Source organism: Zoogloea oryzae (assembly GCF_030161255.1).
Classification (GTDB): Bacteria; Pseudomonadota; Gammaproteobacteria; order Burkholderiales; family Rhodocyclaceae; genus Zoogloea; species Zoogloea oryzae.
Genome location: NZ_BSPX01000023.1, coordinates 1 through 56,252, shown reverse-complemented (window position 1 = coordinate 56,252; position 56,252 = coordinate 1). Strand labels below are relative to the sequence as shown.

Below are 56,252 nucleotides of genomic sequence, written 5' to 3'. Positions count from 1 at the left end.
CTTATGCTCGCCCGCACCGGCGCTTGCGCTTCCGAGCGTGACCCAGTTCGCGACGTTGTGAAGAGTTTGCGTCCCGGCCCGCCTTTGGCAGCGCGGGATTCAGCCGAACTGCAGGCTGTCCGCGAACGAGAGCGCTTCAAGATGTGCCCGGTTGATGCGTTCCGGCGTGATGTGAAGATCATTGGCAAGGGATGCCAGATTCTTGTCGTCGAAGCTCTCCAGTGCCCGCGCGAGTTTGAGAAAAGGTGCATAAACGCCATCTCCGCCCAGCAGGGCGTCGCAAATCGGGGCGGGAAGGTGCATTTCGTCGAGCGCCGACTGAAGGCTGGCCCCCAGCAGCAGGTGAAGCATCGAGAACGCGCCGGTGATGAACAGGTTGTCGAGTTCGGCTTTCTCGAAGAAGGCCGCGCCGATCTGCTCCATGAAGCGCCCGCGGGCGATCGCGGTCTGCATCAGGGCCGGCGCGGACGGATCGCGACTGGCGGAGATCAGCAGCACCGACAGCCACTTGTGGAGCTTGTCGTAGCCAAGGATCGACACCGCGTGGCGGAAGGACTGGATCTCGCACATCAGCCCGAAACCGGCAGAATTGATGTAACGCAGCAATTTGTATGACAGCGCCACATCCTGCTTTAGGACATTTTCAATTTCCTTGACTTCAGCATTTTTGCGCACCAGATTGAGCAGCCGGACGATCTGGGCGTGGGACGGTGCGAGCTTGCCGTCGGTCTTGACGCCGTGCAGGAAGAACCAGCCCGATGCGCCGTCGTAGCCGCCGACGATTGCATTGCGGAACGCGGGAACGTCTGGCAGGCCCCAGGCGAGCGCCAGGCCGGGCGGAGCGATCGGCACGGGCTGCCGCTTGGCGTCGATGATCACGAAACGCCATGCCACATCCGGCGGGACGATGGTGTCGGGCTGATGCCAGGTGAGGTTGAGGCTGATGCCGGCGGCCTGCAGCTTGGGAATCAGTTCGAGCGTGAGCGGGTGGGCGATGGCCTGGGTCGGGATCTCCACCATCGCGTTGGCGGGGGCTTTCCAGCCGAGGAGATCCGGCGTGGGCACCAGCCGGTAGAGGCTCACGAAGACCGGATGGGTCGTCGGCCACACATCCGCCAGCTCCGACAGGGTTTCCACTGCCTGAGCAACGGACGTGGCGTGGACGATCAGCCGGTTGGCGGTGATCTTGTGCTGCTTGTTGATCACCGGTTCGCGGGTGATCAGGACGGCATTGCTCATGGGTGGGGTTCCGGTGCCGGCTCAGCCAGCCTTGGCGTCGTTCGAGAAGCTGAAGGCGTCGGCGTGGAAGGCGTCGGCAGGCAGGCCGCACTGGCGGGTGAGGTCGGCGCGGGCGGCGTCGATCATCGCCGGCGAGCCGCAGGCATAGACCTCGTGCCCGGAAAGATCGGGCAGGTCGGCCATCAGGGCGGCGTGGGCGAGACCGGTGCGGCCGGTCCAGCCGTCTTCAGCCGGGCTGTCGGAGAGCACGGGCACGAAGCGGAAGCCCGGGAGCCTGTCTTCCCAGCCTTTGGCCACGTCGAACTGGTAAAGCCCGGCGAGGTTGCGGCTGCCCCAGTAGAGCGTCATCGGGCGCTGGATGCCGGTGGCGATGGCGTATTCGACGATGCTCTTGATCGGCGCGAAGCCGGTGCCGCCCGCGAGCAGCACGATCGGGCGCCGGGAGCTTTCGTCGAGCCGGAAACCGCCCAGCGGGCCTTCGAAGCGCAGGATGTCCTTCTCCTTGAGCTTCTCGAAGACGTGGGTGGTGAAGAAGCCGCCGGGCACATGGCGGATGTGCAGTTCGAGGTGATCGGCGCCGGTCGGGGCGTTGGCGATGGAGAAGCTGCGGCGCTTGCCGTCGGCGAGCAGGAAGTCGATGTACTGGCCGGCGATGAACTGGAACTTCTCGGTGGCCGGCAGGCGGATCTCGAGGACGATCACGTCGTCGGCGGCACGCTCGAGCTTCTGCACGCGGCAGGGCAGTTTCTTGATCTGGATCTCGCCGGCGCGGCTCACCTGGCGCACCTCGAGGGTGAGATCGGAGCGGGGGCGGGCGCAGCACAGGAGCGCCATGCCGGCCGCGCGCTCGGCTTCGGTCAGCGTGCCTTCGCCAAAGCGGCCCAGGTCCAGGTCGCCGGAGAGCACCTTGCTCTTGCAAACTCCGCAGGCGCCGTCGCGACAGCTGTAGGGAAGCAGCAGGCCGGCAGCAAGGGCGGCTTCGAGAACGGTATCGTCAGCCGAGGCGGGGAATTCGAGTCCGCTGGGCTGGAGGGTGACCTGGAACGACATGATGGGTGGCCGTGAGATAATCGTTAAATGAAACGTCGAAAAATGAAGCAAGTCCTGATCGTCGGCAGTGGCGATGTGGCGCGCCGGATCATCCCGTGGCTGCAACGCCGCTTTCGCGTGTGCGCCGTGGTGCGCCGCCCTGAAGAACGTGCGGCCCTGCGGGCCCTTGGTGCGACAACCCTGATTGCCGACCTGGACAAGCCGGAAAGCCTTGGAAGGCTGGCCGGCATTGCGGACTACGTCCTGCACTGTGCTCCACCGCCCAATCTGGGTGGTGACGATCCGCGCACGCGCAGTCTTCTCGCTGCGCTGACGCGTCGCGCGAGTCTACCACGACGGATCATCTACATAAGTACCACGGGCGTGTATGGCGACTGCGCCGGCGCCTGGCTGGACGAGTCCCGTCCGCCCCGTCCGGCCTCGGCCCGGGCGGTCCGGCGCGTTGCAGCCGAACGCCACCTGCGGCGATTTGGCGGGCGTACCGGATGCCGCGTCAGCCTGCTGCGGGCGCCCGGCATTTACGATGGCGCCGAGCGCCTGCCGGTGGCCCGACTTGAAAAGGGCGAGCCGGTGCTGGCCCCCGAAGACGACGTGTTCACCAATCACATCCATGCCGACGACCTGGCCCGGCTGCTGGGGCTGGCGCTGTTCCGCGGCCGGCCCAACCGGGCCTACAACGCGTCGGACGACAGCAGCCTGAAGATGGGCGAGTACTTCGATCTGGTGGCCGATGCGGTCGGCCTGCCGCGCCCGCCGCGCCTGCCCCGGGCCGAACTGGCCGGGCGGCTGTCACCCCTCACGCTGTCGTTCATGTCCGAATCGCGGCGCCTCAAGAATGACCGCATCAAGCGGGAACTGCGCGCCCGCCTGATGTATCCGACCGTCGCCGACGCCCTGCGTGCGCGCCGTCTGGCGGTTTCCTGATTTTTCCCTATCGAGCCCACATCATGCTTTTTCTGAGTATCAAAGCCCTGCACATCATCTTCGTCACCAGCTGGTTTGCCGGTTTGTTCTACCTGCCGCGGCTGTTCGTGAATCACGCCATGGCCACCGACAAGGCCACCCTCGATCGCCTGGCACTGATGGAGAACAAGCTCTACCGCTTCATGACGCCCCTGGGCATCCTCGCAGTGGCGCTGGGGATGTGGCTGTGGTTCGGCTTCGGCTTTGCCGGCGGCTGGCTACACGTCAAGACGATGCTCGTCACCTTCCTGATCGTCTACCACCTGTATTGCGGCCGGCTGATGCGGGCCTTTGCCGAAGGGCGCAACACGCGCAGCCACGTGTGGTACCGCTTCTTCAACGAGGTGCCGGTGCTGGTGCTGTTCGCCTGCGTCTTCCTCGTCGTGCTGAAGCCCTTCTGATCGACCGAACCTGATTTCCGAACCGGATTGCTGCCTTGAACTTCTTTGCCCCTTGCCCCCGCGGCCTCGAGCCGCTTCTTGCCGATGAACTCCGCGCCATCGGCGCCACCGATCCGAAGGCCGTGCCCGGCGGCGTGCAGTTTTCCGGCGACTGGGCGCTGTGTTACCGCGCCAACCTGGAAAGCCGGATCGCCACCCGCGTGCTGTGGCAGGTCTCGATGGGCCGCTACCGCAACGAGGAAGATGTATACCGCATCGCCTACGCGCCCACCTGGGCCAAGTGGTTCACGCCCGACGAGACCATCCGGGTGTTCGTCACCGCCCACAAGTCGCCCCTGCGCAGCCTGGAGTTCGTCACGCTCAAAATCAAGGACGCGGTGTGCGATCATTTCCGCACCATCGTCGGGCGCCGGCCGGATGTGAACACCCAAACGCCGGACATCCGCGTGCATGCCTTCCTGTCGGCGGATACCGTCACGCTGTATCTGGATACGTCCGGCGAGCCGCTCTACAAGCGCGGGTTCAAGTCGGCGGCCGTCGAGGCGCCGCTGAAGGAGAACCTGGCCGCCGGCATCCTGCGCCTGACTGGCTGGAAGCCGGGCGAGGAGGCCTTGTGCGACCCGATGTGCGGCAGCGGCACTTTCCTGATCGAAGCGGCCCAGATGGCCCTCGATGTGGCGCCGGGCCTGGGCCGGCATTTCGCGTTCGAGCGTTTCAAGCACTTCGAGCGCGACACCTGGCTGCCGATCCGCAAGGCGGCCGACGCCCGCCGGCAGGCGCCGCGCCCGCTGGCGATCTACGGCTCGGACATCGTCGAGGATCAGGTGCGCAAGAGCTTCGTCAATCTGCGCAGCGCGGGGCTGGAAGGCTGCGTGGAGCTGGAGCGGATGGATCTGCTCGACCGCAAGGCGCCGGCGGCGAGCGGTGTGCTGGTCGCCAACCCGCCCTACGGCGTGCGGCTGTCGGATACGTCGGAGCTTGAAGCCTTCTACCCGAAACTGGGCGACGCCCTGAAGGCCAACTGGAGCGGCTGGCGCGCCTACTTCTTCACCGGCGACCCGCTGCTGCCCAAGGGCGTGCGCCTCAAGGCCAGCAAGCGCACGCCGCTCTTCAACGGCGCCATCGAATGCCGGCTGTTTGAATATCTGATGGTGGCGGGCTCGGCGCGCAAGCCCAAGGGCGGGGAAGAGTAAGGCGTCAGGAGGCCGCTATTGATCAATGTGCGCTGACGACCGTCAGCGCACGAACGATCAGCAAGACCGCCTCACTCCTCTCTCATCGCTCCTCACAGCTTCAAACAATGTCCAGATTCTGGATGCCTGAGAGCACGTCGCGGTCGCCGCGCTTGCTCTTGAGCTTGATCTGCAGGCGCAGGTCGTTCATCGAGTCGGCGTTGCGCAGGGCGTCCTCATAAGTGATGAGGTTGCGCTCGTAGAGATCGAACAGGCTCTGGTCGAAGGTCTGCATGCCCAGATCGCTGGAGCGCTTCATCACTTCCTTGATGCCCGGGATCTCGCCCTTGAAGATCAGGTCGGAGATGAGCGGCGAGTTGAGCATGACTTCCACCGCCGGCACCCGGCCCTTGCGGTCGCACATGGGCAGGAGGCGCTGGGAAATCAGCGCCCGCAGGTTGAGCGACAGATCCATCAGCAGCTGGTGGCGGCGCTCTTCGGGGAAGAAGTTGACGATCCGGTCGATGGCCTGGTTGGCGCTGTTGGCGTGCAGGGTGGCGAGGCACAGGTGGCCGGTTTCGGCGAAGGCGATGGCGTAGTCCATCGTCTCGCGGTCGCGGATCTCGCCCATGAGGATCACGTCCGGCGCCTGGCGCAGGGTGTTCTTGAGGGCGGGTTCCCACGAATCGGTGTCGATGCCCACCTCGCGCTGGGTGACGATGCAGTTCTTGTGGGTGTGCACGAACTCGATCGGGTCTTCGACCGTGATGATGTGGCCAAAGCTCTTCTCGTTGCGGTAGTCGACCATCGCGGCCAGCGAGGTGGTCTTGCCGGTGCCGGTGCCGCCGACGAAGATCACCAGGCCGCGCTTGGACATGGCGATGTCCTTGAGCACCGGCGGCAGGCCGAGTTCGTCGAAGGTGGGGATCTTTTGCGGGATGGTCCGCAGGATCAGGCCGACCTGGCCCTGCTGGATGAAGGCGTTGGCCCGGAAGCGGCCAATCCCCGGTGGCGAGATCGCGAAGTTGCATTCCTTGGTGGCTTCAAACTCCGCTGCCTGGCGGTCGTTCATCACCACCCGGGCGAGCTCGGCCGTGTGGGTGTGGGTGAGCTGCTGGTTCGACTGGGGGACGATCTTGCCGTCGATCTTGATGGCGGGGGGAAAGTTGGCGGTGATGAAGAGGTCGGAGCCGTTCTTCTGAAGCATCAGCTTCAGCAGGTCGTGCATGAACTTGAGTGCCTGATCGCGTTCCATGGTGGATTCCTGTTGCGGCCGGCCGTGGCCGGCGGGGTCGAATTTGGGGCGGGCGGTGCTCAGACCGGGAAGCTGTCCTTGTTGGCGGCACGCAGGCGGGCCTCGGCGCCGGAGACGATGTTGCGGCGGACGAGATCGGCCAGGCACTGGTCGAGGGTCTGCATGCCGACGCTCTGGCCGGTCTGGATCGCGGAGTACATCTGGGCGACCTTGTTCTCGCGGATCAGGTTGCGGATGGCCGGGGTGCCGATCATGATCTCGTGGGCGGCCACCCGGCCGGCGCCGTCCTTGGTCTTGAGGAGCGTCTGGGAGATCACTGCGCGCAGGGATTCGGACATCATCGCGCGGACCATGTCCTTTTCGGCGGCGGGGAAGACGTCGACGATACGGTCGATGGTCTTGGCGGCGGACGAGGTGTGCAGTGTGCCGAACACCAGGTGGCCGGTTTCGGCCGCGGTGAGGGCGAGGCGGATGGTTTCCAGGTCGCGCATTTCGCCCACCAGGATCACGTCCGGGTCTTCACGCAGGGCCGAGCGCAGCGCCGCGTTGAACGATTGGGTGTCGCGGGCGACTTCCCGCTGGTTGATCAGGCAGCGCTTGGATTCATGGACGAATTCGATCGGGTCTTCGACCGTGAGGATGTGGCCGTATTCGTTTTCGTTCACGTAGTCGACCATTGCCGCGAGGGTGGTGGACTTGCCCGAGCCGGTCGGGCCGGTGACCAGCACGATGCCCCGCGGCTGGTTGGAGATTTCCTTGAAGATCTTCGGGCAGTTGAGCTCGTCGAGGGTCAGCACCTTGGACGGAATGACCCGGAACACCGCTGCCGCGCCGCGGTTCTGGTTGAAGGCATTCACCCGGAAGCGCGCCAGGTTGGGGATCTCGAAGGAGAAGTCGGTCTCGAGGAACTCTTCGTACTGCTTGCGCTGCTGGTCGTTCATGATGTCGTACACCATGCCGTGCACGTCCTTGTGGGCCAGGGCGGGCAGGTTGATGCGCCGTACGTCGCCGTGGACCCGGATCATCGGCGGCAGGCCTGCGGAGATATGCAGGTCGGACGCCTTGTTCTTGACGGTGAAAGCGAGCAGTTCGGTGATGTCCATCGTGGAGACTCGTGGCTGGAGGAGTGGGCGGGCGGCGCTTGCGGGCAGGCCCTCGGCCGGATTTCGGCTCAAGGGCCAATGCTATACTCAACGGCCCTTTCAGCCCGAAATTAAGCGTTGAGCAATTATATGTCAGGCCTTTCCGGCCGCCTCCAAAACCTTGTCACCCGCATTGCCCGGGCGGCTTCCGACGCCGGGCGTGATCCCGCGGGCATTCGCCTGCTGGCCGTCAGCAAGACCTGGCCGGCCGAGTCCGTGCGAGAGGCGGCGGCCGCCGGCCAGCATGCCTTTGGCGAGAACTACGTGCAGGAAGGCGTCGCCAAGGTCGAGGCGCTGGCCGATCTTGGCCTTGAATGGCATTTCATCGGCCCGCTGCAGAGCAACAAGACGCGGCCGGTGGCCAACAGCTTCGCGTGGGTGCATTCCATCGACCGGCTGAAGATCGCCCAGCGGCTTTCCGAGCAGCGCGACGTGTTCCTCCCGCCGCTGCAGGTGTGCATCCAGGTCAATGTGAGCGGCGAGGAGAGCAAGAGCGGCGTCTCGCCGGCCGAGCTGCCCGAGCTGGCCCGGTCGGTGGCGGCGCTGCCGCGCCTCAAGTTGCGCGGCCTGATGACGATCCCCGAACCCACGTCCGACGTGGCCCTCCAACGTGAGCGCTTCGCGACGTTGCGCCGGCTGATGGCGCAGCTTCGGGCCGACGGGCTCGATCTCGACACCTTGTCGATGGGCATGTCCGACGACCTCGAAGCGGCGATCGCCGAAGGTTCGACGATGGTGCGCGTCGGCACGGCGATCTTCGGATCGCGCAATTACACGAACTGAAACGCAAACTGATTCACCCGGCCCGGCGGCGCAGCTTGCCGGGCGTTTTCAAACCAATTGGTGGAACCGAAACGATGAAAATCACCTTCCTGGGCGGCGGCAACATGGCAGCGGCCCTGATCGGCGGACTGGTCAAGCAGGGCTTTGACGCGGCGGGCGTGCAGGTGGTCGAGCTGACCGCCGAAGGGCGCGACAAGCTCGCCGGGCAGTTTGGCGTGCGGGCGACCGACGCCCTCGACGACCAGGCGCTGGCCTGCGACGTGCTGGTGCTGGCGGTCAAACCGCAGCAGCTCAAGGCGGCGGTCGCGCCGATCGCCGGCCGGCTGTCGAGCCAGGTGGTGGTGAGCATCGCCGCCGGGCTGCGCCTCGCCGATATCGGCCGCTGGCTGGGCGATTACAGCAAGCTGGTGCGTGCCATGCCCAACACGCCGGCGCTGATCGGCGCGGGCATCACCGGCCTGTTTGCTGATGCTTCTGTCGATGCGGCGGGGCGTGCGGCGGCGGAGCAGGTGCTGTCGGCGGTCGGCAGCACCGTGTGGGTGCCGGCCGAAGCACAGATCGATGGCGTGACGGCGATCTCGGGCAGTGGCCCGGCCTACGTGTTCCACTTCATCGAGTGCCTGCAGGCTTCCGGCGAGGCCATCGGCTTCGACGCAACCACCGCCCGCAAGCTGGCCATCGACACCGTGCTCGGCGCGGCCAAGCTGGCGGCCGGCAGCGACGAATCCCCGGGCGTGCTGCGCGAGCGGGTCACCTCCAAGGGTGGCACCACCGAGGCGGCGCTCAAATCCTTTGCGGCGGACGGTTTCCCGGCCATCGTCGAGCGCGCGGTCAAGGCCGCCGAAGCCCGCGGGCTTGAGCTGGGCGACCAGCTCGGCCGCGACTGAGGAGGAACGCCATGCTCGGCAGCCTCCTCCTCACCCTCGTCGACACCCTCGGCGGGCTTCTCTCCGGCGTGCTCCTGGCGCGCTTCGTGATGCAGTGGCAGCGCATCTCCTTCCGCAACCCGATCGGCCAGTTCGTGGTGGCGACCACCGACTGGCTGGTGATTCCGCTGCGCCGCTTCATCCCCGGGCTCAAGGGGCTCGATCTGGCGAGCCTGCTGCCGGCGTGGGTGGTGCAGGTGCTGGTGGTGTTCATTGCCCTGGCGCTGCGCGGGGCCATCGAGGGGGCCGATCCCGTCGGGCTCCTGGTGGCCATGTGGGGTGTTGGGCTGCTCGAGACGGTCAAGGTCGGGCTCTATCTGCTGATGGGGGTGGTGCTGATGTCGGCGATCTTTTCGTGGGTCAATCCCCACGCGCCGCTGGCCGGCATCATCTACGCGATGGCCGAGCCTTTCCTGCGGCCCTTTCGGCGCATCATTCCGTCGATCGGCGGGGTGGATCTGAGCCCGATCGCGCTGCTGCTGGTCCTCCAGCTGGCGCAGAACGCGCTGGCGATGGGCAAGTACATGCTGCTCGGGCTGGCCTGAGGCATGGACTGGCTCAACCGGGCGGCGGATGGCAGTCTCGTCCTGAGCCTGCACATCCAGCCCGGCGCGAAGAAGACGGAGATTGCCGGCCTGCACGGTGAGGCGCTGAAGATCCGCCTGGCTGCGCCGCCGGTGGATGGCAAGGCCAACGCGGCGCTGATCGCCTTTCTGGCCAAGACCTGCGGCGTGCCCAGGTCGGCCGTCGAGCTGGTAAGCGGCGATACGTCCCGGACCAAGCGGGTGCGGCTCACCGGCGTCGATGTGGCCACCGTGGAGGCACTGGCGGGCGGTTGATGGCGGCGAGGCGGGACAGGCGCTGCGATTACGATCCTGAAAAATGAAAACGGCACCCTGCGCGGGTGCCGTTTTTTATTGTGCGAGGCCCGGGATTCCGGGCCCGGCAATGCTCAGCGCTGCTTGCGCTTGAAGCGGCGGATGGCCGCGAGCCCCAGCAGGCCGGTGGCGATCAGCAGAGGCGAGCTCGGTTCGGGGATGGCGCCGCCGCCCGTGCTGCCCCCGGAGGCGATGTCGAGGGTCTCGCCGAGGGCATAGCCGTAGGTGAGCGTCAGGCTGTCGCCGGCAGCCAGATCGCCCAGGTCAAAGCCGATACCGATCGTGTAGTCGCCGTTGCCGCTGTTGGTGCCGGCCAGGTAGGTGGCGGGGTTGGTGGCCCAACTGGCGCTGACGCCGGCCTTGTGGCGGTAGGTGGCGGCGGTGAAGGCGCAGATCGTCTGGCCGGTGCGGGCGCCCGTGGCGCAGGCCTGATCGTCGGACAGGGTGACGTTGGTGGTGTCGTACACGCTGTAGGCGTTGACGTCCGGATCGGGATCGAGCGTACGCAGGAAGTTCAGGCTGGTGAGGACGCTGGCGGTGTTGTTGGTCAGCGTGGTGGTGATCTCGATCGCAGAACGGCCGCCGATGGTGGTGAGCGAGTACAGGTTGCTCACGCCCAGCACGCCGTCGAGGGAGCTGGCGCTGGCGCTCACGACGGTGGAGGAGATCTGGTCGATGGTGAAGCCGACGAAGGAGTTCGAGCCGTGCCCGGTGTTGTTGCTCTGGTAGTTGCCGGCCGAAGAGGTGATGAAGAAGCCTTCGAGCGGGGTGCCCGGCGTCAGGAAATCGTTGATGCCGTAGATGCTGGAGCCGGTCGGGTCGAACAGGATGCCCGGAGAGACCGTCTTGTTGGAGCCGAGGGTGCCGTAGTCGCTGACACCGGCCAGAACGTAATCGTTCTGGAGGGTTCCCGTGGCCTGGGCAGTCAGCGGCAGTGCAAGGCTGAGAAGTGCTGCGCCGATGATCTTTTTCTGGGCGGATTTCATGGCGTTAGGTCCGGAAAATTGGAAAACGCCTGACGGATAGCAATATTTGTGCCCTATTTGTAAGTTTATGCAAATAAAGGGGAATCTTTTGTATGAAATTCGGTTTCTAAAACAACTGTAAAAAATTTCGACGGTATTTTGTGGAAATTTTCACGCCCCGATGGTGAAAACGTAGATCAAGTGATGATGTGCTTCCTGGCAATTTTTCGAGCCGCATGGCATGTGATGGGGCGGCGCTGGCGGCGAGCGTGCGTATGCCCAGCGTTTTTCGCCGGGAAGCCGCGGATTTCGCCGGAAATGAAAAACGGCGCCGGATTTCCCCAGGCGCCGTCTGATTCAGCAGGCTGGCCGCCGACCGATCATTCCATCGCTTCGTACAGCGGAAGGGTCAGGAATTCCGGGTATTCCGGGGTCAGGGACATCTTGTCGAAGATGACCGCGGCCTGGTCGTAGCTGGCGGTGTCCTCGCCCTGGGCGGTGACGGTGGCCTTCACCTTGGCGAGTTCCTCGGCGATCATCGGACGGACCATCTCGACGGTGACCTTGCGGCCGTCGTCCAGGATGCCCTTCGGGCTGACCACCCACTGCCACACCTGGGAGCGGGAGATTTCGGCGGTGGCGGCATCTTCCATCAGGTTGTGGATGGGCACGCAGCCGTTGCCGGCGAGCCAGGAGCCCAGGTAGTGGATGCCGACGTTGATGTTGTTGCGCAGGCCCGCTTCGGTGATCGGGGTGGTCGGGCGAAAGTCCAGCCACTGCTCGGGGCCGAACTTGCCTTCGACCTGCTTTTCCCACTGGTTGGGCTTGTCGCCGAGCACCTTCTGGAACTCTTCGGCGGCGATGGCGACGAGGCCCGGGTGAGCCACCCAGCCGCCGTCGAAGCCGTCGTTGGCGTCGCGGGTCTTGTCGTGACGGATGCCGGCCAGGGCCTTTTCGTTGGCTTCCGGATCATTCTTGATCGGGATCAGCGCGGACATGCCGCCCATCGCCGGGGCGCCGCGCTTGTGGCAGGCCTGCACCAGGGCCAGGGCGTAGCCGCGCATGAAGGGCACTTCCATGGTGATGGCGCTGCGCTGGGCCAGGCAGAAATCCTTGTTCTTCTTGAACTTCTTGATGCACGAGAAGATGTAGTCCCAGCGGCCGGCATTGAGGCCGGCGGAGTGGTTGCGCAGCTCGTACAGGATTTCTTCCATCTCGAAGGTGGCGAGGATGGTCTCGATCAGCACGGTGGCCTTGATGGTGCCTTGCGGCAGGCCGATGTGGTCCTGGGCCATCACGAAGATGTCGTTCCACAGGCGGGCTTCCAGGTGGCTTTCCATCTTCGGCAGGTAGAAGAAGGGGCCGGCGCCGCGGGCGATCTGTTCCTTGGCGTTGTGGAAGAACACCAGACCGAAGTCGAAGATGCCGCCGGAGACGCGCTGACCGTCGACGGTGACGTGCTTTTCATCCAGGTGCCAGCCGCGCGGACGGATCTGCAGGGTGGCGATCTTGTCGTTCAGCTTGTATTCCTTGCCGGCTTCGTTCTTGAACGACAGCTCGCGGCGGATGGCCTGGTAGATGTTGATCTGGCCCTGGATCTGGTTTTCCCACTTCGGGCTGTTGGAGTCCTCGAAGTCGGTCATGTAGGAATCAGCGCCCGAGTTGAAGGCGTTGATGATCATCTTGGCTTCGACCGGGCCGGTGATCTCGGTGCGACGGCGCTCAAGGGCCTTGGGCAGCGGGGCAACCTTCCAGTCGCCTTCGCGGATGTGCTTGGTCTCGGGCAGGAAGTCGGGCATTTCGCCAGCGTCGATGCGGGCCTGACGTTCGACACGGGCCTTCAGGAGTTCCTGGCGGCGGGGCTCGAAGGCGCGGTGCAGCTTGGCGACGAATTCGAGGGCTTCCGGGGTGAGGATGGATTCGTAGCCCGGGAGGATCGGGGCGTTGATCTGCATGCCGGCGGGAAGGGTGAGGCTCATGGTGACTCCTGATGGTGAAGGTTGAAGTGCGTTAAGAATAAGTCTTGATGAAGTAGATGACACTCAGGGCCGCCCCTACTGCCACCACCAGCCGGCGCAGCCAGATGGCCGGCAGGCGGCGGGCGAGGCTGGCGCCGGCGAGGGCGCCGACCATGGCGGTGGCGATCATCAGCAGCGTGTGGGGCCAGCTGATGGCGCCGGCGATGATGAAGGTCGCCGCGGCCACGGTGTAATTGACGGCCGAGGTGAGGTTCTTGAGGCCGTTGAGTTCCTGGATGTCCTCGACGCCCTGGATCGCCAGCGCGGCGAGGGTGAGGATGCCCATGCCGGCGCCGAAGAAGCCGCCGTACACCGCCACGATGAACTGGAACACCAGCCCGCCGATGCCGCCCGGCGTGCCACCTTCGGCCTTGCCCATCCCGAGCCGGGCCTTGGCGGCGGCAACGACGCGCGACACCTGGCCCGAGAACGCGAACAGCGCGGTGGCCACCAGCAGCAGCCACGGCACGAGGCGCGAGAAGGCAGCGTTGGAGGTGGACAGGAGCAGCAGCCCGCCGCAGATCCCGCCCACGAAGGACAGGGCGACGAGGAGCGCCGTCCAGCGCGGATGGCGGCTCACCTCGCGGCGATAGGCCCAGGCGCTGGAGAGGCTGGCCGGCCACATGGCCACCGAGTTGCTGGCGTTGGCCATCACCGGCGGCACGCCCGCGGCGAGCAGCGCCGGAAACGAGAAGAAGGTGCCGCCGCCGGCCATGGCATTCATGCCACCGGCCAGGAAGGCGCCGCCACCAACGAGGAGGATCTGGCTGGCGTCCATCATCGCTGCTTTCCTTCGATGAAGGCGAGCATGTCGTCCATCGTGCGGCCGCTGGCCGTGGGCGCGACGTCGAGGGCCTCGACGGGCTGGCCGCCACGGTTGATCCAGAACGTGGTGTAGCCGTACCAGGTGGCGCCGGCGGCGTCCCAGCCGTTGGCGCTGACGAAGAGGATGCGCTCCGCCGGGCAGCCGAAGGCGGCCGGGCCGAGGGCGTAGGCGTCGGCGTGGGGCTTGTAGCGCTGGACGGTGTCGGTAGACAGCAGGTGGTCGAAGAGGCCGTTCATGCCGGCGCTCTTGACGGCCACCGCGAGCATCTCGGGTGTGCCGTTGGAGAGGATCGCGGTGGGGATGCCGGCCCGCTTGAGGGCGCGCAGCACGCCGAGGTTCTCGGGGAAGGGCGACAGGCAGGCGTACTGGTTGATCAGCTGGGTGCGCCGGGCGGCGTCGAGCTCCAGCCCGAGGCGGGCGGCGGCGAACACCAGGCCGTCCTGGGTGATTTCCCAGAAGGGCTTGTAGCGGCCCGACAGGGTGCGGATGAAGCTGTACTCGATCTGCTTCTGGCGCCACAGCTCGGCCAGCTGGCTGCCCTTGCCGGGGTAGAGCTGCTCGGCCAGCAGGCCGACCGAATAGACGTCGAACAACGTGCCAAAGGCATCGAAGGCGACGGCCTGGATTCGGGTTGCGGACGGTGCGGGCTGAGCCATGTTCGGGGGCCTGGAGCGGATCGGTTTTGTTGCAATGCCGCGAAGTTTATTCAACGATTAAAGAAAAAAGAAGCCATAATAAAATCAAATGATTTTTTACTTTTAGTATTAAATGAACAGCTTCAAGGAAATCGAAACCTTCGTGAGCGTGGCCACCCGCGGCAGCCTCTCGGCCGCGGCGCGCGCCGAGGGCGTGACGCCGGCGATGATGGGCCGGCGCATCGACGCGCTGGAGGAACGGCTGGGGGTGAAGCTGCTGGTGCGCTCGACGCGGCGGCTCAGCCTCACGTTTGAAGGCAGCGCGTTTCTGGAGGATTGCCAGCGCATCCTGAACGACCTCGCCAATGCCGAGGCGTCGGTGAGCCTGGGCGGCGTGAAGGCCAGCGGGCACATCAAGGTGTCGGCGCCGGCGGGCTTCGGGCGGCGGCACGTGGCGCCGCTGGTGCGGGATTTCCTCTCGGCCAACCCGGAGGTGACCTGCAGCCTGGATCTGTCAGATCGTCTCGTCGATCTGGTGAATGAAGGCGTGGATTGCTCGATCCGCATCGGCGAGCTGACCGATTCGAGCCTGGTGTCGGTGCGCCTCGCCGACAACCGTCGGGTGGTGGTGGCGAGCCCGGCGTATCTGGCCCGCTGCGGCGCGCCGGTGCGGCCGGAGGATCTGGCCCGGCACGACTGCCTGTCCCTCGACCCGCAGCGGGGTTGGGTGTTCGCCGATCTGGAGTCGCCGGGGCAGGTGCGGACGATCAAGGTGTCGGGGCGCTTCGAGTGCAACGACGGCACCGTGCTCCACGACTGGGCGCTGGGCGGCATCGGGCTGGCGTGGCGCTCGATGTGGGAGGTGGAGCGGGATCTGGCCGAAGGGCGGCTGGTGTCGGTGCTCGACAACTATGCCGCACCGGCCACCGGCATTTACGCGGTGTTTCCCCAGAACCGCCGGCTGCCGCTGCGGGTGCGGCTGCTGATCGACCACCTGCGCGGCTACTTCGCCCGGCCGGATTACTGGCGCGGCGCCTGATCGCCGGCTGAGGCCGGATCGCCCAGTTCAAATTCGAGCTTCAGGCGGCTCGGTACCGGCCGGCCGAGGGCTTCCGCCGGCTGGAAGTGCCAGTGCCGGACGATCTCGGCGTAGGTGTTGGCGGCGGGGCAGAGGGCCGGCTCGCAGCGCGGCACCACAAGATCGACGGCGCCGTCGGGGCCGATCGCCAGTTCGAGCTGGAAGACACCGGTCGGCGCGTCGGGCAGCGGCGGCCAGATGTCGGGCGGGACATCGGTGACGAGTTCGGGCTCACGGGAGAGGCCGGCCAGGGGCAGATAGCTGGCCGGGATTTCGGCCGGTGCGTCGGGCGGGCCGGCAGCGGGTGTGGCGTTTGCGGCTTCATCCGGCGCTGGCTCAGGATGGCTGGGCGCAGGGCGGGGTGCTGCGTGCGAGGCGTGGGGCGCCGGGGGTGTCGCCAGGCGGGCGGCCGGCCTGGGCGGATTGGCGAGCCGGGCCACGAGCGGTGCCGACGCCGATCCGTGGCCGCCGGTGCGATCGGTGCCAGGCCGGGCGAGCAGGCTCACCACGAGGACGTGGGCGATCACCGAGAGGACCAGGGCGAGGCCCAGCAGCCGGAGCGGCGAGGGGCTGGACGGAGGCGTGGAGGAGGGCACCGACAGGCAGGTCATCGAGGGCTCGGGAGGCGATGGCGTGCACGATAGCCCATCGTTTTCGGGGCCCGCTGCCGCCTGTCGGGCTTGGCTTCCCGCTGGTCGAGTGGGGCTCGCCTTACAGGCAGGGCGATGGCATCGTAAGCTGAAAGGAGATGTGGAATGAAAAAGCAGCGTGGCGTGACGCTCATCGAGTTGATGATTGTGGCGGTGGTGGCGGGAATCCTGGCCATGATCGCGGTGCCCTCCTATACGTCCCACATCACCCAGAGCAAGATTGCCGAGGCGACCGGCTCGCTGGCCGAGGCCAAGGTCCGGATGGAGCAGACCTTCAACTCGATGCGCAGCTATTACGTCGACGGAGCGGCCTGCCCGGATCTTTCCGGCCTCTTCAAGGACACCTCCTTCGGCATCACCGTCGAGTGTTCGAACACCACCTTCACCCTGACCGCCAAGGGCACGTCCGGCAAGACCATGGACGGTTACACCTACACGATCAACCAGTCCGGCGAAAAGACCTCCAAGACGCCTGCGGTCTCCGCAGCCCAGCCCTGCTGGCTGAAGACCAAGGCCCAGACCTCATGCTGACGACGCAACGCCGCCGCCTGCGTGGCGCGACCCTCCTCGAACTCATCGTCACCGTCTCGATCGTCGGCATCCTGATGGCGATCGGCGTGCCGCAGCTGGGCGACTGGGTGCGGCGCAACTCTGTCGGCTCGGCTGCCGAGATCATCCAGAACGGCCTGCGTCAGGCCGAGGCCGAGGCGATCCGCCGCAACCAGCGGGTTGAGTTCCTGCTGACCAACGACGCCCCCAGCCAGGATTCCATCAAGACCCTCACCGCCGCGGCCAACGGCGCCAACTGGGCGTCGCGGGTCCTCGACGCCGACTTCGCACCGCTTTCCGACATCACCCTGGCTTACGTGAATGTCTTCCGGATGAAGGACGTCTCGGCCGACGTGGCGATCCAGGGGCCGGCCAACGTGGTCTTCAGCGGCAACGGCCGGGTCTTCGACATCAAGGGCGCGCCGATCACCGAATACCAGATTTTCCGGGTCTCCCGTCCCGGCGCGGATCGCGCGATGTGCGTGTTCGTCACCCCGGGTGGCGGCATCCGGACCTGTGATCCGGCAATCACCTCCGGCAAGCCCTTCGCGTGCCTGCCGCTGGTGTCGGCCGAGAAATGTCCGAAGCCGTGATGGAGCGATCGATCATGAAGAAGAACAAGGCGCAAGCCGGTTACGTGCTGCTTGAAGTGCTGGTGGCGCTGCTGATTTTCTCCCTCGGCCTGCTGGGGCTGATCGGCTTCCAGGCCGCCTCCGCCAAGATCGCCTCGGACAGCCGTTTCCGCACCGAGGCTGCGATGCTCGCCGACGAACTCGTCGCCAAGATGGCCGCCTCCGACATCACCAAGGTCAAGTCGGGTTACGCCGTCGGCGGGCGCGATCTGACCAACTGGGTGACCAACCGGGTCGTCGGCGGCAGCCGTCTGCCCGATCCGGTCGTCACGCCGACCTTCACCACCTCGGCCACCTCCCAGACCATGCTGGTCAATGTCCGCATCGAGTGGACGATGCCCGGCACCACGCTGGACAAGGGGGGGCGCGAAGTGAAGGGCGTCTACGAAACCAAGGCGCTGCTTTTCTAGGATTGCCCATGCGCACCAGATTTGTTCCGGGTCTGCCGCGACTGCGTGGCCAAGCTGGCGTGAGCCTGATCGAGGTGGTGGTCGGCATGGCCATCGGCGTGATTGCGTCCCTCGTCGTCATGCGTTCGTTTTCGGGCAGTGAGACCTTCCGCCGCAACGTCAGCGGTGCGGCCGACACCGTGCAGACGGCGTCCCTGATCGGGGCGCGGCTCGGCATGCTGTTCGAGGAGGCCGGCGCCTCGCTGGTTCAGGGGCGGAACATCTGGGGCTGCAAGCTGTTGGCGACGCGCGGCAAGACGGCGCTGCTGCCGGCGGCGAGTTATCCGGATCCCTTCAGCGGCTTCGCCAAGAACGTGCGGGTGCTGCCGGTGGGTGTGCTCGATGGCGGTGACAATTCCGACATCGCGCTGGTGATCTCGGGCAGCTCGGCCTCCAGCAACCGGGACGTGCCTTTCGACAGCGATGGCAAGACACTCAACGTGGCCAACCCCAACGGTGTCGGTATCGCCAACACCGGCCTGGCGGTCGATGACCTGCTCCTCGCAGTGCCCCAGGATGTGGCCGCCGGCCCCGGCGACTGCCAGATCGTCCAGGTGGCGTCCGATTTCTCGGGGGGCAAGGCGGTTGCCGACGCCTCGTACGGGCTCAAGGTGATGCCGGCCGAGGGCGCGGTCACGGCGCCGGCGTCGTACACCAACATCAAGCTCAACATTGGCGCCGCGTCCTACGGAGCGCTGGTTTCAACCGCCGACAGCCCGTCGGCTTTCCACCTGGGCCGCGAGGCCGGGCCGACGTTTTCACTGATCTCGGTGAACGAGGGTGGCGAACTGGTCGAGTACGACCTGTTGCAACGCACCGGAATGATGCCCTTCGGCGAGAACGTCGTGCTCTTCAAGGTGCGCTACGGCGTGGATAACGGTGTGGGCGGCACGGCCAACGACAACGTGGTCGATGAATGGATTTCCCCCGGCGAGGCGGGCTGGACGCTGGCCGACCTGATGGACGGCAGAACCGCCACCGAGCAGAAGATCGATCAGATCAAGGCCGTGCGGATCGGCGTCGTGGTGCGCTCGCCCCAGCTCGTCATCACCGATGCCAAGCTCACCGAAATCGTGTTGTTCAGCGACCTGAGCGACGCCCGCAAGGTGACCCGCAAGCTCGAATCCGCCGAGCAGCGCTACGGCTATCAGGTGTACGACTGGGTCATTCCCCTGCGCAACATGAAGTCCACCCCGAAATCCTAGGTATCGTCATGGCTTCCAGTGTTCGCCCTCACTTTTCGTCACGTCCGAGCCGGTCGCGGGGGGCAGTGCTCGCGGTCGTGCTCGTCGTGCTGGTCGTGATGATGCTCGGCGGTGTCTCCACCCTCCGGTCGATCGACACCTCCTCGATCCTGTCGGGCAACCTCGCCTTCAAGCGCGATTCGGTCAATCGCACCACTGTCGGCATGAACGCCGCGTTCAAGGCGATGCAGTCGAAGGATTTCACCGACGGCCTGCTTGCCAACTGCGTGCCAACCTCGCCGGACTGCGCTGGGGTGGTGGCCAAGTGGGTGGCGATGAACTACTCGCCGCGCCTGCTCGAAACCGACGGCAACGGCATTCCGCTGGTCCTCAAGGACAAGACGACCTTCGACGCCAAGTTCTCGACGATCAAGCCCAACAAGGCCGATGGCACGCTGGAAGGCGGCAACGAAACCCGCTTCATCATCGAACGGATGTGTTCCGACTACGGCCCGTCCGACGAAAAGAAGTGCTCGGTTTCCGACCGCTACGAACGGGGTGGCTCCTATCGCCAGGACAAGCCCGGCTCCATCTCCCTTCCGCTCTACCGGATCACCATTCGTAGCGACGGTGTGCGCAACACGCAGACCTACGTCCAGGCTACGGTCACTACTCGCGTCAAGTAACCCAGAAACGTCGAGAAGGATGTTGCATATGAAGATATCGACTTTCGTCAGCCGATCCGGCCTGTCTCGCGTGCTCGCTGCCGCGGCGCTGGCCATCGGCATCGCGGGCCCGGCCGGTGCTGCCAAGACGCCGCTGGCTGATCAGCCGATCCTCGTTGCCGACGTGCCGGCCAACGTGCTGCTGACCATGTCGGTGGAGTTCCCGACCGCAATGAACCGCGCGTTCAAGGGTGGCTTTGACGGCACGGCCGCGGCGCCGTATCTGGGCTACTTCGATCCCTACAAGTGCTACGAATATGTGGGCGGTGCCGACGGTTACTTCCGGCCGATCAGCAAGGCGGGCTCCAACTACACCTGCTCGGGTGCGTGGAGCGGCCACTTCCTCAACTGGGCCACGATGCAGGGCGCGGACATCTTCCGGTGGGCGCTCACGGGCGGCAATCGCAGCACCGACACGCCGAAGTCTTTCACCGACGGCGGTGTCGCGCAGACCATCCTCGAGCGGGCCTACGCGGCGCGGCAGGGTGAGTTCATGTACCAGTTTCCCAACAAGAACATCTACGGGAAGGACATCCTCAACTACACCAATCCCGGTGATTACGGTGCCTCTTCCGGCGCGGTCACCTCGGGCAGCTCGCTCCTGATCGTCAATGGCGGGCAGGGTTTCCAGTTCGCGCTGAAGCTCGACAGTCGTGACAGCTACACCTTCCTCAACGTGAGGGTCGAGGTCTGCCGTGACCCGGACGGCACCGGCACGCTGCTCGAAGGCAACTGCAAGAAGTACGCAAACACCTCGGGCACCAAGAGCCTCTACAAGCCGGTCGGCCTGATCCAGCAGTACAAGGACAAGATGTACTTCGGGGCCTTCGGTTATCTGCTCCTCAACGACAACAACAACTGGGACGCCGACGGTGTCGCCAACATCTACAAGGATGGCGGTGTGCTGCGGGCGATGGTCCAGAGCGTCGATTCCGAGATCACCGAAACCGGCGCCTTCGTCACCGACCCCTACAACATGCTGGCGGCGCAGGGTGTGACTTACAGCGGCACGATCAACTACCTCAACAAGTTTGGCCAGAAATCCAAGTCGTACAAGATGTGGGATCCGGTGAGCGAGCTCTATGCCGAGGCGATCAAATATTTCAAGAACCTCAAGCCGACCAAGTCCTACGTGTCTGGCGTAAACGCCGCAAACCGCGATGACTTCCCGGTGTTCACCAGCTGGAACGATCCGGCCACCGACGCGAAGTACCCGAAGAAGGGCCCGCTCTCCTGCAAGAAGAACTACATCGTCGGCATCGGTGACACCAACAGCAACTTCGACTTCAACCTGTCCGGCTCGCCGCTGGGCTATCCGGCCGACGTCGATTCGAACATGGGTTCCCTCAAGACCGCCAAGGCCTGGACCGACGAAGTCGGCGCCCTGGAGGGCATCCCCGGTCTGAGCGCCAAGACGATCTACAACGGCAGCTACTACATCGCCGGTCTGGCCTACTACGCCCACTCCAACGACCTGCGCACCGACATCGAAGGCATCCAGACGGTGGACACCTACTGGATGGACGTGATGGAGGTGGGCTACGTTTCCAAGAACCAGTACTGGCTTGCCGCCAAGTACGGTGGTTACAAGAAGCCCAGCAAGGCAACCCCGCCGGGGCCCTTCGATTCGTCCAAGGACATCTGGGTGGACAAGACCACCTCGGGCGTGCCGATCCGCTCCCGCGATGGCGACCCGCTGCCCAACAACTACTTCACCGCCGACAGTCCGGATTCCATGGTGGCCGGCCTGCGCAGCGCGTTCCAGAGCATTGCCTCGGGTTCGGGGGCGGCAGCCGGTGCGGCGCTGTCGAGCTCCCAGGTCAATGCCTCCAGTGGTGGAGCCAACACCTATCAGGGCTCGTATGATGCGACGTCCTGGTCGGGCGACATCACGGCCTCCAAGGTCAACAAGCTTGCCTCCGACGATTCTCTGGACGTGACGACCCTGTGGCACGCCGCCGCCAAGGTCGACGCCCAGGGCAGCTCGGGCCGCAAGATCGTGACCCTCGCGCCGACTGACAAGACCCTGACCGATCCGACCCCGGCCGACCTCAAGGGCACCGCCTTCCGCTGGTCCAACCTGAGCCCGACCCAGCGTCTCAACCTGAGCAAGACGTCGTCGGCCCCCACCGGCGACCCGGCGGACGGCGAGCGCATCCTCAACTATCTGCGCGGCGACCGCACCTACGAATCCACTGCCGCGGTGAGCAACCTGTACCGCCAGCGCGCGTCGCTGCTGGGCGACATCGTCGATTCGAAGGTGGTCTACCTCGGCAAGCCGAGCGCCACCTACTCAGAGTCCTACAACCCGGGGTATACCCGCTTCAAGGCGGATAAGGCGGCACGGAACCCGCTGATCTTCGTGGGCGCCAACGACGGCATGCTGCACGCCTTCGATGCCTCCGAAGGGACGAAGGGCGGCCAGGAAGTCTTTGCGCTGGTGCCTTATTCGGTTTACGAGGGGCCGGATCTCAACCCGGAAGTCAGCGGCATCCAGGCTCTCGCCCGCAAGACCTACTCGCACCACTACTACATGAACGCCACGCCCGAGATCCGGGACGTGGACTTCGCCCGTACCGGCGCGCGTCTCGACTCCTTCGGCGTGGGTGCCGAAGCCGACTGGCGCACGATTCTGGTCGCGGGCCAGGGCAAGGGCGGCCGCAGCTTCGTTGCAGTGGACGTCACCGACATTTCCGATTCGCTCACCGAGGACGAGATCGCCGGCCGCGTGCTGTGGGAGTTCACCCATCCCGACATGGGTTTCAGCTTCGGTCGTCCGCTCATCGCCAAAACCCGCCGCTGGGGTTGGGTGGTGATCCTGACCGGTGGCTACAACAACATCGGCGGCACCAAGCCTGGGCAGGGCGCGCTGTTCATCCTCAACGCCAAGACCGGCGAGCTGCTGGGCTCTTCGCCGGTCTACACCGGCTCTGACTCCGGAAGCGCAAGCTCCCCGTCGGGCTTTGCACAGGTCGAGGGCTACACGCCGAGCTATCAGGATTACACCCTCGACTACGTCTATGGCGGCGATCTCAAGGGCAACCTGTGGCGCTTCGATTTCAGCAATCCGGCAGACGATCTCCCGCCGGTGACCAGGATTGCCGAGTTCTCCACCGGCGGCGTCGGGCAGCCGATCACCACCGCGCCGAAGATCGAATATTCGGCCGATGACTTGAAGCGTTACGTGTTTGTGGGTACCGGCCGGCTGCTTTCTTCTGAAGACCAGGGGAACACCCAGCAGCAATCCATGTATGCCGTGCGTGATGGCACCAAGACCCGCGCGTTCGGCAGCAAGCCCTACCAGGTGCCGTTCCCGTCCGGCGGCTTCTTCCCGGTGACGCGCAGCAATCTGGTGGAGGTCACGGACCTGATCGAAGGCGCCAAACTCGACAGTGCCAAGCCGATGGGCTGGCGCTATGACCTCACGGGCTCCAACGCCGGCGTTACCGAACGGGTAATCCTGAGCCTGCAGGCCAACGACGGCGTGGTGACTTGGGTGGGTTCGATCATGAACGACGACCCCTGCAATGCCAGCGGCAACGCCATCGTCTACGCTGTTCACTACGGTACCGGCCAGAGCGTGCTCTACAAGCTGGAGAGCGGCCTCTACAAGCAGGTCGAGATGACCGACCCCATCGTGGGCGGCCTTGCCGATACCACCCTGGTCCGCGTTGGATCGAGCATCCGCGTGCTCGGGACGGACGTGAAGGGCAAGTCGAGCATCTACGGCAACACGGTGTCCGAGTCCGGCGAACCCCGAGTCGTGAACTGGCGGATCATCCGCGAATAGCGTGCATCTGCGGGCTTGAAGCCCGATGCGCTGTCCCGTATAATCCGCGGCTCGCTGCTGCTGTAGCTCAGTCGGTAGAGCAACTGATTCGTAATCAGTAGGTCACCAGTTCGATTCCGGTCAGCAGCACCAACAGAAACAAGCACTTAGGCCAATCCTCCGGGGTTGGCCTTTTTGCTTTCCGGGGTGTTGCTCCCTCGTTGCTCCTTTCGCGGACGATCCCGACCAACTCCGGAAGACTGGAAGCCTCCCGTACGCTTCTATGCCGGTGACTGTGGAGCCCCGCTCCGGCGTGCCAGTTTCGATCTGGAGCACTACCTGGCGGGATTACATACCGCACGCACGTGCCTGCTTGCTTCTCGTGGCGCGTATCCGGCAGGTCGTGATTGCGTTGCTGGAGAACGCGCGCCGTTATGCAACGCCCGGGGTGTTGTGCGTTGAAGGCGAATGCGATGGCGAGGCGTTCACGCTCGGCATCGAGGACGAGGGGCCGGGGATACCCGAAGCGGTGGCGGCCCACATCTTCGAGGCCTTCGTCCGCGGTGACGACGCCCGAGCGCGTAATCGTAGTGGCAGCGGATTGGGTTTGGCCATCGTCCATGCCCACGGTGGAAGCGTCGGATGTGCCGCCGGCAGGCGCGGGGGCACCCGTTTCACGTTTTCGATCCCCTGTCATCCATAGTCGATGAACGGCCAGGGCTTCAGGTGTTCAGCAACGCCTCCAACTGGGTAAAGAAACGTTTGTCGCGTTCATACTGCCCGTCGGCCAGAAAGGCCTTCTGAGCCTCCAGCGAAGCCAGGTAGTCGCTGACGATCCGGCGATAGCTGTCCATGTTGTCTGGTGCGTACCGCGGTCCCTGGCTCTGGCCGTCGATCTGCATGCCGTAGATGGCGCCGTGCATCATCAGGCCGTAGGTCATCATGCTGCCTTCGTCCATGCCTGCCGTGGCCTGGAACCACGCTTCGCGGAATTCGGCGGGGGCGTCCCGGGGTGGGAAATGAGCGGTGCGCGCGGCGCCTACTTCGTCGATTCCGTCGTGGTTCAGATCAACGCTATAGCCCTCCGGCAGGAGCAGGTTGGCCGCGCCTTCTTCACTGAGCGCGGCGGTATCGATGGGGTCTGCGAGGCCATGATTCTGGCGCACCGCGTCCAGCTCAAGGGCTGACAGCGTCGCCAGAAACTGGCGGGCATCACCCAGGTCGCCTGCGTCGTAAGCCTTGTTCAGGATCGCCGCGTAAGCAGCCTGGCTTGCGTCACTGACGCCACGCAGCGCCGACAGCTCCGTATGCGTCGTGCCGAGCAGGCGCTCGAGTGTGCGCACCTCCGCGCTCACCTGCCCATCGCTGCCCGCCGCCATCCGGGCCTGGAAGGCTGCCCGATAGGTCTCCTGGAAGCTGCTGTCCGGGGCCTCGCGGTAACTGCGGCGCTGGCTTGCCGTCATCGGCGTGCCGACTTCTCGAATGGTCATCGCTTGCCTCCTTTGCGGCAAGAATTGCCGCTGGGTTGGGGTTGGGGGATTACCCGTGGCAAGCAGCAGAAAGTGTGCCCGAGCTCATGTCGTGCGAATGCTGGCGACGCTAACCGGGCAGTGCGGCCGACCTGGAGCCACACGTCGCCCATCCTGAGTCTGCGAACGGGGTGGGCTGAGGGAATCGGGCTGAAATGCGCGATGGCTCGCGCCAGCATGTGCTGACACTCGACGCGCGTGGGCTGCGGGTCTCTCCATCGACAGGTGATGTCGACGCGCACCTTAGGCCCCCGCCCCGCTCGGGTGCGGGTGATCCGACGAGGGGCGGGGCCCGGCTGGCTGGTTCAGCGTTCGTGGAGCCAGCGCTCGGCCTGAGGTGCGCTGTCGCGGGGAATCTGCAGGCCGAGGGTGGACAAGCGGGCGAGCCGCGACGCGCGGGTGGTTTCCGTGATCCAGCGGAGCACGTGGCACAGCCAGGCGGGCAGGCCATCGATTTCATGCATGAGGGCGCTCCGGTTCAAGTGGCGAAGCGCTGCAGTATTCACGCGCCGGGCTTCAGTTTGATGACGTCATGCTGGATGGAAGCGGTTTTCTGCTTCCGGTGACGCGGAAGGCCTGCGTCCGCAGGGATTGGGACTGGGCCAGGTTGCGCTGGGATTGCTGCTGGCCGAAGGCGTCGCGCTCGCTCACCGGGCGTCGGCTGGCCTCGATGGAGCGGATGCAGCGCCAGCGGGCACGGCCCCCGCTGACGATCTTCTGCATCGCTTCCGGTGGATGGTAGGTCATGCAGTGGTAGCAATAGACGCTGTTCATCGCTGGGGCTCCTCCGGGTTTCGACGGTGATTCGGGCTTGGGCGGATGCTCAGGACACGGCTTCCGGGCGCTCCGTGGGCGGGACGACCCGGCGGTGGGCCGGATGGCGCGCCAGGGTCTTGCGGTAGAAGTCGGCCAGGCGACCGGCCATCGCGGTGTCGGACCATCCTGCAGCCGTGATCGGTGCCTGCTCGGCCAGCGCCAGGCAGGCGGGCGGATCGGCCAGCAGGGTGCCGACGATCCTGCCGAAGGCGCCGGGCTCATCGGGTGCGGCGATGCAGCCCGGCGCATCGGCCAGGATGTCGGCGGTGCCCATTGCTGCCAGCGCCACCACCGGCGTGCCGGCGGCCATGGCTTCGATCAGCACCAGACCCTGGGTTTCGGTGCGGGACGCGAAGACGAACAGGGTGGCGGCGGCGTAGCAGTCGGGCAGGTCGCGCTCGCGGTCGAGGTAGCCGAGGAAGCGTACCGAGGCCTCCAGCCCGAGCCGCGCGGCCTGCCGCCGCAGGTCGTCCATCGCCGGGCCCTCGCCGGTGATGAGGAGGAGGGCGTCGGGGCTGTGGCGGATCGCCTCGGCAAAGGCGTCGATCAGGAAGCCGATGTTCTTCTCGTGGGCGACGCGGCCCACGTAGAGCGCCAGCGGGCGGTCGGCGCTGATGCCGTGGCGCTGGCGGAAGGCGCTGCCGTCGCCGGTCGAGAAACGCGCCAGGGGGATGCCGGTGGGGAGGATCTCCATCGGCGTCGTCACGCCGTAGCCGCCAAGCCGACCGGCCATGGCCGACGAGGGCACGACCACCGCATCCACCCCGTTGCACTGCCGCCGCGAGAAGCGCCGGGCCAGCCCGCGCAGCCAGCTGGCGGGGAGGAAGGGCACGTAGTGCTGGAGGTATTCCTCGAACAGCGTGTGGTAGGTGACGACCACCGGCATGCCCAGGTGGCGTGCGGCGGCCACGCCGGCGTAGTGGGCGATGAAGGGCGTCTGGATGTGGATCAGGTCGCAGTCGGCGGCGGCTTCCAGCACTCGGCGGTGCATGCCGTGCCAGGACACCAGGCGGTCTTCCGGGTCGTTGGGCAGGCGCCGGCCGGGCACGCGGATGATGCCCAGCTCGTCGGGCTCGTCGTCGTAGCGGGGCACCACCAGGCGCACCTCGACACCTTCGCCGGCCAGCGCCCGGCGGAAGGTTTCCATCGAGGTGGACACGCCGTTGATGCGCGGGAAATACACGTCCGAAACCATCAGCACACGCATCATCGGGAGGCTTTCATGGCAACGCCGGCAGCTTCGGCGGCGGGGGATGGGATGGCCTGGGGTGTGTCGTCGTCGGCCGCCGCGGGCAGCGCGAGGGGGCGGCCAGCGCCCCACACCACCAGCTCCAGCCGGCCGTCGAAGTGCTCGACGATGGCGGTGCACGAATCCACCCAGTCGCCGCAGTTCACGTACAGCAGGCCGCCGACTTCCTTGATCGTGGCCCAGTGGATGTGGCCGCACACCACACCATCGAGGCCGCGCTCGCGGGCGTGGTGGATGGCCGAATCCTCGAAATCGAAGATGAAGTTCAGGGCCGTCTTGATGCGTCGCTTGGCGTAGCCGGCCAGCGACCAGTAGCCCGAACAGCCGAGCTTGCGGCGCACCCACGACAGCCACAGGTTGAGGCGCACCAGCTGGTTGTAGGCCACGTCGCCGAGCACCGCCACCCAGCGGTGGTGGCGCGTCACCTGGTCGAAGATGTCGCCGTGGATCAGCAGCAGGCGCTTGCCGTCGGCGGTCTCGTGGATCGCCTCGGAGAGCACCTCGACGCCGCCGAAGGCATTGCCCACGTAGTCGCGCAGCACCTCGTCGTGGTTGCCGGGGATGAACACGATGCGCTCCCCGTGGCGGGCCCGGCGCAGGAGCTTCTGGACGACGGTGTTGTGGCTGGGCAGCCAGCAGATGCTGCGGTGCATGGCCCAGAAGTCGACGATGTCGCCGATGAGGTAGGTCTGCTCGGCCTGGTAGTCGCGCAGGAATTCCAGCAGGTGTTCCGCCTGGCAGGCCCGCGTGCCGAGGTGGATGTCGGAGAGGAAGAGGGTGCGCACTTGCTGCATGCCCGCAACCGTAGCGGCGCAAGATGAACGCGCCGTGATGGATATGTTGAGCTTTGATGGCTGTGGTGGCTGTCACGCGGGCGTTACAGGCAGCCCTTAAGCTGGCTGCCGGGCCCGGCCAACACCAAAGGAAGACATGTCCGCCAACAACATCGAGGAGCTGCTCAGGAAACACCGGCTGGTGGAGGACGTGGTGCATAACCAGAACATGCCCCGCCGCCAGTTGGTGGAGGTGATGGTCCATCGCAAGCACCTGGCCGAGATCCAGACCCTGCTGGCGCGCTTGCCGGCGGGCGAGATCGGGCGGCTGTTCGATGCGCTGGCGCCGGACGATGCAGAGCTGCTGTGGAAGCAGCTCGCCGCGAACCGCCGGCAGGAGGTGCTGTGGGAGGTGGCCGAACCGCTGCGGGCCCGGCTGGCCGGCAGCCCCGAGGCGGCGGTGTCGGATAGCCAGCTCAACGCCTTCGAGCTGGTGGAGGGCCGCCTGCGCCAGCGGCCGATCACCGGCCGGCAGGACATGGACGGGATTGCGCCCATGTGGGTGGATCTGGTCAATCCGACGCCGGCCGAGCGCGCCTACGTGGGCGAGCGCTTTGGGGTGCGCTTGCCCGATCCGGGCGAGGCGACCGACCTGGAGGTGAGCTCACGCTTCCAGGTGGAGGAGGATGGCGACATCCACCTGCATTCCAATTTCCTGCTCGACCGGGACGGCGACGCGCGCAGCGTGCCGGTGGTCTTCATCCTCCACGCCGGCGTGCTGTTCACGGTGCGCAACGAGGAACTGCCGGTCTTCCGCCTGCAGCGCCGGCGCACCCACGCCCAGCCGGGCTACGTGACGGACTGTCTCGATCTGCTGATCGACCTCTACGGCGCCGACGTGGAGTACTGCGCCGACGCGCTGGAAAACATCTACGCCAAGCTCGGCCAGGTGGGCCGGCAGGTGCTGGGCGCGACCATGAGCGACGGCGAGGCGGCAGCGACTCTGGCGGTGATCGCCGAGGAGGAGGACATCAACGGGCGCATCCGCAGCAACATCCTCGACACCCAGCGGGCGCTGTCCTTCCTGATGCGCGGCAGGGTGCTGTCGGCCGGCCAGCAGGACGACACCCGGCAGATATTGCGGGACATCGAATCCCTCAACAGCCACACGGCCTTCCTGTTCGACAAGATCAACTTCCTGATGGATGCGACGATCGGCTTCATCAACATCAACCAGAACCAGCGGGTGTCCCAGCTGACGGTGCTGGGCATGGTGTTCATGCCGATCAACATCCTGGCGGGGATAGGCGGGATGTCGGAGTTCTCGATGATGACCGAGGGCATCCCGTGGCCGATCGCCTACGGGGGGTTCGTGATGGGGGCGGGGCTGATCGGCTGGGGTACCTACCGGCTCCTTCAGTACCTCGAGGTGCGGAAGGCCAAGGACGCCGGGCGCAAGGCGTAAGGACGCGCTCGCCGCCGGATTGTGCCGGTGGCAATGCCTTTGATGCGAAGGGGGATTTGCGGCGGATGCCGCCCGGCGGAGGGCCGGGCGGGAGGGTGAGGCTTAGTGCTTGCGGCCCAGGCCGCCGAGGAGGAAGGCGATCGGCCGCTGGGGCTTCTGGCCGCTGCGCAGCTCGGCGATGGCGGAATCGCCTTCGGCGCTGCCGGCTTCACCGGCGGGGTTGCGCTGCTCGTAGGGCTTGCTGAAGTCGAAGCCGTCCGGGGCGATGTGCGAGGGCTGGCGCGAACGCGGGCTGCGCTCACGGGGCTCGCGGGTTTCACGGGCCTCTCGCGGCTCGCGTTCGGAGCGCTTGCGGCGGTCGCTGCTGCCTTCGGCGGTTCGGGGCGCGGCGGACGACGACGGGGCGCTACTGCTGCTGCCGCTGCTGCGACGGCGCTTGGCGCCGTCTGCGTCGAAGAAGTCGGGCTCGGGATCGTAGCCGGGGACGACTTCCTGGCGGATCTCGAGTTTGATGAGCTTCTGGATGTCGGCGAGGCGGTGGCGCTCTTCGGAGCTCACCAGCGACACGGCCTTGCCCTTCTTGCCGGCCCGGCCGGTGCGGCCGATGCGGTGGACGTAGTCTTCGGCGGTGTGGGGTAGTTCGAAGTTGATGACCGAAGGCAGGTCTTCGATGTCGAGGCCGCGGGCGGCCACGTCGGTGGCCACCAGCACGCGGACCTTGCCGCTCTTGAAGTTCTCGAGGGTTTCGGTGCGGGCCAGCTGGCTCTTGTCGCCGTGGATCGAATCGGCCGAGATGCCGTGGCGCTCGAGGAAGTGGGCGAGGCGGCTGCAGGCAAACTTGGTATCGACGAAGACCAGCACCTGGTTGGTTTCGTCCTCGTGGCGGACGATGTGGGCCAGCAGGTTGCGCTTGAGGCCGCTTGAGACCGGGTGCACCACGTGGTCGATGGTCTCGCTGACCATGTTGCGGCGGGCGACTTCGATGAGCTGCGGGTTCTTCAGCATCTGGTCGGCGAGCTTCTTGATCTCGTCCGAGAAGGTGGCGGAGAACAGCAGGCTCTGGCGGTTGGCCGGCAGCAGCGCGAGGATTCGGCGGATGTCCGGGATGAAGCCCATGTCGAGCATGCGGTCGGCTTCGTCGAGGATCAGGAACTCGACCTGCCCGAGGGCGATGGTCTTCTGTTGCACGTGGTCGAGCAGGCGGCCGGGGGTGGCCACCACGATCTCGATGCCGCGGCGCAGCTCCTGGATCTGGGGGTTCATGTCCACGCCACCGTAGATGCAGGTGCTGCGCAGGGGGACATGCTTGGAATACATCTTGACCGACTCGTAGACCTGCATTGCCAGTTCGCGCGTCGGGGCCAGGATCAGGGCGCGCACCGGATGCCGGGCGGGGCTGGTCGAGGTGCTGGCGTGGCGGGCGAGACGGTTGAGCAGCGGCAGGGTGAAACCTGCGGTCTTGCCGGTGCCCGTCTGGGCGCCGCCCATGACGTCGTGGCCGGCGAGGACGACCGGGATCGCCTGACGCTGGATGGGCGTCGGCGTGGTGTAGCCGGCATCGGTGACGGCTTGCAGGATTTCGGGAATGAGGCCGAGTTCGGAGAACGACATGGGTGTGGTCACGTTGTGGGTGCCGCCACTTTACTGCGGTGCACCATAAAAACAGTCAGACATTATACATCGCGCACGCCCTAGCGCCGCGTGAGATAGCACGTGACCTCTTCGCGATCATGATAAAGGTGCTTGATTCGCAAAATATATTTGATCCCGGCGGCGGACAGGCGGGCGTCGATCAGGGCACGGCAGCGTTCCACTTCGTCGTGGCGGCGCTTCATGGGTAGCTTGAGGTTGAAGATGCTGCGCCGGCAACGCCCGGTGGCGAACCAGTCGGCGATCAGCGGGGCGATCCGCGAGGGCTGCTCGACCATGTCGCAGACCAGCCAGTCCACGGCCTTCTTGGGCTTCCAGGTGAAGCCGTCGGCGCGCAGGTGTTCGATCAGGCCAGTGGCGATGGCCGACGGGGCGAGCGGGCCGTTGTCGATGGCGGTGACGCGGATGCCGCGGCTGGCGAGCTGCCAGCTCCAGCCGCCGGGGGCGGCGCCCAGGTCGACGGCGGTGAGGCCCGGGCGCAGGGTGGATTTCTGCTCGTCGACGGTGAGCAGCGTAAGGAAGGCTTCGGCCAGCTTGAGGGTCGAGCGGCTCGGCGCTTCCTTGGGCATGCGCAGGCGCGGGATGCCCATCGGCCAGGCGGAGCCCTCGCTGGCGAGGCTGACGCCCAGCCACGCCCGTTTCGGGCCTTCGAAGAAAACGTGCAGACGCGGCAGGTGGGGCGAATCCGGGCGCAGCAGGCCGTCCTTGGCGAGGGCGTCTTCGAGCAGCGGGCCGAAGCGGCGCAGGAAGCCGGACTGCTCCTTGCCGTCGTTGGTGTCCGGGGTTTCGGGCAGCAGGGCCGAGAAGCGCTCGCCGGTGGCGGCGATGGCCTCGCGCAGCGGGGTGAGTCGGTCGCGGTCGGGCAGGTCGTCAAGCACCGCGAGCACCTGGAAAGCCTGGCGGCTGAAGATCAGCCGGGCTAGATCGAGGCGGCGGCGGATGACGTCGTGGGCTTCGGGCGCGGTCAGCTCGAAGATCACGAAGCCGCTGTTCGGCTGGGTGTCGGTTTCGCCGGTGAAGCGCGCGGCGCGGGCGGCGGCCGTGAGTTCGGCGCTGGCGTCGGCTTCGAAGCCGGGGCGGCATTGCACCAGAATGCCGAGGGCGGCGCAGGGCGAGGGGGCGGACGTCATGGATTTGTAACCGGGGCGGAGGGCGGCGGTGTCGGGTGTAATATCAGGGGTGGGCGATCCGGAACATGCAGACCCACCCGGCATCCGGACTGTTCGTGCGCCGGACGGCGCTTCGCCCGGATGATAACCGATCATCGCGTACCCTCCTGTACGCCCCGGCTTCGCCGCCGTCTTTCTGGAGATTTGTCTGATGGAGTACCGCAAGCTTGGCGCCAGCGATCTGCTGGTGTCTTCCGTGTGCCTGGGCACGATGACCTTCGGGCAGCAGAATTCCGAAGCCGAGGCCCATGCCCAGCTCGACGCCGCCTTTGCTGCCGGCGTCAATTTCATCGATACCGCCGAGATGTATCCGGTGCCGCCGAAGGCCGAGACCAGCGGCGCGACCGAGAAGATCGTCGGCTCGTGGCTGAAGGGCCGCGCCCGCGACCAGGTGGTGGTGGCGACCAAGTTCACCTCGGCCGGCCGTTCCCTCGGGTGGATCCGGGGCGGCCCGCTTTCAAACGGGCGCGAAACCATCCGTGACGCAGTGGACGGTAGCCTGCGCCGCCTGGGCACCGATTACATCGACCTCTACCAGATCCACTGGCCCGACCGTAACCAGCCGATGTTTGGCCAGTGGCGCTTCGACCAGAACGCCGAGCGCGCGTCCACGCCGATCCGCGAGCAGATGGCGACCCTCGGCGAGCTGGTGAAGGAGGGCAAGATCCGTCACGTGGGGCTCTCCAACGAGCACCCGTGGGGGGTGATGGAGTTCCTCCGCGCCGCCGACGAGCAGGGCCTGGCCCGCGTGGTGTCGGTGCAGAACGCCTACAACCTCATGAACCGGGTCTTCGAGCAGACCCTGGCGGAAGTGTGCTTTCGCGAGAACGTGAGCCTGCTGCCGTATTCGGTGCTGGCCTTCGGGTTGCTGTCGGGCAAATATCTCGACAACCCGCCGTCCGATGGCCGGATGACGCTCTTCCCGGGCTTCGGCCAGCGCTACGACAAACCCGGCGTGGCGCCGGCGGTAGCCGCCTACGCCGCGCTGGCTCATCGATACGGGATGACGCCCGCCGAACTGGCGGTGGCCTTCGTGGCGAGCCGGCCGTTTGTCGGCAGCACCATCGTCGGCGCGACCACGCTTGCCCAGCTGGAGGTCAACCTGAAAGCCTGCGCCCGCAAGCTTGATCCCGAGGTCGTTGCCGAAATTGATGCCCTGCATCTCAAGTTTACGAATCCGGCACCGTAAATGCCGGGTCGCCCGCGTGTGTGTGTGGGCACCCATTTTGGGGAGGGTGTGTTGAAGGAGATTGTGGCGGCTCAGGACGTGCGAATCGGCATGTTCGTTTCCGAGCTGGATCGTCCGTGGCTGGAGTCGCCGTTCCTGCTCCAGGGCTTCCTGGTCGAGGATCAGGCGACGCTGGACCAGTTGCGCAGTGTCTGCCGCTTTGTCTATGTGGATCGGGCCCGGTCGGCCGGCGATGCCTGGCGCGCGCCTGCGCCCGAGGCGGATGCCGATACGCCCGAGCGCAATCCCTCGCTGGCCTCCTTTCAGGTGCCGTCGGAAGTGCGTCGCAGACCGACCGACTTCTTCGCGTTGCTGCGCTCCCTGCGGGGCGCGAACCGTGAGCAGGCGGCCGACGAAGGCAGCACCTCGTCGGCGCCCTGGTGTCACATCTATCCCGATGCCCCGTCGGCGCGCCCCCAGGGCGTGGCCGAATCCCGATCCGACGACTACCTCGCCGGCGCTTCCGGGCGGCCGCTCATCACCGGCTCCAGCGCGCCGGCCCGGCGTGGCAGCGCCCGCCTGACGGTCGAGGACGATGGCCGCAGCCTGGGCGCCAGCGGTGTCGGCATGATTCACGCCGAGCCCACCGTGCCGGTCGAAGAGGAAATCGTGGCCGCCTTGCCGCTGGTCGACGAGGCCCACATGCTGCTGGAGCAGGTGGCCCAGGATGTGCAGCGCAGCCTCAATCCGGATCTCGAACGGCTGCGTGGCGTGGTTTCCGAGCTGGTGCTGAGCGTCGCCCGCAACCCGGACGCGCTGGTGTGGCTGTCGCGGCTCCGCCAGACCGACCAGTACAGCTACGACCATTCCCTCGATGTGTCGGCCCACGTGATGATCTTCGGCCGCTACCTGGGGCTGGGCGACGAATCCATCGCCGCCCTCGGCATGGCCGGCATGCTCCAGGACGTGGGCAAGCTGCGCCTGCCGGTGCGCCTGCTGCAGAAATCCGGGCCGGTGTCGCCGCGGGAATACGAGATCTTCAAGACCCACGTGGAGTATTCGCTGCAGGTTCTGGCGGATTCGCCCCACGCCACGCCCCAGGTGCTCGAGATCGTCGCCCGCCACCACGAGCGCTGCGACGGCAGCGGTTATCCCCATGGCCTGCAGGGCAACGAGGTCGGGCTGATGGGCGAGATCGCCGGCATCTGCGACATCTACTGCGCGATGACCCGGGAGCGGCCCTATGGCGAGGCGGCGAGCTCCCAGTCGGCCCTCGACGCGGTGCGTGCCCAGCGGGGCACGTGCTTTTCCGAGAGCACCGTGGATCAGTTTGTCCAGTGCATCGGCCTTTATCCGGTGGGCACGCTGGTCGAACTCAACTCCGGCGAGGTGGCGGTGGTGGTCGCCCAGAACCGCATCAGGCGCCTAAAGCCGCGGGTGATGATCCTGCTCGGGCCCGACAAGAAACCCAACCCTTATCCCCACACCCTCGACCTGCTCTACGATCTGCCTTCCGCAACCGGCGAGCCCTACGCCATCATCCGGGCCCTGCCGCCCGGCGCCTATGGCGTCGAGCCTTCCGAGTTCTACCTGGCGTAGCACGCATGGTTTCGCCCTTTGACCGCCATTACAGCTACGTCGTCGATGATGACGTGCTGAAGCGTCTGCTCCTCCGCTACGGCCTCGGCCAGGGCGAGCAGGCGGCGGTCCGGGCCTTCGGGCGCATCGTCGACGCGTCGGACATGGCCCAGGCGCTGCTGGAGCGGCTCCATCTGGCCGATGCGGGTATTTCCGACGGCACGGTCGAGCCGGCGCTGCGGGATTTCTGCAAGGATCTGGCGCGCATCTCCGAGTGGGATTTCACGCCGGGCTGGCCGGCGGGCCTCGCCGCCCGCTGGGCCGAGTGCTACCTGGCGGGCGCGGTGGCGGAGTTCCCGTTCGTCGCCATCGAGGCACTCATCGCCCTATGCCAGCAGCGCCTGTTTGGCGAGCGGGCGATGGTTTATCGGCTGGAGCTCGACATCCTCAACGCGCTGGTGCGCCTCGGCTGGTGTCTGGGCGGCCTGCTGTCCGACGTGGCCATCGAGCACGAGCAGTCCTTCCGCCTGTCGGCCGAAGATGGCGACCCGGTGCTGGGGATTCCCAACCGTCGGCGCTTCCTGATGCTGCTCTCCGACCGCCTCGACAGGATCGGCGCCGGCCGGCAGCTCGGGCTGGTGATCGTGCAGGTGGAGTGGGGCCGTTCGGCCGACGTGCTGGCCCTCGACGAGCGCGACCAGCTGCGCCTCGCCCTGTCGGAGGTGATGCGCTCGATGCTGCGCCCCAGCGACATCCTGTGCGCCCTGGGCGATGACGCCTGGGCGGCGATTCTGCCCGATCTGCATCACCCCGCCCAGGTTTCGCTGGCCGGCCACAAGCTGGTGGACGCCTGCGAGGTGCTGCGCTCCAATAACTTCCCGGCCCTGCGCGGGCGCTTTTATTCCGGCGGCGCCTGGGCACCCGAACACGCTGGCGACCCCCTCGGCCTCGAGCAGGCTGCCCGCGCCGCGCTGGTGGTCGCCCGTTCCACCGGCCAGCCCTTCGACGTCTACGGTGGCGAAGTGGTGGTGCGCGCCGAGGACGACGCCAATTTCGAGATGGAAGTCGCCCGGGCCCTCGAAGCCCAGCATTTCCAGCTCTACCTGCAACCCCAGGTCGAACTTCCGTCCCGCCGGGTGGTGGGGGCCGAGGCGCTGCTGCGCTGGGCCCGGGCCGACGGACGCGACGTGCCGCCACCCGAGATCCTGCGGGTGGTCGAGCGCATCGGCCTGATGCCGGTGCTGTCCCGCTGGGCGATCCAGCAGGCGGCGCAGATCCTCGCCGCGCTGGCTACCGCCGGCTGTGGCGTGCGGGTGTCGGTGAACATCGTGGCCGAAGATCTGCGGGATTCCGAACTCCCGATCTTCATCCGCCAGACCTGCGACACCTGGCGCGTGGCCCCGTCACGGCTGTGCTTCGAGATCACCGAAGGCGGGCTGGTGTCGGGCGAGGGCATGTCGGTGCGCACCCTCGAGGCCCTGCGCCAGGGCGGTGGCCGGTTGGCACTGGATGATTTCGGCACCGGCTACTCGTCGATGGACTACCTGCGGCGCCTGCCGGTGAGCGAGGTCAAGCTCGACAAATCCTTCGTCGAGCGCATCACCGCGTCTGACAACGACCGGGCGATCGTCGAGCTGATGGTGCGCATCGCCCACACCTTCGGGCTGGAGGTGGTGGCCGAAGGCGTCGAGACGGCCGAGACCGAGGCGGTGCTGCTGGAGATGGGCTGCAACTGCGCCCAGGGCTACCACTACGCGCCGGCGATGTCGGTGGATGATTTCGTGATGTGGTGGAAGACGTCCGGGGAGGGCGTCGCTCACTCCGCCTGACGGCGGCGTTTGCGGGGCGTTTCCGGCTCGGCGGCCGGCGCTTCATCGGCCTTGGCGTGGCCCCCGTCGGCGGATTCGCCCTCAGCGCCGGATTTCTTTTCCCCTTCGTCGCCCCCTTCGCCCTTGGCGTGCTTTGCCTTGGCCGGCTTGGCGGCGCCCGGCGGCGGAGGCGGGGGAAGCTGCGGCGCGACCTCGGCGATCTTGTTCTCGGCCATGTAGTCGTTCATTTCCTTCCAGCCGGCAAAAACTGCCGCCCGCTGGGCGGTGGGGTTGAGGGTGAAGCAATCCTCGATGGCGCGCCCCGCATGCCGGCAGGCGCTGCCCACGGCCTTGCCATCCGCCTCCGACTGGGCCTCGGTCTTGGCCGGATCGGGTATGCCGAGGCGATCGCAGCCGGCTAGGGCGGCGGTGGCGATCACGAGTCCGAAAACAAGGGGCAGGGTGGGTCGGGTCATGGCGGGAGGGGCGATCAATGGGCGCTGCAAGGTCAACGGCGCCCTGGGGGCGGACTTGAACATTCGCTTTCAAACTGCCATCGAGATGCCCGGGACGGGCTTTATAATCCGCGGTTGTTCCGATCTATCCCCTGACACGACTCCCATGATCAAATTCAGCCGTACCGCCCTGTGCGCAGCCATCGCCGGTCTGTGCGTCAATGCCGCCGTCGCCGCCCCCAAGAAGCCTGCCGCCAAGGCCGAGGCGCCCAAGGCCGCGGCCGTTGCCGACGTCGCGGCAACCGAGATCGAGCTGGTTCATAGCCTCGGCGCCGACAAGGGCGCGCAGCTCCAGAAGCTGGTCGACCGCTACAACGCCAGCAACCCGACTGGCCCGAAGATCGTCATCCACGACCGCGCCTGGAACGCCGGCGCCACGCCGCACCTGATGATCCTCGGCGAGCGCGATCTGCCTGCCTTCCTGTCTGGCCCGCAGCGCTATCGTCCGCTCCATCAGGTCATGAAGGAAGCCGGCGTGGCGATGGAAACCCTGCGCGCCCCGGCGATGATGACCCCGACCCCGTTCGACGCCCAGAAGCGTCTGATCGCGCTGCCGGTGGGTCTGTCCACTCCGGTCATGTACTACAACAAGGACGCCTTCAAGGCTGCCGGCCTCGATCCGGAAGTCCCGCCCAAGACCTGGCAGGAACTCCAGGCCGCCCTCGGCAAGGTCGTGGCCAACGGCCAGGCCTGCCCCTACACCACCACCCAGCCGGCCTGGATCCTCGTCGAGAACATGAGCGCTTGGCACAACGAGCCGGTCGTCACTGAAGGCAAGAAGACCTCCCTCGCCATCAACGGCATGCTCGAAGTCAAGCACGTGGCGATGCTCTCGTCCTGGTACAAGGCCCGCTACCTGCAGCTCTTCGGTCGTGACGAAGAGGCCATCGAGCACTTCTCGAACGGCGAGTGCGCAGTGCTGACCGCCGCGTCCGGCGTGTGGCCGACCCTGCAGCGTCAGGCCAGCTTCAAGGTCGGCGTCGCCACGCTGCCCTACCACGAGGAATACTACGGCGCGCCCCAGAACACCCTCGCCGATGGCCCCGCCATGTGGGTTGCCGCCGGCAAGAAGCCCGCCGAGTACAAGGCTGTCGCCCGCTTCGTCAATTTCTGGCTGACCGGTGAAAGCCAGGTCGAATGGCAGCGCAACGCCGGTTACCTGCCCCTCAACCGCGCGGGCCTGCTGGCTTCCGAGAGCCGCCTGCTTGCAGCCGATCTGGTCAACATCCACGTTGGCGTGAAGCAGCTCACCAACAAGCCGGTGACGGCCGCCTCCAAGGCCAGCGCCTACCCGCAGCGCGCCGCGGTGCGCCGCATCATCGAAGAAGAACTGGAATCCGTGTGGGAGGACCGCAAGCCTTCCAAGCTCGCCCTCGACACCGCGGTGGCCCGTTCGCGCACCATCGACTGAGCGTTTGTCCGGCATGTCCGACTGGGGTTGGCCCGGCCTGATCGCCCACCGCTGCGGCGGGGCGCTCGCGCCGGAAAACACCCTGGCCGGGCTTGGCATCGCCGCCCGGCTGGGCTGCGTCGCGGTCGAGTTCGACGCGATGCTCTCGGCGGACGGGGTGCCGCTCCTGATCCACGACGAAACCCTCGACCGCACCGCCGGCGTGCCGGGCTGCGTGGCCGCAATGCCCGCTGCCGCGCTGCTCGCCACCGATGTGGGCGGCGTGTTTCATCCGGCGTTTCGCGGCGAGACCATTCCCCGCCTGATCGACGCCCTGGCACGCTGCCGGGCGCTGGGGCTCGCGGCCAACCTCGAGATCAAGCCCGCGACCGGCGTCGAGATCGAGACGGGTAGGGTGGTGGGTGAGCTACTGGCGTCGATGGCGCCGACGCAGCGCCCCGTGGTGCTGCTCTCGTCCTTCTCGGCGGATGCGCTACGGATCGCGGCCGGCTGCGTGCCCGACATTTCCCGTGCCTTCCTCGTCGAAGCCTTCGACGACACGGCCATCGACACCGCGCTGGCCCTTGGCTGCCAGTCGCTCAACCTCTCCCGGCAAGGGCTTTCGGCCGCGCATGTGGCGGCCGTGAAGAAGGCCGGTCTGCGCTGTCTTGTGTACACCGTCAATCAGCCAGACGAAGCCCGCCGGCTCGCCGCGTGGGGCGTGGATGGCGTGTTTTCCGACCGCCCCGATCTGTTGCTTCCGGTTTCAGCCTGCCAGAATCCGGCCTGATCGGCCTTGATCCGGTTGGCTTGACTCGATGGCAGCATCGCCCCTAACATCGCGTTTTTCCTATTCCGGGCAGTGCCTTGTCTCTCTCGCAGCTCTACGCGCCGATCGCCGAAGACATGAAGGCGCTCGATGCCGTCATCCGGGATCGTCTCTACTCCGACGTCGTTCTCATCCGCCAGGTCGCCGAGTACATCATCGGCAGCGGAGGCAAGCGCCTGCGTCCGGCCATGGTGTTGTTCACCGCTGGCGCCGCCGGATATCAGGGTAGCAACCACCGCGAGCTCGCGGCGGTTGTCGAGTTCATCCACACCGCCACGCTGCTCCACGACGACGTGGTCGATGAATCCGACCTGCGCCGTGGCAACAAGACGGCCAATGCCATGTTCGGCAACGCCGCCTCGGTGCTGGTGGGCGATTTCCTGTATTCCCGTGCCTTCCAGATGATGGTCGGCGTCCAGAACATGCGCGTGATGCAGGTTCTGGCCGACGCCACCAACGTGATCGCCGAAGGCGAAGTGCTGCAGCTGCTCAACTGCCACAACGCCGATGTCGAGGTAGAAGACTACCTGCGCGTGATCCGCTACAAGACCGCCAAGCTCTTTGAAGCCGCCGCGCGTCTCGGGGCGATCCTCGGCGGCCTGTCCGCCGAGAAGGAAGAGCAGGTTGCGGCCTTCGGAATGCACATCGGCACGGCGTTCCAGTTGATCGACGACGTGCTCGATTACTCCGGCGACGAGGCTGACACCGGCAAGCACATCGGCGACGACCTCGCTGAAGGCAAGCCCACGCTGCCGCTCATCCACGTGATGAAGCACGGCAGCCCGGAACACGCGGCCTGTGTGCGCAGCGCCATCGAAAACGGTGGCCGTGACGATTTCGCCGCGGTGCTCACCGCCATCCGTGCAAGCGGTGCGATCGAAGCGACCCGCAAGGTGGCCGAAGCCGAAGCCCAGCTGGCCCTGGATGCCCTTGAAGCGCTGCCCCCTTCCGTTTTCAAGGACTCCTTGGTAGAATTGTCAAAGTTCGCAGTCGCACGGAAATATTGATGTTCGGCAGCTGTACGCCGGATTTCGATGTCAAGTGTGGCTGTTTTGTTTTAGCGCTGGTGATTGTTGCCAGTGTGAGCAGTAAAAGCGTCGGGGAATAGCTCAGCCTGGTAGAGCACTGCGTTCGGGACGCAGGGGCCGGAGGTTCGAATCCTCTTTCCCCGACCACTCATTCCCGCTGGGCCCGCCGGGGTCTGGTAGCAAAAATGGAGCATCGCCATTCTGGCCGTGCTCCATTTTTGTTTGTGTCGCCCGGGTTTCTTGGGCCGCTGCAGGCCGAATTCTTCCCCCGTTCTTCCTGGGGCTGCCTTCAGCGCATGCGCGCCACATCCCGCAGGGGCGGGGCGCCGAACAGGCGGCGGTACTCGCGGCTGAACTGCGACGGGCTCTCGTAGCCCACCCGGCGCGCCACGGAGGCGGCGTCGAGCGATTCGAGCAGCATCAGCTTGCGGGCTTCCTGCAGGCGGATCTGCTTCTGATACTGCAGCGGGCTCATGGCGGTGAGCGCCTTGAAGTGCTGGTGCAGCGTCGATTTGCTCATGTTGGCCGCGTCGGCCAGGGCCTCGATCGACAGGGGCTGGTCGAAATTTTCCTTGATCCACGCCACCGCCCGGGCGGTGCGGTGGCTCTGGCTGTCGGCGGCGGCAATGGCCCGCAGGCGCAGCCCCTGCTCGCCGGTTAGCAGGCGATACAGCAGCTCGCGCTCGTGCAGCGGGGCCAGCACCGGGATGTCGCGGGGCGTATCCAGCAGCCGGGCGATGCGCAGCAGCGCATCCATCACCGGCAGCGTCAGATCGCTCACCCCGAGCCCGAGCTGGCCGTTGCCCGGCGAGGGCGGGGCCAGTTGCAGGGTGCTGGCGAGCTCGGCGATCTTGTGGGCGTCCATGTCGAACACCGCGCACAGGTAGGGCTTGTCGGGCGTGGCCTCGGTGATCTGGCCCATCACCGGCAGGTCCACCGAGGTGATCAGGTAGTGCCGGCTGTCGTACTGGAAGTGCTCGTCGGCCAGCACGAGGCGTTTGCTGCCCTGCACGGCCACCGCCAGCACCGACCGGTACACCGCGCAGATCGGTGTGCTGGTGCTGGAGGCGCGGAACAGGCTGAGGCCCGGCACGGACGTCGCGGTGGGGCCGTCTTCGGTGCAATATCGTTCAATGATGTCGGCCAGCGCCTGGCGCGCGGCGTCGAGCGCGGCCGCCTCGGCGGGTGGCGGAAAGCCTGATGTGATCATGGTTTTTCCTTGCGGGGAGCGCATGGGAGATTAACCCCGCGCAGGGTGTGCGGTCACGTGTCGAAAACAAGTCTGGAGAATCAGGCAAGAATCTCACAGGATTCTGCAATGCCATCCAGCTTGCAGTGGGCTAAATTTCCGAGGGTGATGGTCGGGAATTATCCGGCGGAGAGGAGTGAGGAGTAAGGCGTGAGGAGACCGGGCTGAAACCCGTTGCGCTGGCTCACGCGAGCGCAACGGGATCAGTCAAGGCCCCTCCCTGCTTACTCCTCACTCATCCCCGTCCTACTGCCCGGCAACCCGACCCAGACAAGAACCACTCGTACCCCCTTCGGAGATTGAAAATGATCCAGCTCACCGTGAACGGCAAGCCCCACAAGGCCGACGTCGACGCCGACACCCCGCTACTTTGGACGCTGCGGGATTCCCTGCTCCTCACCGGCACCAAGTTTGGCTGCGGCGCCGGCCTGTGCGGCGCCTGTACCGTGCATGTGAACGGCCAGCCGGTGCGTTCGTGCATCACGCCGGTGTCGGACGTGGCGGGCAAGAAGGTCACCACCATCGAGGCGGTGGATGGCTCCCGCGTCGGCAAGGCGGTGCAGGAGGCGTGGCGCAAGCTGGATGTCGTCCAGTGCGGCTACTGCCAGTCCGGCCAGATCATGAGCGCCGTGAGCCTGCTCTCGACCAACCGCAAGCCCACCGACGCCGACATCGACACCGCGATGGCGGGCAACCTGTGCCGCTGCGGCACCTACGTGCGCATCCGCGCTGCCATCCACGAAGCCGCCAAGGCCCTGGCGTAAGGAGCCCAGCATGACGACCGAACGCCACAACCCCATCGAGAACCTCTCCCGCCGCGGCTTCCTGCAGGGCGCCGCGGGCCTCACCCTCGGCCTCGCCGTGCCCGGCATCGGCCAGGCGGCCAAGCCGGCTGCCAGCGGCGCCGCGACCGCTAGCTTTGCGCCGACGCCCTTCCTGCGCATCGGCGCCGACAACTCCGTTACCGTGATCTCCAAGCACCTGGAGATGGGGCAGGGCACCTACACCGGCCTCGCCACCATCGTCGCCGAAGAGCTCGACGCCGCCTGGTCGCAGGTGAAGGTCGAAGGCGCGCCGGCCGACGCCAAGCGCTACAACAACCTGTTCTTCGGCGCCGCCCAGGGCACCGGCGGCAGCACCGCGATGGCCAACTCCTGGGGCCAGATGCGCCAGACCGGCGCCACCGCCCGGGCGATGCTGGTCTCCGCCGCGGCCAAGCGCTGGAACGTGCCGGCCGCCGAGATCAGCGTGGCCGAAGGCGTGGTGCGCCACGCCGCCAGCGGCCGCAAGGCGAGCTTTGGCGAGCTGGCCGAAGCCGCCGCCCTCGAGGCCGTGCCGGCCCAGGTCACCCTCAAGAACCCGAAGGATTTCCGCCTGATCGGCAAGCGCGCGCCCCGCAAGGACAGCGCCGCCAAGACCGACGGCTCGGCGCAATTCACCCAGGATCTGCACCTGCCCGGCATGCTGGTGGCGGTGGTCGCCCACCCGCCGCGCTTTGGCGGCAAAGCGAAGTCGGTGGATGCGAGCAAGACCAAGGCCATCAAGGGCGTGGTGGATGTGGTGACGGTGCCTGCCGGCGTCGCCGTGCTGGCCCGCGACACCTGGACGGCCAAGAAGGGCCGCGACGCGCTGGTGGTTGAGTGGGACGACAGCGCCGCCTTCAGGCTGGGCTCCGACGAGATCCTCGCCCGCTACCACGAGCTGGCCGGCAAGCCGGGCCTCGTGGCGCGCACCCAGGGCGACGCCCCTGGCGCCATCACTGGCGCAGCCAAGGTCGTCACTGCCAGCTACGACTTCCCGTATCTCGCCCACGCGGCGATGGAGCCGATGAACTGCGTCGTCCAGCGCACCGCCGACGGCCTTGAAGTGTGGAATGGCGAGCAGTTCCAGACCGTCGACCAGGCCACGCTGGCCGCGATGTTCGACCTGCCCCCCGAGAAGGTGACGATCCACATGCTCTACGCCGGCGGCAGCTTTGGCCGGCGCGCGTGCACCCAGTCCGACTACCTGCGCGAGGCCGCGTCCATCGTCAAGGCCAGCGGCACCCGCGCGCCGGTCAAGCTGGTGTGGATGCGCGAGGACGACATGAAGGCGGGCTACTACCGCCCGATGTTCCACCACCGCATCGAGGCGGCGCTGGACGCCGACGGCAGCATCAGCGCCTGGCGTCACCGGCTGGTGGGCCAGTCGATCATCACCGGCTCGGCCTTCGAGTCGGTGATGGTGAAGGACGGCATCGACGCCGTGTCGGTGGAGGGCGCGGCCAACCTGCCCTACGCCATCCCCAACCTGCAGGTGGAGCTGCACACCCCCAAGGACATCGGCGTGCCGGTGCTGTGGTGGCGCTCGGTGGGCTCGACCCACACGGCGTACTCCACTGAAACCTTCCTCGACCGGCTCGCCGCCGAGTCGAAGCAGGACCCGGTCGCGATGCGCCTCAAGCTCCTCGCCAAGCATCCGCGCCATTCGGCGGTGCTCAAGCTCGCGGCCGACAAGGCTGGCTGGGGCACCCCGCTGGCGGCCGGCAAGCCGGGCGAGCGGCGCGGGCGCGGCGTGGCGGTGCATGAATCCTTCCACTCCTTCGTCGCCCAGGTGGCCGAGGTGACGGTGGCCGCCGACGGCAGCGTGAAGGTGGATCGCATCGTGTCGGCAGTGGATTGCGGCATGGCGATCAACCCGGACAACGTGCGCGCCCAGGTGGAAGGCTCGGTGGGCTTCGCGCTGTCGGCCGCGCTGCATGGCGAGATCACCCTGAAGGATGGCGTGGTGGAGCAGGGCAACTTTGGCGAGTACGCGCCGATCCGCATCAACGAGATGCCGAAGGTGGAGGTGCACATCGTCCAGTCCGCCGAAAACCCCACCGGCATCGGCGAACCCGGCGTGCCGCCGGTGGCGCCGGCGGTAGCCAACGCGATCGCCGCGGCCACCGGGCGGTGGCTCACCCGGCTGCCTTTCCAGGCCGATGCGCTGAAGGCCTGACGATGACTGCTGCGCGTTGCGGGGGCGGCCTCGGTTGCCCTCCGCACGCGCTTTGCCGAAAGGAGGCAAACCATGGATAGCCAGGATCTGCAGGTGCTCGCAGCCCTGCGCCGCTGGGCTGCCGATGGCCACCGGGCGGCGCTCGTCACCGTGGCCCGCACCTGGGGCTCGGCGCCGCGTCCGGCGGGCGCCTGGATGGCCCTGCGGGATGATGGCCGGGTGCAGGGCTCGGTGTCCGGCGGCTGCATCGAGGACGATCTGGTGGCCCGGATGCTCGATGGCCGCATCGCCGGTAGCCGGCCCTTCGTGCTCACCTACGGCGTGACCCGCGACGAGGCGGCGCGCTTTGGCCTGCCCTGCGGTGGCACGCTGGAGTTGGTGGTGGAGCCGGCGCCGGACATGGCCCGGCTGGCCGATCTGGCGGCCCGCATCGAGGCCGGCCAGCTGGTTCGCCGCGATGTGGACATCGACACCAGCACCGTGGCCGTCGCCGACGCCTGCCGCGGCGAAGCCTTGGGCTGGGACGGGCGGCGCCTGTCCACGATCCACGGGCCGCGCTGGCGGCTGCTCATCATCGGCGCCAGCCAGATCGGGCGCTACCTCGCGCCGATGGCCCAGGCGCTGGATTACGCGGTGAGCGTGTGCGACCCGCGGGAGGAGTATTCGGCCGAGTGGGACGTGCCCGGCGCGCCGCTGGTGCCCGGCATGCCCGACGACGTGGTGACGGCGATGCTGCCCGATCCGCACACGGCGATCGTGGCGCTCACCCACGACCCCAAGCTGGACGACATGGCGCTCCTCGAAGCGCTCAAGTCGCCGGCTTTCTACGTGGGGGCGCTGGGTTCGCGGGTCAACAACGCGACCCGGCGGGCCCGGCTGCTGGAGTATTTTGACCTGTCGGAAGGCGAGGTCGAGCGGCTCCGCGGCCCCATCGGCCTGCCCATCGGCAGCCGCACGCCGCCAGAGATCGCAGTGTCCATCCTCGCCGAGATGACCGCGGTGAAGAACGGCGCGGCCGTGATCCGCCCCGAACCCGCCACGCCGGCCAGCGCCGGCTGCGGGTTGGGCTAACCGGTGGCGCGGATCGTCGGGCTGTTGCTGGCGGCGGGGCAGGGGCGGCGCTTCGGCGCCGACAAGCTACGCCAGCCGCTGGCGGACGGCACGCCGGTGGCGGTGGCAGCCGCGCGTGCTCTCAAGGCCGCGTGCCCCGATTGCATCGCGGTGCTGCGCCCGGAGCAGGATGAACTCGCCGGGCTGATTGAAGCCGAGGGGCTGGCGGTGATCCGTTCAAACGCCGCCCGGGACGGCATGGGCCACAGCCTGGCCGCCGGCGTTGCCGCAAGCCGGGACGCCGACGGCTGGCTGGTGGCGTTGGCCGACATGCCGCGCATCCGCGTCGACACCCATCTTGCGGTGGTTGGAGCCATCGCTGGTGGCGCCGCGCTTGCGGCAACAATCTTCGCTGGCCTGCGCGGGCATCCGGTGGGCTTTGCGGCGCGCTGGCGCGATGCACTCGTGGCGCTGGAGGGCGACGAAGGCGCCCGTTCGATCATCCGGCGCAACACCGACTTGCTGCACGCCATCGAGACCGACGACCCCGGTGTGCTGCAGGACGTGGATACGCCGGCCGATCTGGCGGCGCTGGGCTGAGGTGCCGGGTCAGCCCAGCCAGCGCAACAGCGTTTCGAACAGGATTTCCGGCTCCACCGGCTTGGCGATGAAGTCGTTCATGCCGGCCTTGCTGCAGCGCTCCCGGTCTTCGTCGAAGGCGTTGGCGGTCATCGCGATGATGGGCGTCAGGCGGTGGGCGGGCAGGGCGCGGATGCGGGTAGTGGCTTCGAGGCCGCCCATTTCGGGCATCTGCATGTCCATCAGGATGGCGGCGTAGCCCGATTCAGACGCTTTTTCGAGGGCGATCCGGCCGTTCTCGGCCAGATCCACCACCAGCCCGGTTTCACTCAGCAGCTCCAACGCGACTTCCTGATTCACCAGATCGTCTTCCACCAGCAGGATGCGCGCGCCGGCGTGGCGGCTGCGGAGCCCGGCCTCGGCGCCGGAGGGCGCGAGGGCCAGATGTTCGACATGCCCGGTGCCGACCTCGAGAGTGGCGGAGAACCAGAACAGGCTGCCCACGCCCGGGGTGCTTTCGACGCCGGCGTCGCCGCCCATCAGCCGGGCCAGGCGCTGGGTGATGGCAAGGCCGAGCCCGGTGCCGCCGTACTTGCGGGTGGTGGAGGCGTCCACCTGCCGGAAGGGCTGGAAGAGGTCGGGCAGCTTGTCGGCGGGGATGCCGATGCCAGTGTCTTCCACCTCGAAGCGCACGTGCAGGCGGTCGCCGTCGCGGGCCTCGAGCCGGCTGCGCAGGGTGATGGTGCCGGCGGTGGTGAACTTGACCGCGTTGCTGGCAAAGTTGAGCAGCCCCTGGCGCAGGCGGGTCGGGTCGCCCACCAGTTGGGGTGGCACGTCGTCGTAATCCACCCGCAGCTGCAGGCCCTTGGCCTCGGCCGATTCGGCGATCAGGGAGCGCACGTAATCGACGATCGAGCCCAGGTGGAAGGGTGTGTGTTCCAGCACCAGCTTGCCGGCCTCGATCTTCGAGATGTCGAGGATGTCGTTGATGATCGCCAGCAGGTGGTGGCCGGCGTCCTCGATCTTGTCGAGCCGGTCGGCCTGTTCGGGCAACAGCTGGCCGCGCCGCAGGGCATGGGTGTAGCCGAGAATGGCGTTCATCGGCGTGCGGATCTCGTGGCTCATGTTGGCCAGGAAGGAGCTCTTGGCCACGTTGGCGGCGTCGGCGGCGTCCTTGGCGGCTTTGAGGGCCGCCTCGGCTTCGCGGATCAGGGTGATGTCGGTGAAGGTGGCGATGAAGCCGCCGTCCAGCAGCTGGCCACCGATCAGCAGGTTGCGCACCTGGGCATCCTTGCTGGTGACCTGATACTCGATGCTGTCCAGCATGCCGCCGGCAGCGGCGGCCCGGTCGAGGGCGGCGTTCCAGGTCTCCTGAACCTGCCTGCGGTAGGCCGGGTTGGGGTAGGCGCGCTGCCACCAGTCGGCAAGGGTGGGAATGTCGGACGGCTGGTAGCCGAACAGCTCGATGAAGCGCTGATTGATCGACTCGATGTGCTCGCCCTTGCAGTAGGCCAGGGCGACCGGCGCGGCGTTGAACAGGGCCTGGAAGTGGCGGGTGCTCTCGGCGATGAGCACCGACTCTTTGGCGGCCAGCAGGGCGCGCTCGGCCTCGCGGCGCTCGGTGATGTCCCGGGACAGGATCAGCACCCGCGGCTCGCCGCCTTCGGTGCGCTTGCGGGCGGCGGAAAGCTCGAACCAGTGGTCGCTGCCACCCAGGTCGAGCCGGATGGTGCGACCGTAGTCCTGGCCGTTGGCGGCCGCAGCCTGGATCGCCTCGACCACCGTGCAGGCCGCCGAGGCCGGCAGTACGGTCGAGACATGCAGGCCGATGAGGTTGCTGCGCGAGGCCGCCAGCAGTTCGTCCTGGTTGCTGAAGACGTTGAGGTAATGCCCGCCCGCGTCGAACTCGAAGAGCAGGTCGGGGATCGCCTGCAGGGTGGCGGCGAGGCTTTGCTCGGCTTCGCTGGCGGCGGCGTGGGCCTGGCGCAGTTCGTTGAGGGTGGCGTTGAGGGTCTGCGTCTTGCTGGCAACCTGGCGCCGCAGGGTCATGTTCCAGACAATCAGCAGCAGGCCGGTGCTGCCCGCCGCGATCAGCCCCCAGATGACGTAACGGCTGTAGCTGCCGAGATCCAGCGGTGTGCCGAACCACTTCTTGCGCAGGGCCGCGTCTTCGGCCGGGGTGATGGCGGCCATGCCCTGCTCGACGATCTGCAGGGTGGCGGTGTTGCCCTTGCGGGTGGCCCGCCGGAACTGGCCCTGGTACAGGTCGAAGGCCTTGCGGAAGTCGGCCTGGGCATGGGCCTTGTAGAGGTAGAAGTTGGCCGGAATCTCGTCGAGGCAGAACAGCTTGATCTCCTGGCGCTGGGCGGCGGCGATCAGTTCGGTGTAATTGGGGTACTCGACGAGGGTGGTGATGCCGCTTGCGTTGAGCCGGTGGATGCACGCGTCGCCCGACTGAACGCCAATCTCGAAACCCTTCAGGGTGCTCACGCCGCTGATGCCGCCGATGGTGGTGTGGGTGTAGATCGCCACCGGCAGATCGGCATAGGGCGCCGAGAACTCGTAGAAGGGCTCGCGCTGAGGCGTGCGGTAGATCATGTCGATCACGTCGGCGCGCCCGTCGGCGATCATCCGCTGGGCCTCGGCCCAGTTGGTGGCGGTGAGGGTGACCTCGATGCCGGTGCGGGCCTGCCATAGCTGCCACAGATCCACCAGATAACCCTCGACCTTGCCGTCGGCGTTGCGGAAGAGGTAGGGCGGATAGTTGTCGTCGCTGACTACGCGGAGCGTGCGCGGCGCGGCATCGGCCGCCAGCGCATTGCTGGCCAGGCAGGCCAGAACAACAGCGATAAACCTGACGATGATCCGGCTGAGTGCTGAGACGGACATTTTTGCCTCGTCGGTCGGTGGAAGATGGTGCCGCGTCCGGCGACCGGGTTCGATGAGTCAGTGTTACTGGGGATGGTATTGCACTAGCAGGGGTCGGGTGTCGAGTTTGTCACGATGGCGGCGGCGATGCGCGTTGTTGCAGTGCAAAACGTGCTTGCGATTGTCTTGGAATGGTGGCTAGAATTACGTTGTGCGGTGCAGCATACTGTTTGCATCGCCATGTTTCAGTCATCAAGAAGGAAGGTTCATCATGCCCCACACCCATGCCCATTCGAAGGCCGAGGCCTGCCACGATGCGCTGGAGGCTTTCGAGCGCGAACATCACCACGCCCCGGATGCCCACGAAAAAGCCCGTCTCCTGTCCGAAACCGTGAAGGAATGGGAACACGAGGAAGTCGAGGCAACCCATCCGGGCACCAAGCTGGCCTGATCGCCGGCAGGGCGGAGCAAGGCTCCGGCTTGAATAAATGTGTCGATCTTCTTGCACCTTCTGCAGAGTTCGTACATAATCGCGGTCTTTCCAGGGCGCCACAAGCAATAACGGCGTTACGCGAAATACCTTGAAGCCTTGCAGATGCATGGCAGTCAGGGTCGAGTCGGGGAATAGCTCAGCCTGGTAGAGCACTGCGTTCGGGACGCAGGGGCCGGAGGTTCGAATCCTCTTTCCCCGACCAATAAATTCCCGTGAAAAAGCCACTCAGACGAGTGGCTTTTTCATTTTGTGCGTCCGGTTTGTGCCGGCCCGGCGGGTTCAGGGCAGATCAAGCCCCTTGCCCCAGGGCACGAGGGGCGGCAGACCGGGCGCACCCAGTACGCGCAGCAGCCCGGTGCCCGGCAGCTGGTTGTCGATGACCCGGGCGTCCCCCAGCCATTGGTCCGCCAGACTCGTCAGCGCGTCGGCCTGATCGTCGAGCCCCGCCGCGTGGAGCTGCATCAGGGCCGGCCCGATGGCCCTCACGATGCGCTCGTCCCGATCGGCCAGACCTTCCGTGTTCTGCCATGCGCGCTGCAGCCATGTCACGTTGGGCGTGCGGGCCAGTGCGGTCACCAGATCGAGGCCGGTTTCCGGGTCGGTGGAGTCGAGCAGGCGGTTGACGAGCGGGTGGGCGGCGGCGGGCAGTTCGAAACCCCAGCACAGGGCGGGCAGCCACACGGACACGTCGGCTTCTTCGTCGGACGTGGCCACCAGCGCCACCGCTGCTGCCGGATCGGCGACGAGCAGCCGGGCCAGCACGGCGACGGCGCCGACATACAGATCGCTCCGGGGGTAGGTTTCGGCGTAGCGCAGCAGGCGGGCGCGGGAGGATTCCGGATCGTGGCGGGCGAGATAGCGCAGGTGGGCGGTGCGGAACTGGGGGTGGCGGGCCAGGGCGTCGGGGGCCTCCGCCAGCGGCTGCCACAGGGCCTCGGCCGCGGGGCAGGGCTGTCCGGCATCCAGGCTGCGCAGGACGAGCTCGGCGATGGTGACGATGTCGGGCATCGACAGGGGCTGCCCGCGGGAAACATCCAGGCGCGCCAGCAGTTCGGCCGGTCGGCTGGTGCCGGCCAGCATCGCGCCGTTGAACCACGCGGCGGGATGGGCCAGCGCCACATCGAGCAGGGCGTCGGCATGGAGGTGGCCGCCCAGATGGCAGGCGTGGATGAGCAGCCGTTCCATGCCCGGGCGGGGCAGCCGGTCGTGGAGGAGCGCCGTGGCTTGCGTGGCGTCGTCGGCGGCCAGGGCTGCCGCCAGCCGGGCGTGGGTGTGGGCCGGCTCCGGCAGCGGGGGCGTGGCATGGCCGTGCAGGCCGAGTACCCAGGCTGCGGTTTCCACGTCGATCAGGGGCAGCATGAGCCCGGCCTGGGCCAGTTCGAGCATCTTCCAGGCAGCACTGGCGGCGGGGTGGGGCGTGGCGGCTGGGTTCATGGGGCGATGAGGTGGGTTCAGGGTTGGCGGACGGGCGCGTTGTAGCGCGCCTCGTCTTCGGGGCGCAGGCGCTTGAAGTCGGAGTGGCGGATGGCGATGGGCCGCGGGCCGAAGGCTTTGACCGCGTCGGCGTTGATGGGCATCACGACGGTGTACATGGCCGGGCCGCCGAAGGTGCCGTTGGCGCCCCAGCTGGATTTGCCGGCCCCCGTCACCACAGGATTGAGGCTGGCGTCGTAGCTGGCCTCGGGGTAGGTGTCGAACACGCCGCTGTCCAGGTAGCGGTAGGGGTTGGAGACCCCCACGAACTGGCGCTCCATCGAGCGGTTCATGCGTGTGTAATCCATCGTTCCCGCCTCGTCGCTGCGAAGTTGCATCAGCAGGCGGCGTTGTTCGCCGAGCTGGTGCGCGGTGGAGGTGAGTTTGCCGCCCTGGTCGGCCAGATCGCCCCGGCGCAGCGCGTTGATTTCCTCTTCGGAGAACGGACGGGCCTGAGAGGTGCCCGGCGCGGCGTTGCCTGCGTCGATGCGGGCGGCGAGGAGGGTGTCTTGCCGGGCACTCTGCTGCACGACCAACGCATCGATTTCGGTGCGGAAGATCAGGCCATGGTGGGTCCGGCGTTGTTCCATGGCGAGGAAGGCCGCGTTCACCTCGGTGTCGATCTCGAAACGCAGATTGGCGGGTACGAAGGCCGGTGCCGGCGGGCCGATGTCGGGCGCGGGCGGGGGCTGGACCTGGGACGGCGCGCTGCGGGCCTGGGTTGCCGCGGCCTGGAGCGCGGCTTCGGCCATGCGCAGCTGGTTGAACAGGTCGGGGTGGGCGTTGTTGGCGTCTTCCGCCGCCCGGGTGAGCGCGGCGAGGTCGTTCCACAGCGCGCGCTTGCCAAGATTGGGGAGCTGACTGGCCGCTTCGTTGATCTCGGCGTCGTAGGCGGCGCGCACAGCCCGCAGGCGGGCGAGGGCGGCCTGTGGCGAGATGTCCGACAGGGTGGCCTGGACGGGTAGCTCGTGGCCCGAGGCGCTGGCGAGCGCCACCTGGAGATTCAGGTCGCGCCGCTCCCGCTTTTCCAGCAGATTCACGTAACGGGCGCGGCCCGGGCTGCCTTCCGGGAGCATCGCGGTGCTGCGCGGGCCGCCGTGAGGGGCGAGGCGGTAGCGGGCGTTCTCAAGCGTCAGGTGGACGCGTTCGAGGTGGGTGAACAGCTTGGCGTGGTCGACCGGGGTGGTGTTGAGGAGCGACTCCACGGTGTCCAGCTCTTCGTCCAGGGTGGCCCACTGGGAGAGCCGGTCGATCTCGCCGGTGCCGGCCTTGCTCATGTCGAGCTTTGTGTCGATGGCCCGCCAGCGGGCGTCGAGGCTTTCGCGGTTCGGGTCGGGGTCGTTGCCCCGGGCTTCGGCGCGCAGGCGCGTGAATTCGGCGGCCTGCTGGTCGAGCACGGGCAGGCCGACCCAGGCGCCCCTGGCGTCGCCGTAGGCGGATTCGAACAGGCCGGTGAGTTCGGATTCCTTGGCGCTGAGATCGGCGCGCAGGTTGGCGGCGTCGCGCTGGGCTGAGGCGCGGAACGCACTCACGTCGGTCACGCCGAGCTGGCGCAGCTCTTCGTCGGTGCGCGCCTGCAGGCGCCGGTTGCCGATGAGGGCGCGGTAATCGCCCAAGACGCGGTTGATGTTCTGATTGACCTCGGTCACCGAGCCCGGCGGGTAGGATGCCCAGCGCTCGACGCGCTCGTCCAGCCCGAACAGGCTGAGGATCTTCTCGCCGGCCATGGTCACCGCAAGGCCGAGGCCCATCACCCCTGCCTTGATCAGCGGATGGCTGGGCATCTCGGCGCCGGCCACCATGATGCTCTGGCCGGCCATCATGCACAGCATGTTCACCGAGGCGTGGATGGCGGAGCTCGCCACCGCGGCGTTGCGTTCTTCGGCGCTGTGGTAGTCGGCCGTCGCGGCGGCGCCAACCTCGAACACCGCCAGCACCGCGAACTCCCAGGTGGCCACGCCGCCGCTGCCAGCGGCCGCCTGGCGCAGGCTGGCGGTGGCCATGCGCACGCCGATGTGCATGCCGTAGGCGGCGTGGGCGGTGTGCAGCAGGCGCTCGGGGACGCTGGCGTTGCCGTCCGGGCCACCGGCGATCGAGGTGACCGCCTCCTGCACCGAATGGATCACCATCATCGCGCCCATGGCCTGCCCGACGGCGTGGAAGCCGCGCACTGCCGCATCGGCGCCGGCCGGCGCAGTGCCGCCCATGCGGACGAACTCGGTACGGGTGATGCGGCCCTGAGCGTCGCGGCCGGTCATCACGTCGGTGTGGGCCTGGGCCTTGAGGGTATTGACGATGCCTTCCACGCGGGCCAGCTCGCCGCCGATCGTGGCCCGCTGGCCCTCGGCGGCGCTGCCCTGCCACTGCTGCAGCTGGTCGCGCAGGGCCATCGCCCGGGCGAGCACGTCCACCCGCCGGTCGGCCGGCACCTGGCCGGATTCCAGCGCCCGGGTCAGGTCGGCCAGTTCGCGGTACTGGCGGCCGAGGGCGTCCCGCTGGGCGGGCGGCAGGGCTTCGGCGGCGGTGGCCAGATCCCGCGGCATGGCGGCGAAGGCGGTGGGCAGGCTGATGGCCCGGCCGTGGTCGAGGGCCAGTTGCAGTCGGGCCTGTACCGTGGGATTGAGGGCCGCCTCGGCCGGCTGCACCTGGGCCAGGTCGGTCAGGATGTCGGTGGCGCTGCGTCCGCCGGGCGACATGCGGCTGCGGAATGCGGCCCGGTTGGTGGCAGAAGTGTGGTCGCGTCCGCCGGGGTTGGGCGCACGGGCATCCAGCAGGTCGGCCGCCGCCACGCCGCGCAGCTCTGCCAGCAGGGTTTCGATGCGGGTGATGTCGGCCTGCAGGGCCGTCTGGAGCTGGGCGGATGTGGCGCCCGGCTGCTCCAGCGCCTGGGCGGCAAACTCCGGGCTTTCGCCGACGGTGCGCAGGGCTTCGCGCAGCAGGTTGAGCCGGCGATAGGCAGCCTGCAGCTGGGGATCGGCGTTGAAGACCTGGATGCCGGTGCCGCCGGCCCCCGGCGCCGGGGCGTTGAGGCCGCGGTTGCTGTCGAGGGTGGCGGTGTCGGTGCTGTTGGTGCCGGTCGGCGCACCGGCAAAGACGACCCGCACGCCCTGGCGCTGCAGGTAGTCGAGCAGCGCGCCCTCCGAGCCCGTGCGGGTGGACGGGCCGTCGAAGGCAAAGCCCTCGCGGCTCTGGATCAGCAGGGTGAGCTCGCCGTTGCGCTGGAGGGTCTGCTCCAGCAGCAGGTTCATGCCCTCGATGTCGCCCGGCGTGCGCCCGGCGGCGCTGCTCAGGTGGTGGCCGAGCCCCGACACGACCCGCACGTTGCGCATCGCGTCGGCAAAGCCGGTGGCGCCCATGCCGTCGCGCAGGCCGGTGATGTCCTCGCCCCGGAAGTCGGCGAACACCGCGTGGCGGGTGGGCGAGCTCTCGTTGCCATGCACGTACAAAAAGCCCGCGCTGTCCTCCATCGGCGAGGGCACCGAGCGGCGGGCGCCGGTCGCCCGCGCGGTGTAGGCGGCGTCGAGATCCTGGTGGGCCGAGGCCCGGGCGTACACGTCGATCTGGCCCGCGCCGGTGCCGACCCGGGTGTGCTGGACCCCGCTGCCGCCCACGGCGATGGTCGGGTTCCAGCCTGAGCCGTAGCCCAGCCCCACCAGCACCGGATCGGCGGTGGTGGTGAGCTCCCGCAGCGTGCCGGCCTGGCGCCAGCCGCTGGAGGTGACCAGATCGGCGGCGCGGATGTTGTGGGCCTTGATGAGCTCGATCAGCTGGCGGGTGTGGTCATCGTGGACATGGGTGAGCAGGATCTGCTGGATGTTGGTGACGCCCAGTTGCGTCTGCATCTGGGCCACGGCGGCCATGGTGATGGCCCGTGGCCCGCCAGCGTCGATGAGGATCGACAGACCGGTGCCGAGGCGCGCCTGGGTGAGCCCTTCCTTGCCCACCGCCGGCAGCGCCAGCCAGGGCGTGATGGCCCGCGGGCTGGCGGGGGCGAGCCCCTGGGGGCCAGAGGCGTGAAGCCCGGGAACCGGGTCGTGCAGCGGCGCGGTGGCCGGCCGCAGCACAAAGCCGGCGGCGGGGAAGGTGGTGATCCGCCCGCCGCCATAGACGATCATCTGGCCCGGTGTCGGGTCGGGCTCCCAGGCCGAATCGGTGAGGTCCAGCGCGCCGCTGGCGTCGGCAGCAGGTGGGCTGCGGGTTTCGGAGGCCTCGTCGAGCACGGGGCTGGCGGCGCTACCGCTGTTGCGGGCGATGCCCACCGTGGTGCCGGCGAGCACCGGGTCGGTCGCCATGACCGATTGCAGGTAGGCGGCCCAGCGCTGGTCGCGCACGTCCTGGGTTGGCGCCAGGGGCTGGGTGCGTTCCCAGTCGCTGCGCTGGGTCTGCAGCTGGTCCCGCAGCGCACCTGCGTACCAGCTGCGGTAGCCCTGCTGGGCGGCCAGCACGGCGTTGATGCTGCCGTCGGTCTCCTGGGTGGCCGAGCCGCGGATCGAGAGAATCCCGACGCAGCCGGCCAGATAGGGCAGCAGGTGGCCCGACGGGGCCCCCGGGGCGAGCACCGCTTCGGAGATCGGCGTGCTGCCCACCAGGCCCACCAGCCGGTCGGCCATGGCCTCGCCGAGGGCCGGGGCGTCGGCGGACGACAGGCACTGCATGCCGGCGTCGAGCAGCACGGTGCCGCCACTGGTGTTGATCAGCACCACCGTGCCGGCGGCGGCCGTCTCGGTGTTGGCGGTGGCGGTCAGCACGTGCTCGCCGCGCTGCTCGATCACCTGGATCGGCCCGCTGGCCGTGAAGGCCGGGGCCAGCGGATCGATGACCCGCGGCGCCACCGGCCCGGCGGAGGTCATCGGTGGCTGCGACTGGGCCTCCAGCCAGGTTTCGAACACGGCGCTCGCCGGCGTGAGGAACACCTGCAGCCGCTGGGTGGACAGCACGTGCCGGTCGAGCGTCACGTGATGCACCGTCGGTGCGCCGGTGAGCTTGGGGCCCTCGACCTTCACCGAGATGCTCATGTTCGACGGCGCCTCGACGTTGGCCAGGGCCGGGTCGAGGACGAAGGTGCCCACCCGGGGCTCGCAAACCGGGCCGCTGGTGGCGTCGTCCGGATTGCGGCGTACGCCGCCGTGGCCCAGCGCGATGTGGCTCACCTCGTGGGCGAGGAGGCGTTCGCCCGCCGGGGTGTCGGGCGCGGGGGCGCCGGCACCGAGGACGATGGAGGGGCCGGCGGCAAAGGCGCGGGCCTGGATGTCCCGGGCAGCGGTTGCGGCGGGCTTGCCGGTGTGCAGCCGCACCGGCGCGAGAT

The 56,252-nt window shown here is 67.2% G+C and carries 48 protein-coding genes and 3 tRNA genes; 30 read left to right on the top strand and 21 right to left on the bottom strand.

Annotation, left to right across the window (positions count from 1 at the left end; translation table 11 throughout):
- Positions 1-99: 99 nt before the first annotated feature.
- A complete protein-coding gene (locus QQK25_RS09520; protein WP_284187703.1) occupies positions 100-1,239 on the bottom strand; it encodes an EAL and HDOD domain-containing protein in 1,140 nt (379 codons plus the stop codon).
- 21 nt (positions 1,240-1,260) lie between these two features.
- On the bottom strand, positions 1,261-2,289 hold the full coding sequence (locus QQK25_RS09515; RefSeq protein WP_284187702.1) for a CDP-6-deoxy-delta-3,4-glucoseen reductase: 1,029 nt from the start codon (positions 2,287-2,289) through the stop codon (positions 1,261-1,263).
- Positions 2,290-2,331: 42 nt separating this feature from the next.
- On the opposite strand from QQK25_RS09515, the gene QQK25_RS09510 reads away from it, so the two are divergent.
- From QQK25_RS09510 to QQK25_RS09500, 3 genes are read left to right on the top strand one after another with little or no spacing between them, the layout of a single operon-like run.
- A complete protein-coding gene (locus QQK25_RS09510) occupies positions 2,332-3,213 on the top strand; it encodes an SDR family oxidoreductase (RefSeq protein WP_284187701.1) in 882 nt (293 codons plus the stop codon).
- Between the two features lie 23 nt (positions 3,214-3,236).
- Complete coding sequence (locus tag QQK25_RS09505; RefSeq protein WP_284187700.1) at positions 3,237-3,653, top strand: CopD family protein; 417 nt, start codon at positions 3,237-3,239, stop codon at positions 3,651-3,653.
- A gap of 26 nt (positions 3,654-3,679) precedes the next feature.
- Positions 3,680-4,846 (top strand): THUMP domain-containing class I SAM-dependent RNA methyltransferase, encoded by a 1,167-nt coding sequence (locus QQK25_RS09500; RefSeq protein WP_438696432.1) that lies wholly within the window; start codon positions 3,680-3,682, stop codon positions 4,844-4,846.
- A gap of 100 nt (positions 4,847-4,946) precedes the next feature.
- On the opposite strand, the gene QQK25_RS09495 is transcribed toward QQK25_RS09500, so the two are convergent.
- Together QQK25_RS09495 and QQK25_RS09490 are read right to left on the bottom strand one after the other, a co-directional pair.
- Positions 4,947-6,080, bottom strand: coding sequence for a PilT/PilU family type 4a pilus ATPase (locus QQK25_RS09495; protein WP_284187698.1), 1,134 nt, complete (start codon positions 6,078-6,080; stop codon positions 4,947-4,949).
- A gap of 59 nt (positions 6,081-6,139) precedes the next feature.
- Positions 6,140-7,183 carry a type IV pilus twitching motility protein PilT gene (locus QQK25_RS09490; RefSeq protein ID WP_284187710.1) on the bottom strand — a complete coding sequence of 348 codons (1,044 nt, stop codon included), beginning with the start codon at positions 7,181-7,183 and terminating at the stop codon, positions 6,140-6,142.
- A gap of 129 nt (positions 7,184-7,312) precedes the next feature.
- On the opposite strand from QQK25_RS09490, the gene QQK25_RS09485 reads away from it, so the two are divergent.
- The 4 genes from QQK25_RS09485 (at position 7,313) to QQK25_RS09470 (ending at position 9,770) form a co-directional block, all read left to right on the top strand.
- On the top strand, positions 7,313-8,005 hold the full coding sequence (locus QQK25_RS09485) for a YggS family pyridoxal phosphate-dependent enzyme (protein WP_284187697.1): 693 nt from the start codon (positions 7,313-7,315) through the stop codon (positions 8,003-8,005).
- 74 nt (positions 8,006-8,079) lie between these two features.
- Positions 8,080-8,892, top strand: coding sequence for a pyrroline-5-carboxylate reductase (gene proC, locus QQK25_RS09480; RefSeq protein WP_284187696.1), 813 nt, complete (start codon positions 8,080-8,082; stop codon positions 8,890-8,892).
- An 11-nt stretch (positions 8,893-8,903) separates the two neighbouring features.
- Positions 8,904-9,476: a YggT family protein gene (locus QQK25_RS09475; protein ID WP_153159717.1), complete on the top strand. Its 573-nt coding sequence runs from the start codon at positions 8,904-8,906 to the stop codon at positions 9,474-9,476.
- Positions 9,477-9,479: 3 nt separating this feature from the next.
- Positions 9,480-9,770 (top strand): DUF167 domain-containing protein, encoded by a 291-nt coding sequence (locus QQK25_RS09470; protein WP_284187695.1) that lies wholly within the window; start codon positions 9,480-9,482, stop codon positions 9,768-9,770.
- Between the two features lie 113 nt (positions 9,771-9,883).
- On the opposite strand, the gene QQK25_RS09465 is transcribed toward QQK25_RS09470, so the two are convergent.
- The 4 genes from QQK25_RS09465 to QQK25_RS09450 all read right to left on the bottom strand — a co-directional run bounded on the left by QQK25_RS09465 (position 9,884) and on the right by QQK25_RS09450 (position 14,274).
- Positions 9,884-10,795 (bottom strand): PEP-CTERM sorting domain-containing protein, encoded by a 912-nt coding sequence (locus QQK25_RS09465; RefSeq protein WP_284187694.1) that lies wholly within the window; start codon positions 10,793-10,795, stop codon positions 9,884-9,886.
- 359 nt (positions 10,796-11,154) lie between these two features.
- Positions 11,155-12,753: a malate synthase A gene (gene aceB / locus QQK25_RS09460; protein ID WP_284187693.1), complete on the bottom strand. Its 1,599-nt coding sequence runs from the start codon at positions 12,751-12,753 to the stop codon at positions 11,155-11,157.
- 31 nt (positions 12,754-12,784) lie between these two features.
- Complete coding sequence (locus QQK25_RS09455) at positions 12,785-13,570, bottom strand: sulfite exporter TauE/SafE family protein (protein ID WP_284187709.1); 786 nt, start codon at positions 13,568-13,570, stop codon at positions 12,785-12,787.
- Positions 13,570-14,274: a haloacid dehalogenase type II gene (locus tag QQK25_RS09450; RefSeq protein ID WP_284187692.1), complete on the bottom strand. Its 705-nt coding sequence runs from the start codon at positions 14,272-14,274 to the stop codon at positions 13,570-13,572. Before QQK25_RS09450 ends, QQK25_RS09455 begins: the two co-directional genes overlap by 1 nt.
- A 112-nt stretch (positions 14,275-14,386) precedes the next feature.
- Here QQK25_RS09450 and QQK25_RS09445 point away from each other — a divergent pair, with 112 nt between their 5' ends.
- Positions 14,387-15,292, top strand: coding sequence for a LysR family transcriptional regulator (locus QQK25_RS09445; RefSeq protein WP_284187691.1), 906 nt, complete (start codon positions 14,387-14,389; stop codon positions 15,290-15,292).
- Here the strand turns inward: QQK25_RS09445 and QQK25_RS09440 are convergent.
- Positions 15,274-15,942, bottom strand: coding sequence for an energy transducer TonB (locus QQK25_RS09440; RefSeq protein WP_284187690.1), 669 nt, complete (start codon positions 15,940-15,942; stop codon positions 15,274-15,276). The genes QQK25_RS09445 and QQK25_RS09440 overlap by 19 nt on opposite strands.
- Before the next feature lie 144 nt (positions 15,943-16,086).
- On the opposite strand from QQK25_RS09440, the gene QQK25_RS09435 reads away from it, so the two are divergent.
- From QQK25_RS09435 to QQK25_RS09400, 8 genes are all read left to right on the top strand, one after another.
- Positions 16,087-16,512: a type IV pilin protein gene (locus QQK25_RS09435; protein WP_153159709.1), complete on the top strand. Its 426-nt coding sequence runs from the start codon at positions 16,087-16,089 to the stop codon at positions 16,510-16,512.
- Positions 16,506-17,123, top strand: a complete 618-nt coding sequence (locus QQK25_RS09430; protein ID WP_284187689.1) for a GspH/FimT family pseudopilin — start codon at positions 16,506-16,508, stop codon at positions 17,121-17,123. The genes QQK25_RS09435 and QQK25_RS09430 overlap by 7 nt, the downstream gene beginning before the upstream one ends.
- Positions 17,124-17,137: 14 nt before the next feature.
- A complete protein-coding gene (locus tag QQK25_RS09425; RefSeq protein WP_284187688.1) occupies positions 17,138-17,572 on the top strand; it encodes a type IV pilus modification PilV family protein in 435 nt (144 codons plus the stop codon).
- 8 nt (positions 17,573-17,580) lie between these two features.
- Positions 17,581-18,816, top strand: coding sequence for a PilW family protein (locus QQK25_RS09420; protein WP_284187687.1), 1,236 nt, complete (start codon positions 17,581-17,583; stop codon positions 18,814-18,816).
- Between the two features lie 65 nt (positions 18,817-18,881).
- A complete protein-coding gene (locus tag QQK25_RS09415; RefSeq protein ID WP_284187686.1) occupies positions 18,882-19,481 on the top strand; it encodes a hypothetical protein in 600 nt (199 codons plus the stop codon).
- 28 nt (positions 19,482-19,509) lie between these two features.
- Positions 19,510-23,310 (top strand): pilus assembly protein, encoded by a 3,801-nt coding sequence (locus QQK25_RS09410; protein WP_284187685.1) that lies wholly within the window; start codon positions 19,510-19,512, stop codon positions 23,308-23,310.
- Between the two features lie 56 nt (positions 23,311-23,366).
- Positions 23,367-23,442 (top strand) — tRNA-Thr (locus tag QQK25_RS09405).
- 229 nt (positions 23,443-23,671) lie between these two features.
- Positions 23,672-23,992, top strand: coding sequence for a sensor histidine kinase (locus QQK25_RS09400; protein WP_284187708.1), 321 nt, complete (start codon positions 23,672-23,674; stop codon positions 23,990-23,992).
- 19 nt (positions 23,993-24,011) lie between these two features.
- Here QQK25_RS09400 and QQK25_RS09395 read toward each other — a convergent pair whose 3' ends face one another.
- From QQK25_RS09395 to QQK25_RS09375, 5 genes are all read right to left on the bottom strand, one after another.
- Positions 24,012-24,779 (bottom strand): PDZ domain-containing protein, encoded by a 768-nt coding sequence (locus tag QQK25_RS09395; protein ID WP_284187684.1) that lies wholly within the window; start codon positions 24,777-24,779, stop codon positions 24,012-24,014.
- 344 nt (positions 24,780-25,123) lie between these two features.
- Complete coding sequence (locus QQK25_RS09390) at positions 25,124-25,282, bottom strand: hypothetical protein (RefSeq protein ID WP_153159616.1); 159 nt, start codon at positions 25,280-25,282, stop codon at positions 25,124-25,126.
- A gap of 52 nt (positions 25,283-25,334) precedes the next feature.
- A complete protein-coding gene (locus tag QQK25_RS09385) occupies positions 25,335-25,592 on the bottom strand; it encodes a hypothetical protein (protein ID WP_284187683.1) in 258 nt (85 codons plus the stop codon).
- A 49-nt stretch (positions 25,593-25,641) separates the two neighbouring features.
- Complete coding sequence (locus QQK25_RS09380; protein WP_284187707.1) at positions 25,642-26,841, bottom strand: glycosyltransferase; 1,200 nt, start codon at positions 26,839-26,841, stop codon at positions 25,642-25,644.
- Positions 26,841-27,677, bottom strand: a complete 837-nt coding sequence (locus QQK25_RS09375; RefSeq protein WP_284187682.1) for a UDP-2,3-diacylglucosamine diphosphatase — start codon at positions 27,675-27,677, stop codon at positions 26,841-26,843. The genes QQK25_RS09380 and QQK25_RS09375 overlap by 1 nt, the downstream gene beginning before the upstream one ends.
- 136 nt (positions 27,678-27,813) lie before the next feature.
- On the opposite strand from QQK25_RS09375, the gene QQK25_RS09370 reads away from it, so the two are divergent.
- Positions 27,814-29,121 (top strand): magnesium and cobalt transport protein CorA, encoded by a 1,308-nt coding sequence (locus QQK25_RS09370; protein WP_284187681.1) that lies wholly within the window; start codon positions 27,814-27,816, stop codon positions 29,119-29,121.
- Positions 29,122-29,223: 102 nt separating this feature from the next.
- Here QQK25_RS09370 and QQK25_RS09365 read toward each other — a convergent pair whose 3' ends face one another.
- Positions 29,224-30,732, bottom strand: a complete 1,509-nt coding sequence (locus QQK25_RS09365) for a DEAD/DEAH box helicase (RefSeq protein ID WP_284187680.1) — start codon at positions 30,730-30,732, stop codon at positions 29,224-29,226.
- An 80-nt stretch (positions 30,733-30,812) separates the two neighbouring features.
- Positions 30,813-31,901: a 23S rRNA (cytidine(2498)-2'-O)-methyltransferase RlmM gene (gene rlmM / locus QQK25_RS09360; RefSeq protein WP_284187679.1), complete on the bottom strand. Its 1,089-nt coding sequence runs from the start codon at positions 31,899-31,901 to the stop codon at positions 30,813-30,815.
- Between the two features lie 190 nt (positions 31,902-32,091).
- On the opposite strand from rlmM, the gene QQK25_RS09355 reads away from it, so the two are divergent.
- Genes QQK25_RS09355 through QQK25_RS09345 form a run of 3 tightly spaced genes read left to right on the top strand, consistent with a single transcriptional unit; the run spans position 32,092 to position 36,515 of the window.
- Positions 32,092-33,129, top strand: a complete 1,038-nt coding sequence (locus QQK25_RS09355) for an aldo/keto reductase (RefSeq protein ID WP_284187678.1) — start codon at positions 32,092-32,094, stop codon at positions 33,127-33,129.
- A gap of 51 nt (positions 33,130-33,180) precedes the next feature.
- Positions 33,181-34,707 carry a cyclic di-GMP phosphodiesterase gene (locus QQK25_RS09350; RefSeq protein WP_284187677.1) on the top strand — a complete coding sequence of 509 codons (1,527 nt, stop codon included), beginning with the start codon at positions 33,181-33,183 and terminating at the stop codon, positions 34,705-34,707.
- A 5-nt stretch (positions 34,708-34,712) separates the two neighbouring features.
- On the top strand, positions 34,713-36,515 hold the full coding sequence (locus QQK25_RS09345; RefSeq protein WP_284187676.1) for a bifunctional diguanylate cyclase/phosphodiesterase: 1,803 nt from the start codon (positions 34,713-34,715) through the stop codon (positions 36,513-36,515).
- Here QQK25_RS09345 and QQK25_RS09340 read toward each other — a convergent pair.
- Positions 36,503-36,970, bottom strand: coding sequence for a hypothetical protein (locus QQK25_RS09340; RefSeq protein ID WP_284187675.1), 468 nt, complete (start codon positions 36,968-36,970; stop codon positions 36,503-36,505). The two genes, QQK25_RS09345 and QQK25_RS09340, sit on opposite strands and share 13 nt — an antisense overlap.
- Positions 36,971-37,115: 145 nt before the next feature.
- Here QQK25_RS09340 and QQK25_RS09335 point away from each other — a divergent pair, with 145 nt between their 5' ends.
- From QQK25_RS09335 to QQK25_RS09320, 4 genes are all read left to right on the top strand, one after another.
- On the top strand, positions 37,116-38,420 hold the full coding sequence (locus QQK25_RS09335; protein WP_284187674.1) for an extracellular solute-binding protein: 1,305 nt from the start codon (positions 37,116-37,118) through the stop codon (positions 38,418-38,420).
- Between the two features lie 13 nt (positions 38,421-38,433).
- Entirely contained in the window at positions 38,434-39,189 is a 756-nt protein-coding gene (gene ugpQ, locus QQK25_RS09330) for a glycerophosphodiester phosphodiesterase (RefSeq protein WP_284187673.1), read from the top strand.
- Positions 39,190-39,266: 77 nt separating this feature from the next.
- The gene (gene ispB, locus QQK25_RS09325; protein WP_284187672.1) at positions 39,267-40,235 is read left to right on the top strand and encodes an octaprenyl diphosphate synthase; all 969 of its coding nucleotides are present in this window, start codon (positions 39,267-39,269) and stop codon (positions 40,233-40,235) included.
- Positions 40,236-40,326: 91 nt separating this feature from the next.
- A tRNA-Pro gene (locus QQK25_RS09320) sits at positions 40,327-40,403 on the top strand.
- A 142-nt stretch (positions 40,404-40,545) separates the two neighbouring features.
- Here QQK25_RS09320 and QQK25_RS09315 read toward each other — a convergent pair.
- Positions 40,546-41,466, bottom strand: coding sequence for an AraC family transcriptional regulator (locus tag QQK25_RS09315; RefSeq protein ID WP_284187671.1), 921 nt, complete (start codon positions 41,464-41,466; stop codon positions 40,546-40,548).
- Between the two features lie 344 nt (positions 41,467-41,810).
- On the opposite strand from QQK25_RS09315, the gene QQK25_RS09310 reads away from it, so the two are divergent.
- The 4 genes from QQK25_RS09310 (at position 41,811) to QQK25_RS09295 (ending at position 46,134) form a co-directional block, all read left to right on the top strand.
- Complete coding sequence (locus QQK25_RS09310; RefSeq protein WP_284187670.1) at positions 41,811-42,269, top strand: (2Fe-2S)-binding protein; 459 nt, start codon at positions 41,811-41,813, stop codon at positions 42,267-42,269.
- A gap of 10 nt (positions 42,270-42,279) precedes the next feature.
- On the top strand, positions 42,280-44,484 hold the full coding sequence (locus QQK25_RS09305; protein WP_284187669.1) for a xanthine dehydrogenase family protein molybdopterin-binding subunit: 2,205 nt from the start codon (positions 42,280-42,282) through the stop codon (positions 44,482-44,484).
- Between the two features lie 72 nt (positions 44,485-44,556).
- Positions 44,557-45,555: an XdhC family protein gene (locus tag QQK25_RS09300; protein ID WP_284187668.1), complete on the top strand. Its 999-nt coding sequence runs from the start codon at positions 44,557-44,559 to the stop codon at positions 45,553-45,555.
- A 3-nt stretch (positions 45,556-45,558) separates the two neighbouring features.
- Positions 45,559-46,134, top strand: coding sequence for a nucleotidyltransferase family protein (locus QQK25_RS09295; RefSeq protein ID WP_284187667.1), 576 nt, complete (start codon positions 45,559-45,561; stop codon positions 46,132-46,134).
- A 9-nt stretch (positions 46,135-46,143) separates the two neighbouring features.
- Here QQK25_RS09295 and QQK25_RS09290 read toward each other — a convergent pair whose 3' ends face one another.
- Positions 46,144-49,002, bottom strand: a complete 2,859-nt coding sequence (locus QQK25_RS09290; protein WP_284187666.1) for an ATP-binding protein — start codon at positions 49,000-49,002, stop codon at positions 46,144-46,146.
- A gap of 250 nt (positions 49,003-49,252) precedes the next feature.
- Between QQK25_RS09290 and QQK25_RS09285 the strand changes: the two genes are divergently transcribed.
- Complete coding sequence (locus tag QQK25_RS09285) at positions 49,253-49,432, top strand: hypothetical protein (RefSeq protein WP_284187665.1); 180 nt, start codon at positions 49,253-49,255, stop codon at positions 49,430-49,432.
- Positions 49,433-49,599: 167 nt separating this feature from the next.
- A tRNA-Pro gene (locus QQK25_RS09280) sits at positions 49,600-49,676 on the top strand.
- Positions 49,677-49,753: 77 nt separating this feature from the next.
- On the opposite strand, the gene QQK25_RS09275 is transcribed toward QQK25_RS09280, so the two are convergent.
- Both QQK25_RS09275 and QQK25_RS09270 read right to left on the bottom strand, forming a co-directional pair.
- On the bottom strand, positions 49,754-50,908 hold the full coding sequence (locus QQK25_RS09275; protein ID WP_284187664.1) for a hypothetical protein: 1,155 nt from the start codon (positions 50,906-50,908) through the stop codon (positions 49,754-49,756).
- A 17-nt stretch (positions 50,909-50,925) separates the two neighbouring features.
- A partial coding sequence (locus QQK25_RS09270; protein WP_284187663.1) for an eCIS core domain-containing protein occupies positions 50,926-56,252 on the bottom strand: 5,327 nt, incomplete at its 5' end.

What these genes read in the sequence shown, in the direction of transcription:
- QQK25_RS09455 (WP_284187709.1), bottom strand. Translation starts at nt 13,570, where the DNA reads ATGGACGCCAGCCAGATCCTCCTCGTTGGTGGCGGCGCCTTCCTGGCC.
- QQK25_RS09495 (WP_284187698.1), bottom strand. Translation starts at nt 6,080, where the DNA reads ATGGAACGCGATCAGGCACTCAAGTTCATGCACGACCTGCTGAAGCTG.
- QQK25_RS09410 (WP_284187685.1), top strand. Translation starts at nt 19,510, where the DNA reads ATGAAGATATCGACTTTCGTCAGCCGATCCGGCCTGTCTCGCGTGCTC.
- QQK25_RS09340 (WP_284187675.1), bottom strand. Translation starts at nt 36,970, where the DNA reads ATGACCCGACCCACCCTGCCCCTTGTTTTCGGACTCGTGATCGCCACC.
- QQK25_RS09420 (WP_284187687.1), top strand. Translation starts at nt 17,581, where the DNA reads ATGCGCACCAGATTTGTTCCGGGTCTGCCGCGACTGCGTGGCCAAGCT.
- QQK25_RS09510 (WP_284187701.1), top strand. Translation starts at nt 2,332, where the DNA reads ATGAAGCAAGTCCTGATCGTCGGCAGTGGCGATGTGGCGCGCCGGATC.
- QQK25_RS09450 (WP_284187692.1), bottom strand. Translation starts at nt 14,274, where the DNA reads ATGGCTCAGCCCGCACCGTCCGCAACCCGAATCCAGGCCGTCGCCTTC.
- QQK25_RS09425 (WP_284187688.1), top strand. Translation starts at nt 17,138, where the DNA reads ATGAAGAAGAACAAGGCGCAAGCCGGTTACGTGCTGCTTGAAGTGCTG.
- QQK25_RS09465 (WP_284187694.1), bottom strand. Translation starts at nt 10,795, where the DNA reads ATGAAATCCGCCCAGAAAAAGATCATCGGCGCAGCACTTCTCAGCCTT.
- ugpQ (WP_284187673.1), top strand. Translation starts at nt 38,434, where the DNA reads ATGTCCGACTGGGGTTGGCCCGGCCTGATCGCCCACCGCTGCGGCGGG.
- QQK25_RS09345 (WP_284187676.1), top strand. Translation starts at nt 34,713, where the DNA reads ATGGTTTCGCCCTTTGACCGCCATTACAGCTACGTCGTCGATGATGAC.
- QQK25_RS09300 (WP_284187668.1), top strand. Translation starts at nt 44,557, where the DNA reads ATGGATAGCCAGGATCTGCAGGTGCTCGCAGCCCTGCGCCGCTGGGCT.
- QQK25_RS09315 (WP_284187671.1), bottom strand. Translation starts at nt 41,466, where the DNA reads ATGATCACATCAGGCTTTCCGCCACCCGCCGAGGCGGCCGCGCTCGAC.
- QQK25_RS09490 (WP_284187710.1), bottom strand. Translation starts at nt 7,183, where the DNA reads ATGGACATCACCGAACTGCTCGCTTTCACCGTCAAGAACAAGGCGTCC.
- QQK25_RS09445 (WP_284187691.1), top strand. Translation starts at nt 14,387, where the DNA reads ATGAACAGCTTCAAGGAAATCGAAACCTTCGTGAGCGTGGCCACCCGC.
- QQK25_RS09485 (WP_284187697.1), top strand. Translation starts at nt 7,313, where the DNA reads ATGTCAGGCCTTTCCGGCCGCCTCCAAAACCTTGTCACCCGCATTGCC.
- QQK25_RS09365 (WP_284187680.1), bottom strand. Translation starts at nt 30,732, where the DNA reads ATGTCGTTCTCCGAACTCGGCCTCATTCCCGAAATCCTGCAAGCCGTC.
- QQK25_RS09335 (WP_284187674.1), top strand. Translation starts at nt 37,116, where the DNA reads ATGATCAAATTCAGCCGTACCGCCCTGTGCGCAGCCATCGCCGGTCTG.
- QQK25_RS09430 (WP_284187689.1), top strand. Translation starts at nt 16,506, where the DNA reads ATGCTGACGACGCAACGCCGCCGCCTGCGTGGCGCGACCCTCCTCGAA.
- rlmM (WP_284187679.1), bottom strand. Translation starts at nt 31,901, where the DNA reads ATGACGTCCGCCCCCTCGCCCTGCGCCGCCCTCGGCATTCTGGTGCAA.
- QQK25_RS09390 (WP_153159616.1), bottom strand. Translation starts at nt 25,282, where the DNA reads ATGCATGAAATCGATGGCCTGCCCGCCTGGCTGTGCCACGTGCTCCGC.
- QQK25_RS09475 (WP_153159717.1), top strand. Translation starts at nt 8,904, where the DNA reads ATGCTCGGCAGCCTCCTCCTCACCCTCGTCGACACCCTCGGCGGGCTT.
- QQK25_RS09290 (WP_284187666.1), bottom strand. Translation starts at nt 49,002, where the DNA reads ATGTCCGTCTCAGCACTCAGCCGGATCATCGTCAGGTTTATCGCTGTT.
- QQK25_RS09375 (WP_284187682.1), bottom strand. Translation starts at nt 27,677, where the DNA reads ATGCAGCAAGTGCGCACCCTCTTCCTCTCCGACATCCACCTCGGCACG.
- aceB (WP_284187693.1), bottom strand. Translation starts at nt 12,753, where the DNA reads ATGAGCCTCACCCTTCCCGCCGGCATGCAGATCAACGCCCCGATCCTC.
- QQK25_RS09520 (WP_284187703.1), bottom strand. Translation starts at nt 1,239, where the DNA reads ATGAGCAATGCCGTCCTGATCACCCGCGAACCGGTGATCAACAAGCAG.
- QQK25_RS09370 (WP_284187681.1), top strand. Translation starts at nt 27,814, where the DNA reads ATGTCCGCCAACAACATCGAGGAGCTGCTCAGGAAACACCGGCTGGTG.
- QQK25_RS09440 (WP_284187690.1), bottom strand. Translation starts at nt 15,942, where the DNA reads ATGACCTGCCTGTCGGTGCCCTCCTCCACGCCTCCGTCCAGCCCCTCG.
- QQK25_RS09435 (WP_153159709.1), top strand. Translation starts at nt 16,087, where the DNA reads ATGAAAAAGCAGCGTGGCGTGACGCTCATCGAGTTGATGATTGTGGCG.
- QQK25_RS09515 (WP_284187702.1), bottom strand. Translation starts at nt 2,289, where the DNA reads ATGTCGTTCCAGGTCACCCTCCAGCCCAGCGGACTCGAATTCCCCGCC.
- QQK25_RS09355 (WP_284187678.1), top strand. Translation starts at nt 32,092, where the DNA reads ATGGAGTACCGCAAGCTTGGCGCCAGCGATCTGCTGGTGTCTTCCGTG.
- QQK25_RS09380 (WP_284187707.1), bottom strand. Translation starts at nt 26,841, where the DNA reads ATGCGTGTGCTGATGGTTTCGGACGTGTATTTCCCGCGCATCAACGGC.
- QQK25_RS09395 (WP_284187684.1), bottom strand. Translation starts at nt 24,779, where the DNA reads ATGACCATTCGAGAAGTCGGCACGCCGATGACGGCAAGCCAGCGCCGC.
- QQK25_RS09505 (WP_284187700.1), top strand. Translation starts at nt 3,237, where the DNA reads ATGCTTTTTCTGAGTATCAAAGCCCTGCACATCATCTTCGTCACCAGC.
- QQK25_RS09310 (WP_284187670.1), top strand. Translation starts at nt 41,811, where the DNA reads ATGATCCAGCTCACCGTGAACGGCAAGCCCCACAAGGCCGACGTCGAC.
- QQK25_RS09385 (WP_284187683.1), bottom strand. Translation starts at nt 25,592, where the DNA reads ATGAACAGCGTCTATTGCTACCACTGCATGACCTACCATCCACCGGAA.
- QQK25_RS09275 (WP_284187664.1), bottom strand. Translation starts at nt 50,908, where the DNA reads ATGAACCCAGCCGCCACGCCCCACCCCGCCGCCAGTGCTGCCTGGAAG.
- QQK25_RS09305 (WP_284187669.1), top strand. Translation starts at nt 42,280, where the DNA reads ATGACGACCGAACGCCACAACCCCATCGAGAACCTCTCCCGCCGCGGC.
- QQK25_RS09470 (WP_284187695.1), top strand. Translation starts at nt 9,480, where the DNA reads ATGGACTGGCTCAACCGGGCGGCGGATGGCAGTCTCGTCCTGAGCCTG.
- proC (WP_284187696.1), top strand. Translation starts at nt 8,080, where the DNA reads ATGAAAATCACCTTCCTGGGCGGCGGCAACATGGCAGCGGCCCTGATC.
- QQK25_RS09285 (WP_284187665.1), top strand. Translation starts at nt 49,253, where the DNA reads ATGCCCCACACCCATGCCCATTCGAAGGCCGAGGCCTGCCACGATGCG.